At 71.3% G+C, this 57530-nt stretch carries 52 protein-coding genes and 1 riboswitch (1 of these 53 running past the window's edge); of the genes, 39 read left to right on the plus strand and 13 right to left on the minus strand.

What is annotated here, in order from left to right; genetic code table 11:
* The coding region (locus ACH427_RS30030; RefSeq protein WP_398874647.1) for a helix-turn-helix domain-containing protein at positions 1-138 on the plus strand (138 nt) is incomplete at its 5' end.
* 830 nt (positions 139-968) lie between these two features.
* Here the strand turns inward: ACH427_RS30030 and ACH427_RS30035 are convergent.
* Positions 969-1244, minus strand: a complete 276-nt coding sequence (locus ACH427_RS30035) for a hypothetical protein (protein ID WP_398874553.1) — start codon at positions 1242-1244, stop codon at positions 969-971.
* Positions 1245-1376: 132 nt separating this feature from the next.
* Between ACH427_RS30035 and ACH427_RS30040 the strand changes: the two genes are divergently transcribed.
* The 5 genes from ACH427_RS30040 to ACH427_RS30060 all read left to right on the plus strand — a co-directional run bounded on the left by ACH427_RS30040 (position 1377) and on the right by ACH427_RS30060 (position 5764).
* Positions 1377-2219, plus strand: coding sequence for a Scr1 family TA system antitoxin-like transcriptional regulator (locus ACH427_RS30040; RefSeq protein ID WP_398874555.1), 843 nt, complete (start codon positions 1377-1379; stop codon positions 2217-2219).
* Positions 2203-2424: a DUF397 domain-containing protein gene (locus ACH427_RS30045; RefSeq protein ID WP_398874557.1), complete on the plus strand. Its 222-nt coding sequence runs from the start codon at positions 2203-2205 to the stop codon at positions 2422-2424. Before ACH427_RS30040 ends, ACH427_RS30045 begins: the two co-directional genes overlap by 17 nt.
* 185 nt (positions 2425-2609) lie before the next feature.
* The gene (rpe, locus tag ACH427_RS30050) at positions 2610-3293 is read left to right on the plus strand and encodes a ribulose-phosphate 3-epimerase (protein WP_398874560.1); all 684 of its coding nucleotides are present in this window, start codon (positions 2610-2612) and stop codon (positions 3291-3293) included.
* Positions 3294-3440: 147 nt separating this feature from the next.
* Positions 3441-4430: a sugar-binding transcriptional regulator gene (locus tag ACH427_RS30055; protein WP_398874649.1), complete on the plus strand. Its 990-nt coding sequence runs from the start codon at positions 3441-3443 to the stop codon at positions 4428-4430.
* Positions 4431-4594: 164 nt separating this feature from the next.
* Positions 4595-5764 (plus strand): pyridoxal phosphate-dependent aminotransferase, encoded by a 1170-nt coding sequence (locus ACH427_RS30060; RefSeq protein WP_398874562.1) that lies wholly within the window; start codon positions 4595-4597, stop codon positions 5762-5764.
* A gap of 132 nt (positions 5765-5896) precedes the next feature.
* On the opposite strand, the gene ACH427_RS30065 is transcribed toward ACH427_RS30060, so the two are convergent.
* Positions 5897-7051, minus strand: coding sequence for an acyl-CoA dehydrogenase family protein (locus ACH427_RS30065; protein ID WP_398874564.1), 1155 nt, complete (start codon positions 7049-7051; stop codon positions 5897-5899).
* Positions 7052-7578: 527 nt separating this feature from the next.
* Here ACH427_RS30065 and ACH427_RS30070 point away from each other — a divergent pair.
* The 5 genes from ACH427_RS30070 (at position 7579) to ACH427_RS30090 (ending at position 13471) form a co-directional block, all read left to right on the plus strand.
* Positions 7579-8526, plus strand: a complete 948-nt coding sequence (locus ACH427_RS30070; protein ID WP_398874566.1) for a cytochrome P450 — start codon at positions 7579-7581, stop codon at positions 8524-8526.
* A 169-nt stretch (positions 8527-8695) separates the two neighbouring features.
* A complete protein-coding gene (locus ACH427_RS30075; RefSeq protein WP_398874568.1) occupies positions 8696-9763 on the plus strand; it encodes a polyprenyl synthetase family protein in 1068 nt (355 codons plus the stop codon).
* Complete coding sequence (locus ACH427_RS30080) at positions 9760-10680, plus strand: hypothetical protein (RefSeq protein ID WP_398874570.1); 921 nt, start codon at positions 9760-9762, stop codon at positions 10678-10680. Before ACH427_RS30075 ends, ACH427_RS30080 begins: the two co-directional genes overlap by 4 nt.
* Positions 10681-10691: 11 nt before the next feature.
* A complete protein-coding gene (locus tag ACH427_RS30085; protein ID WP_398874572.1) occupies positions 10692-12050 on the plus strand; it encodes a cytochrome P450 in 1359 nt (452 codons plus the stop codon).
* Between the two features lie 62 nt (positions 12051-12112).
* A complete protein-coding gene (locus ACH427_RS30090) occupies positions 12113-13471 on the plus strand; it encodes a cytochrome P450 (RefSeq protein WP_398874574.1) in 1359 nt (452 codons plus the stop codon).
* A gap of 50 nt (positions 13472-13521) precedes the next feature.
* On the opposite strand, the gene ACH427_RS30095 is transcribed toward ACH427_RS30090, so the two are convergent.
* Positions 13522-14709, minus strand: coding sequence for a cytochrome P450 (locus ACH427_RS30095; RefSeq protein WP_398874576.1), 1188 nt, complete (start codon positions 14707-14709; stop codon positions 13522-13524).
* A gap of 120 nt (positions 14710-14829) precedes the next feature.
* Here ACH427_RS30095 and ACH427_RS30100 point away from each other — a divergent pair, with 120 nt between their 5' ends.
* The 7 genes from ACH427_RS30100 to ACH427_RS30130 all read left to right on the plus strand — a co-directional run bounded on the left by ACH427_RS30100 (position 14830) and on the right by ACH427_RS30130 (position 23548).
* Positions 14830-15507, plus strand: a complete 678-nt coding sequence (locus ACH427_RS30100; protein WP_398874578.1) for a TetR/AcrR family transcriptional regulator — start codon at positions 14830-14832, stop codon at positions 15505-15507.
* Between the two features lie 29 nt (positions 15508-15536).
* A complete protein-coding gene (locus tag ACH427_RS30105) occupies positions 15537-16820 on the plus strand; it encodes a hypothetical protein (RefSeq protein WP_398874581.1) in 1284 nt (427 codons plus the stop codon).
* A 227-nt stretch (positions 16821-17047) separates the two neighbouring features.
* Entirely contained in the window at positions 17048-18490 is a 1443-nt protein-coding gene (locus ACH427_RS30110; RefSeq protein ID WP_398874583.1) for a GuaB1 family IMP dehydrogenase-related protein, read from the plus strand.
* Between the two features lie 374 nt (positions 18491-18864).
* A complete protein-coding gene (locus tag ACH427_RS30115; protein WP_398874585.1) occupies positions 18865-20358 on the plus strand; it encodes an amino acid permease in 1494 nt (497 codons plus the stop codon).
* Positions 20359-20368: 10 nt separating this feature from the next.
* Positions 20369-20824 (plus strand): Lrp/AsnC family transcriptional regulator, encoded by a 456-nt coding sequence (locus ACH427_RS30120; RefSeq protein WP_095580789.1) that lies wholly within the window; start codon positions 20369-20371, stop codon positions 20822-20824.
* Positions 20825-20998: 174 nt separating this feature from the next.
* Complete coding sequence (locus ACH427_RS30125; RefSeq protein ID WP_398874587.1) at positions 20999-21799, plus strand: carbon-nitrogen hydrolase family protein; 801 nt, start codon at positions 20999-21001, stop codon at positions 21797-21799.
* Positions 21800-21847: 48 nt separating this feature from the next.
* A complete protein-coding gene (locus ACH427_RS30130) occupies positions 21848-23548 on the plus strand; it encodes a flavin monoamine oxidase family protein (RefSeq protein ID WP_398874589.1) in 1701 nt (566 codons plus the stop codon).
* Positions 23549-23813: 265 nt separating this feature from the next.
* On the opposite strand, the gene ACH427_RS30135 is transcribed toward ACH427_RS30130, so the two are convergent.
* Positions 23814-24503, minus strand: coding sequence for a DUF5995 family protein (locus tag ACH427_RS30135; RefSeq protein ID WP_398874591.1), 690 nt, complete (start codon positions 24501-24503; stop codon positions 23814-23816).
* Positions 24504-24575: 72 nt separating this feature from the next.
* Positions 24576-25979, minus strand: coding sequence for a uracil-xanthine permease family protein (locus tag ACH427_RS30140; protein WP_398874593.1), 1404 nt, complete (start codon positions 25977-25979; stop codon positions 24576-24578).
* Positions 25980-26196: 217 nt separating this feature from the next.
* On the opposite strand from ACH427_RS30140, the gene ACH427_RS30145 reads away from it, so the two are divergent.
* Positions 26197-26643, plus strand: coding sequence for a hypothetical protein (locus ACH427_RS30145; protein WP_398874595.1), 447 nt, complete (start codon positions 26197-26199; stop codon positions 26641-26643).
* 80 nt (positions 26644-26723) lie between these two features.
* On the opposite strand, the gene ACH427_RS30150 is transcribed toward ACH427_RS30145, so the two are convergent.
* Entirely contained in the window at positions 26724-27950 is a 1227-nt protein-coding gene (locus ACH427_RS30150; RefSeq protein ID WP_398874597.1) for an MFS transporter, read from the minus strand.
* A 170-nt stretch (positions 27951-28120) separates the two neighbouring features.
* A riboswitch (FMN riboswitch) is annotated at positions 28121-28251 on the plus strand.
* Between the two features lie 184 nt (positions 28252-28435).
* Between ACH427_RS30150 and ribD the strand changes: the two genes are divergently transcribed.
* The 10 genes from ribD to ACH427_RS30200 all read left to right on the plus strand — a co-directional run bounded on the left by ribD (position 28436) and on the right by ACH427_RS30200 (position 37022).
* Entirely contained in the window at positions 28436-29512 is a 1077-nt protein-coding gene (gene ribD / locus ACH427_RS30155) for a bifunctional diaminohydroxyphosphoribosylaminopyrimidine deaminase/5-amino-6-(5-phosphoribosylamino)uracil reductase RibD (protein WP_398874651.1), read from the plus strand.
* A gap of 2 nt (positions 29513-29514) precedes the next feature.
* Entirely contained in the window at positions 29515-30135 is a 621-nt protein-coding gene (locus ACH427_RS30160) for a riboflavin synthase (protein WP_398874598.1), read from the plus strand.
* On the plus strand, positions 30132-30797 hold the full coding sequence (locus ACH427_RS30165) for a nicotinamide riboside transporter PnuC (RefSeq protein WP_398874600.1): 666 nt from the start codon (positions 30132-30134) through the stop codon (positions 30795-30797). Before ACH427_RS30160 ends, ACH427_RS30165 begins: the two co-directional genes overlap by 4 nt.
* Before the next feature lie 53 nt (positions 30798-30850).
* Positions 30851-32131, plus strand: coding sequence for a bifunctional 3,4-dihydroxy-2-butanone-4-phosphate synthase/GTP cyclohydrolase II (locus tag ACH427_RS30170; protein WP_398874653.1), 1281 nt, complete (start codon positions 30851-30853; stop codon positions 32129-32131).
* A gap of 40 nt (positions 32132-32171) precedes the next feature.
* Positions 32172-32657: a 6,7-dimethyl-8-ribityllumazine synthase gene (gene ribH, locus ACH427_RS30175; RefSeq protein ID WP_398874602.1), complete on the plus strand. Its 486-nt coding sequence runs from the start codon at positions 32172-32174 to the stop codon at positions 32655-32657.
* Between the two features lie 33 nt (positions 32658-32690).
* The gene (locus tag ACH427_RS30180) at positions 32691-32963 is read left to right on the plus strand and encodes a phosphoribosyl-ATP diphosphatase (RefSeq protein ID WP_116210688.1); all 273 of its coding nucleotides are present in this window, start codon (positions 32691-32693) and stop codon (positions 32961-32963) included.
* 57 nt (positions 32964-33020) lie between these two features.
* Positions 33021-33869, plus strand: coding sequence for an ATP phosphoribosyltransferase (gene hisG / locus ACH427_RS30185; RefSeq protein WP_398874605.1), 849 nt, complete (start codon positions 33021-33023; stop codon positions 33867-33869).
* Between the two features lie 52 nt (positions 33870-33921).
* The gene (locus tag ACH427_RS30190; protein ID WP_398874607.1) at positions 33922-34377 is read left to right on the plus strand and encodes a PH domain-containing protein; all 456 of its coding nucleotides are present in this window, start codon (positions 33922-33924) and stop codon (positions 34375-34377) included.
* A gap of 201 nt (positions 34378-34578) precedes the next feature.
* Positions 34579-35913 carry a hemolysin family protein gene (locus tag ACH427_RS30195; protein WP_398874609.1) on the plus strand — a complete coding sequence of 445 codons (1335 nt, stop codon included), beginning with the start codon at positions 34579-34581 and terminating at the stop codon, positions 35911-35913.
* The gene (locus ACH427_RS30200) at positions 35910-37022 is read left to right on the plus strand and encodes a hemolysin family protein (RefSeq protein ID WP_398874611.1); all 1113 of its coding nucleotides are present in this window, start codon (positions 35910-35912) and stop codon (positions 37020-37022) included. The genes ACH427_RS30195 and ACH427_RS30200 overlap by 4 nt, the downstream gene beginning before the upstream one ends.
* Before the next feature lie 323 nt (positions 37023-37345).
* On the opposite strand, the gene ACH427_RS30205 is transcribed toward ACH427_RS30200, so the two are convergent.
* Together ACH427_RS30205 and ACH427_RS30210 are read right to left on the minus strand one after the other, a co-directional pair.
* Positions 37346-39265, minus strand: coding sequence for an AAA family ATPase (locus ACH427_RS30205; protein WP_398874613.1), 1920 nt, complete (start codon positions 39263-39265; stop codon positions 37346-37348).
* 479 nt (positions 39266-39744) lie between these two features.
* Positions 39745-40335 (minus strand): uridine kinase, encoded by a 591-nt coding sequence (locus ACH427_RS30210; protein WP_398874615.1) that lies wholly within the window; start codon positions 40333-40335, stop codon positions 39745-39747.
* 162 nt (positions 40336-40497) lie between these two features.
* On the opposite strand from ACH427_RS30210, the gene ACH427_RS30215 reads away from it, so the two are divergent.
* The 4 genes from ACH427_RS30215 (at position 40498) to ACH427_RS30230 (ending at position 46319) form a co-directional block, all read left to right on the plus strand.
* Positions 40498-41835 carry a C39 family peptidase gene (locus ACH427_RS30215; protein ID WP_398874617.1) on the plus strand — a complete coding sequence of 446 codons (1338 nt, stop codon included), beginning with the start codon at positions 40498-40500 and terminating at the stop codon, positions 41833-41835.
* A gap of 137 nt (positions 41836-41972) precedes the next feature.
* Positions 41973-42590 (plus strand): GNAT family N-acetyltransferase, encoded by a 618-nt coding sequence (locus tag ACH427_RS30220; protein WP_398874619.1) that lies wholly within the window; start codon positions 41973-41975, stop codon positions 42588-42590.
* A gap of 274 nt (positions 42591-42864) precedes the next feature.
* Positions 42865-43701, plus strand: coding sequence for an SAM-dependent methyltransferase (locus ACH427_RS30225; protein ID WP_398874621.1), 837 nt, complete (start codon positions 42865-42867; stop codon positions 43699-43701).
* 68 nt (positions 43702-43769) lie between these two features.
* Positions 43770-46319: an EAL domain-containing protein gene (locus ACH427_RS30230; RefSeq protein ID WP_398874623.1), complete on the plus strand. Its 2550-nt coding sequence runs from the start codon at positions 43770-43772 to the stop codon at positions 46317-46319.
* On the opposite strand, the gene ACH427_RS30235 is transcribed toward ACH427_RS30230, so the two are convergent.
* Positions 46256-46717, minus strand: a complete 462-nt coding sequence (locus ACH427_RS30235; protein ID WP_398874625.1) for a DUF779 domain-containing protein — start codon at positions 46715-46717, stop codon at positions 46256-46258. The two genes, ACH427_RS30230 and ACH427_RS30235, sit on opposite strands and share 64 nt — an antisense overlap.
* Before the next feature lie 198 nt (positions 46718-46915).
* On the opposite strand from ACH427_RS30235, the gene ACH427_RS30240 reads away from it, so the two are divergent.
* A complete protein-coding gene (locus ACH427_RS30240; protein WP_398874627.1) occupies positions 46916-47578 on the plus strand; it encodes a GGDEF domain-containing protein in 663 nt (220 codons plus the stop codon).
* 39 nt (positions 47579-47617) lie between these two features.
* On the opposite strand, the gene ACH427_RS30245 is transcribed toward ACH427_RS30240, so the two are convergent.
* A complete protein-coding gene (locus tag ACH427_RS30245) occupies positions 47618-48418 on the minus strand; it encodes a Crp/Fnr family transcriptional regulator (protein WP_398874629.1) in 801 nt (266 codons plus the stop codon).
* Positions 48415-48651, minus strand: coding sequence for a hypothetical protein (locus tag ACH427_RS30250; protein WP_398874631.1), 237 nt, complete (start codon positions 48649-48651; stop codon positions 48415-48417). Before ACH427_RS30250 ends, ACH427_RS30245 begins: the two co-directional genes overlap by 4 nt.
* Before the next feature lie 760 nt (positions 48652-49411).
* Here ACH427_RS30250 and ACH427_RS30255 point away from each other — a divergent pair.
* Positions 49412-50206, plus strand: a complete 795-nt coding sequence (locus tag ACH427_RS30255) for a thioesterase II family protein (protein WP_398874633.1) — start codon at positions 49412-49414, stop codon at positions 50204-50206.
* Here ACH427_RS30255 and ACH427_RS30260 read toward each other — a convergent pair.
* Both ACH427_RS30260 and ACH427_RS30265 read right to left on the minus strand, forming a co-directional pair.
* Complete coding sequence (locus tag ACH427_RS30260; RefSeq protein WP_398874635.1) at positions 50154-51719, minus strand: long-chain fatty acid--CoA ligase; 1566 nt, start codon at positions 51717-51719, stop codon at positions 50154-50156. The genes ACH427_RS30255 and ACH427_RS30260 overlap by 53 nt on opposite strands.
* Positions 51716-53260 carry a fatty acid--CoA ligase family protein gene (locus tag ACH427_RS30265; RefSeq protein ID WP_398874637.1) on the minus strand — a complete coding sequence of 515 codons (1545 nt, stop codon included), beginning with the start codon at positions 53258-53260 and terminating at the stop codon, positions 51716-51718. The genes ACH427_RS30260 and ACH427_RS30265 overlap by 4 nt, the downstream gene beginning before the upstream one ends.
* A 344-nt stretch (positions 53261-53604) precedes the next feature.
* On the opposite strand from ACH427_RS30265, the gene hemA reads away from it, so the two are divergent.
* From hemA to ACH427_RS30285, 4 genes are all read left to right on the plus strand, one after another.
* On the plus strand, positions 53605-54819 hold the full coding sequence (gene hemA / locus ACH427_RS30270) for a 5-aminolevulinate synthase (protein ID WP_398874639.1): 1215 nt from the start codon (positions 53605-53607) through the stop codon (positions 54817-54819).
* 247 nt (positions 54820-55066) lie between these two features.
* Positions 55067-56035: an ACP S-malonyltransferase gene (locus ACH427_RS30275; protein ID WP_398874641.1), complete on the plus strand. Its 969-nt coding sequence runs from the start codon at positions 55067-55069 to the stop codon at positions 56033-56035.
* Positions 56036-56037: 2 nt separating this feature from the next.
* Positions 56038-57105 (plus strand): arylcarboxylate reductase, encoded by a 1068-nt coding sequence (locus ACH427_RS30280; RefSeq protein ID WP_398874643.1) that lies wholly within the window; start codon positions 56038-56040, stop codon positions 57103-57105.
* A 296-nt stretch (positions 57106-57401) separates the two neighbouring features.
* The coding region annotated (locus ACH427_RS30285) for a type I polyketide synthase (protein ID WP_398874645.1) crosses the window boundary (this coding region is incomplete at its 3' end): on the plus strand, positions 57402-57530 show 129 of its 6269 nt. 6140 nt of the annotated region lie beyond the right edge of the window.

The raw sequence follows: 57530 nt of genomic DNA on the forward strand, positions 1-57530 counted from the left end.
GGCGGACGACCGACCGTTGTCGATGACGACAAGCTTGCCGTGGCCCGTGCTCGGCACGCCAAGGGGGAGAGCGTCACGGCCATCGCTAAGGCCCTCGGAGTGTCCAGGGCGACCCTGTACCGGCACCTAGGCGAGTAGGGCGCAGCGGAGCACAGAGCCCTGCCCGCACGCCTCGGGGGAGGAACGCACGGGCGGGGCCCTCTACCGCCTCAGGCTTTCCCGCTGCTGTCTTCGCGGGGTCGGTTGGCTTGCCGTCCGAACACCCTGCGCGGCTCCCTGTTCCGGCTGTCCGACTCGGTTCCGTTACATGAATTGCACGCGTGGACCAGTTTCGTGCCGTTCGGCAACTTTTCGTCGATGAATCCCCTGCCGAAGCACTTATTGCACATCGCCCCTCCTTCTAGCTGTGTTCGATGCGCCCGGTGCCGCCGCAGTCTTCGCACTGGTGCTGCAATCCGTCTTTGGTCACGTACCCGGTACCGCTACAGGTATTGCACGGCGTCGAGCCCATGTTGGCGTTTCCCTTCTATGGTGCGGTCACTTCTACCCCCTGATGGCCACCTGTGCCCAACGGGGCTGGTGCCCGCCCTGCCGGGGTTGTGTCGTCCCGCCCGGCAGGGCGGAGCTTGGCGCCTTCCGGCTGTCCGCCGTACAGCCGGAAGGGGTGCCTGCCCCTCTGTGATCGGCTAGCGCCCAACGGGGGGATGCGGGCGCACGCAGAGGGGTAGGCGGTCTAGAAGCGGGCGGGACCGCCGTGAGCAGCGAGCCAGATAGCGGCCCCGCAGGCGGCCACCAGGGCGCCGAAAAGAACCAGCCCTTCGAGATGGCCCGCCCAGTCCCGTCGTGCGCCTGCGCGGCCCGCCTTGTGCCGTCGTCGCGCCATCACGCCTCCTTGTGGTGGATGCGCTCATCCCGGATGGGGTAGGCGAGCGGTCCGCCCGTGTGCGCCACGAGGGGTAGGGGTTCGATCACGGGTGCCCGCCTCTCACGGTGATGCCGTCCTGCCCGACTACGAAGGGGGTCCGGGCGTCGGCGGGGTGCCCCTGACCCTCCGCGCCCACCTGCTTCCGCTCGTCGGCTGTGGCGAGCCTCAGCCCTTCCGGATCGGCGTCCCATACGAGTCCGCTACCCGGCGGGCGCAACTGGACGTGATGGTCATCGTTTCCCATGACCTGACCCACTCGTCCCAGGTGTGTATCCACCAGCCACACACCCTCGCGGTAGGTGATCAATGCGGCAGTCATCTGTTCGAGCCTCCGTGTGTCCCGCCCTCTGTGAGCGGGCATCAACCGTGAGGCATAGGCTCCATCCGCACAGCCGCGCTGAACAGGCTATTTTTCATGCCAACTGGCTTTGGAATATTGGGGGTTGGACACTTGATCGGTGCGCCGCCTGACGATTCGGAAGAGCCCGACACGCCTGCCAAGGAGTTCGGCAGGGAGATCAAGTGCGCCCGGGAGGCTCGTGGGTGGTCGCAGGCTCAGCTTGCCGTCCGGCTGCTTTGCGGACAGCCGTACGTCAGCAAGGTGGAGACAGGCCAGCAGCTGGCCTCACCTCAGTTCGCGGAGCAGTGCGACAAGGTATTCGGCACGCCGGGCACCTACGCTCGGTGGCGGCAGCGAGCGGCCGACGGCCGGTACCCGTCATGGTTCGTGCCCTACCTCAAGTTGGAACGCGAAGCGCAGAGCATCTGCGACTATTCCAACGCGTTCGTCATGGGCATACTGCAAACCCCGGAGTACGCCGGAGCCGTCTTCCGTTCGGCGCACCCACGTGAGACGGAACTCGAGATCAAAGCCCGGATCGAGCTGCGCATGCAGCGGCGAGAGATCTTCGAGAGTGAGGACCCCCCGCTGTTGTGGGTGATCCTGCACGAGGCGGTCTTACGTTCCGCCGTGGGCGGGCCCGAGGTCATGCGGGGACAGCTCCAGCATCTGTTGGCGGCAGCGGAGTCCCCGCACGTTGCCATTCAGGTCTTCCCCTTCGCTGCGGGTGCGCCGCCGAAGGGAGTGCCGTTCATTGTGCTGACGCGACGAGACGGAACGATCATCCTGTACGAGGAGACGTACACGCGAGGGCATGTGGACGACTCGGCGAGGGCGGTCGCCGAAGCACAAGCGGCGTACGAGCGTCTACGTGCCGATGCCCTGTCACTCGCGAACTCTCTGGTCCTTATCCGGCACGTTATGGAGGCGTACGCCCATGAGCACCACCCCTGACTTCTCTCGCGCGGTATGGGTGCGATCCACCTACAGCCAAGGGAACAACGGCAACTGCGTCGAATGGGCACCCGCATACGCAGCTTCCGGCGTCGTTCCCGTCCGTGACAGCAAGGACCCCTACGGTCCCGCTCTGAGGTTCCCTGTGGGCGCGTGGGCCTCGTTCGTGGCCAAGGTGAAGGGGGAGGGCGGCGCGGCCGTCTGACGGCCTCTGGGCGATCCGGTGGACGAGATCAGGGCAATTCCAGCGTGGCCCGCTGGCCTCCCACCTGCTGCCCCTGCACCCGTAGGGCCTAGTCTTGCAAGGGACAGCCCCTGTTCAGCGGCCCCGCAGGACCCGGGACCATGGGGTGTAGCGAGACCAGGTGGCTCCGTACAGAGAGTTTGGAAATGGCCCAGATCAACCCCAGCATCCTCTCCGCCGATTTCGCCCGCCTCGCCGATGAGGCGAAGGCCGTGCAGGGCGCCGACTGGCTCCATGTCGATGTCATGGACAACCACTTCGTCCCCAACCTCACGCTCGGGGTGCCGATCGTGGAATCGCTCAGCAAGGCCACGGACACCCCCCTCGACTGCCACCTGATGATCGAGGACCCGGACCGCTGGGCCCCGCAGTACGTGGAGGCCGGCGCGGGTTCGGTCACCTTCCACGCCGAGGCCGCCGCGGCGCCGGTCCGGCTGGCGCGGGAGATCCGGGCCAAGGGTGCCCGCGCGTCGATGGCGCTCAAGCCCGCGACGCCCATCGAGCCGTACGAGGACCTGCTGCCCGAGCTCGACATGCTGCTGATCATGACCGTGGAGCCCGGCTTCGGCGGTCAGGCGTTCCTCGACATCATGCTCCCCAAGATCCGCCGGACCCGGGAGCTCATCCAGCGGCACGGCCTCGAGCTGTGGCTCCAGGTCGACGGCGGGGTGTCGGCGCAGACGATCGAGCGCTGCGCGGAGGCCGGGGCGGACGTCTTCGTGGCCGGCTCCGCCGTCTACGGTGCGCAGGACCCTGGGGCCGCCGTACGCTCGCTGAGGGAGCAGGCGGAGCAGGCCACGGCCGTCGCGCCCTGGGCCTGCGCGCACTGACCCGGTCCCGCACCGCGCCCGGAACGCCGTGGTGCGGAACAGGCCCTGATCAAAGGACCGCCGTTTCTGACAGGATGACGGTCGAGTCCACAGCTTGAACACAGAAGTGAGGAGGCCGCGGTGTCGACGGGCCGTTCTGCCACGCCGATGGGGCCCGCCGAGCTGGTGCAGGCGGCGGCCATGGCCCGCCGCTTCTACCTCGAGGGCAAGTCGAAGATCCAGATCGCCGAGGAGTTCGGCGTGAGCCGCTTCAAGGTGGCCCGGGTGCTGGAGACCGCTCTGGAGCGGGATCTGGTGCGGATCGAGATCCGGGTGCCGGCCGAGCTGGACGCGGAGCGCTCCGACGCGCTGCGCGCCCGCTACGGCCTGCGGCACGCCGTGGTCGTCGAGTCCCCGGCCGACGCGGCCGAGGACGCGCCCGACCCCGAGAACCTCGGTGAGGTGGCCGCAGACCTGCTCGGCGAGCTGGTGCACGAGGGCGACGTCCTGGGCCTGGCCTGGGGCCGCTCCACCATCCACATGGCCGCGGCCCTGCACCGGCTGCCGCCGTGCACGGTGGTCCAGCTCACCGGTGTCTACGACGCGGGCACCGCCGAGCGCGGCTCGGTGGAGGCCGTGCGCCGCGCGGCCCAGGTCTCCGGCGGCGAGGCGCACCCGATCTACGCGCCGATGCTGCTGCCCGACTCCGCCACCGCCGCGGCCCTGCGCGGCCAGACCGGCATCGCGCGGGCCTTCGACTACTTCGACAAGGTCACGGTGGCCGCCGTGTCCATCGGCTCCTGGGCACCCGGCATCTCGACCGTCTACGACATGCTCGGTGAGGAGGAGCGCGCGCACTACGCCTCGCTCGGCGCCGCGGCCGAGATGTCCGCGCACCTCTTCGACGCCGAGGGCCGGCGCATCGGCCGCGACCTGGGCGAGCGCTGCATCACCGTCGAGGCGGACCGGCTGCGCCGCATACCGGAGGTCGTCGCGATCGCCGGGGGCCTGCGCAAGGCCGCCGCGATCGGCGCGGTGCTGCGGTCCGGGCTCGTCACCAGCCTCGTCACCGACACCGCCGCCGCCGACTATCTGCTGCTGGAGACCGGCCCGGGCCCGCGCCCGGCGCTGGACCGGGCGGACCCGGACGGCAACTGACCCACCACGCCTCACCCGCGCCGCCCGCCGGGGGCCGCCCCGGCGGGCGGCGCGCGTAGGCGGCCCGTGCGGTACGCGGGCCCTGCTCCCCGTGTGATGTCCGGCTGTGACAATGGGCGAGCGCACCATGCCCCGCACATCCGTCGGTCGAGGGAGAAGCACGCATGACCCGGAAGCCCGTCAACAGCCGCCTCGCGGAATTCGGCACCACCATCTTCGCGGAGATGTCCGCCCTGGCGGCCCGGACCGGGGCGATCAACCTCGGCCAGGGCTTTCCGGACACCGACGGGCCCGAGGAGATCAGGGAGGCCGCCGTCCGTGCCCTGCGGGACGGCCGCGGCAACCAGTACCCACCCGCCGCCGGCGTCCCCGAGCTGCGCCTCGCCGTCGCCGACCACCAGGCGCACCGCTACGGCCTGGCCTACGACCCCGACACCGAGGTGCTGGTCACCGCGGGCGCGACCGAGGCGATCGCCGCCGCGCTGCTCGCCCTGGTCGAGCCCGGCGACGAGGTGATAGCGCTGGAGCCGTACTACGACTCGTACGCGGCCTGTATCGCCATGGCGGGCGGCAAGCGGGTGCCCGTGACGCTGCGCCCCCGCGACGGTGCCTTCCGCCTGGACCTCGACGAGCTGCGCGACGCCGTCACCCCCAGGACCCGGGTGCTCCTGATCAACACCCCGCACAATCCGACGGGCGCGGTGCTCACCCGCGAGGAGCTCGCGGCCGTCGCCGCCCTCGCGGTCGAGCGCGACCTGCTCGTCATCTCCGACGAGGTCTACGAGCACCTCGTCTTCGAAGGCGAGCACGTCCCGCTCGCCTCGCTGCCCGGTATGCGCGAGCGGACCGTCACCATCGGCTCCGCGGGCAAGACGTTCTCCTTCACGGGCTGGAAGGTCGGCTGGGTGACGGCACCGGCGGCCCTGATCGCCGCGGTCCGCTCGGCCAAGCAGTTCCTGACCTACGTCTCGTCCGGCCCGTTCCAGTACGCGATCGCGGAGGCCCTGCGGCTGCCCGACAGCTATTTCGAGGACTTCCGCGCCGACCTGCGGGCCAAGCGCGACCTGCTGGCGGCGGGACTCGCGGACGCGGGCTTCGCCGTGCACCGCCCGGCCGGCACCTACTTCATCACGACCGACATCCGCCCCCTCGGCGCGACCGACGGCCTGGACTTCTGCCTCGCCCTGCCCGAACGCGCGGGCGTGGTGGCCGTGCCCAACACCGTCTTCTACGACAACCGCGCCGAAGGCGCCCCCTTCGTCCGCTTCGCCTTCTGCAAGCGGGTCGCCGTGCTGGAGGAGGCGGTGGCGCGCCTCAAGAGCCTGGCGGCGTGACCGACCCGAGGAATCCGCTCCGCCGTCCGGCCGGGAGACCGGCCGGTGGCGGGCGGCCCCTTTGGCACCACCTCGCCGCGAACCTCCGCCCGCACCCGTGAACCGGCCCCCGGGGCACAGACGTGAGCGCGGTCAGAGCCCCATCGACTTGGCGACGATGCTCCGCATGATCTCGCTGGTGCCGCCGAAGATCCGGCTGGCGCGGTTGTCGGCATACAGCCGGGCGATGGGGTACTCCATCATGAAGCCGTAGCCGCCGTGCAGTTGGAGGCACTTGTCGATGACGCGGGCCGCGGTGTCACCGCAGTAGAGCTTGGCGGAGGCGGCCTCGTCGGCGCTGAGCTCCCCGGCGTCGAACGCCTCCAGCGCCCGGTCGACGACCGCCTGCAGGGCGTCGACCTCCGCCTTGCAGTCGGCCAGCACGAACTTGGTGTTCTGGAAGGCGGCGACCGGCTTGCCGAAGACCGTGCGCTCCCGGACGTACTCGGTGGCGAAGCGCACCGCGGCGGCGGCGTGGGCGTACGCGCCGACGGCGATACCCAGGCGCTCCTGCGGGAAGATGTCCGCCAGGCAGGCGAAGGCGTTGCCGAGCCCGCCCACCACATCGGTGACCGGGACCCGTACGTCGGTGAACGTCATCTCGACGATGTCGGAAGAGCGCAGGCCGAGCGTGACCGGCTCGGCGGTGATCGCGACGCCCTCGGCCCGGGCTTCCACGGCGAGCAGCGACATGCCACCGCGCCGGTCGTCCTGGCCCTCTCCGGAAGTGCGGCAGGCGACGAGCACCAAGTCGGCCTGGGCGCCGCCGGAGACGAACGACTTCACGCCGTTGAGTACGTAGTGCGTGCCGTCCTCGGACAGCACGGCCGCGGTCCGTATGCCGGCGACGTCGGAGCCGGCGCCCGGCTCGGTGATCGCGATGGCCGTCATCAACTCGCCTGTGACGAAAGCGGGGAGCCAGCGCTTCTTCTGCTCATCGGTGGTGTATTTCACAAATGTGGCCGGGAGTGCCATATGGGCGCTGGCGCCACCGAAGGTGACTCCGGCCCTGGCGCACTCCTCGCTCACGACGGCGTTGAACTTGAAGCCCGTCTCGCCGGCGCCCCCGAACTCTTCCGGTACGCCGAAACCGAAAATTCCGAGCTCGCCCAGTTTGCGATAAAACGCACGCGGCACGCGGCCCGCGGTCTCCCATTCCTGATGGACCGGTGCGACCTCGGCCGCGATGAAGTCCCGCAGCACGGAGCGGAACGCCTCGTGGTCGTCATCGAAAACTGTGCGCCGCACTCTGGCCCCCGTGTACTGAACGGCTTTCCCTCGAACGGCTCGAACCTAATACGCAGTTGACGGATCTGTCCAGGAGGTAGACGATCTTGGTCTGCCTGCTTGTGCGTCCGCTGTCACGACTCGTTCGTGGGTCACGAAACCCTTGCTGTCGGGTCGGCTGGTGTGCCTACTATGCGGCGACCAGGGTCGAGGATCGTATCGGTTGACGCCCCGGGTTCAATGCCGCTGTCGGTGGGCAACGGCAGGCAAGCTACAGAGAATGGGGGCTCTGTTCTGTGCACGCGATGTTCGATGCGCGCGATCCACGCCTGCGTGACGATCCATATCCGCTCTACAAACGGCTCCGCGATGCCGAGCCGGTCCATCGAACGCCCTATGGGCACTGGGTTATTTCCGGATATCGGGAAGTCGCATCACTCATCCGCAATCCTCGGCTGACCAGTGAATACCCGCAGGACCGCAAATGGGCGGAACAGCGGGGTGGTTGGGACAGTCCGATCGTCGAGGCCACCCGCAGGTGGATGCTCATGCGGGACGGCGCGGCGCACCGCAGACTGCGCGGCCTGGCCAACCCGCTCTTCACCGCCAGGGCGATCCAGGAGCTGCTGCCGCGCGTGGCCGGTATCGTCCGGCAGATCATGGATGAGATGGGCAGCGGCCGGGACATCGATCTCATCGGTTCGCTCGCCGCCCAGGTGCCGGTGACGGTCTTCTGCGGACTCGGCGGCCTTCCGGTGGAGGACCGCGACCTGTGCCGGAAGTGGACCGACGCGCTCGGTCACGTCATCGATCCGGCCATCGACGGGACCACCCGCCGCGCCATGAACGACGCCGCGGAGGAGTTCGGCGCCTATATCGCCGAGCACCTGGCCAGACGGCGTGCCGATCCCCGGGACGACATCCTTTCCCGCCTGCTGCTGGCGGAGTTCGACGGTGAGAAGCTCACCGATGACGAGATCATCGCCAACGTCATGATGTTCTTCATGGGCGGCCACGAGACGACCGTCAACCTCATCGGCAACGGCATGCTCGGCCTGCTGCGCCACCCCGATCAGCTGCGGGCGCTGCGCGAGGACCCCGGCGTCATCGGGGACGGGATCGACGAACTGCTGCGGTACGACGCGCCGATCCAGCTCGTGGCGCGTATCACCACAGGCGACATCGACATCGCCGGCACCACCATTCCGTCCGGCTCCAAGGTGATGATCCTGCTCGGAGCCGCCAACCGTGACCCGCTGCGCTACCCGGACCCGGACCGCCTGGACCTGTCCCGGCGCGACATCCGCCCGCTCTCCTTCGGCGGCGGCCCGCACTACTGCATCGGCGCCATGCTCGCGAAGGCCGAAGCACGGCTGGTATTCACCGAGTTGATCCGCCGCTACCGGGGCATCGCCCTGAGCCGCGAGGACGTGACCTGGCGCCGCCAGGTCAACATCCGTGGCCTCAGCGAGCTGCGTGTGGATCTTCTGCCCTGATCTCTGCGGCTCGGACAGCGGCTCGCAGGACGGCCGCACCGCACTCGCCCACGGCATGCACATCATCCGGCCCGGTCACGGGCTCCCGCGCGAACGCCGCCCCTGTGGTGCGCCCCGACGTGCGTGTGGAGTCGGCGTGACGGGCCCCACAGGGGGACGAAACACCAATATGAGCACGCAGACGATGCCTCCCGACGTACTCGACACGGGACTGATGAGAAAGGCCGTCGACACCGTTCTGGAGGATTTCCTGGCGGGGAAGACGGAGTTTGCCAAACGGCCCTCAACGGCCCAACTTCTGGGCGCGTTCGCTGAATTCATGTCGGGCGGGAAGCGTATTCGTCCGCTGCTGGCCCTGACCGGATGGCGGGCCGTCGGCGGAGAGCGTGGTAGCGAATCCATCGTGCGTGTGGCCGCCTCGCTCGAGATGTTCCACGGGTTCGCCCTCATTCATGACGACATCATGGACGACAGCGATACCCGCCGCGGCCGCCCCGCCATCCACCGGACACTCGCCGGAGCCCACGGGGATGACCACTCGGGGCAATTCGGGCGCAGCGCCGCGATATTGCTCGGCGATCTCGCTTTCACATGGGCGGACGAACTCCTGCACACAGCGGGGCTCACTCCCGTGCAATACGCGGCATTGCTGCCCCTGATTACCGAGATGCGCACGGAAGTGATGCTCGGGCAGTATCTGGACCTGCGTGCGACGGGCGATTTGTCGGACGATGTCGAGGCCACATTGACGGTCAACCGCTACAAGACCGCCAAATACACCGTCGAGCGGCCCTTGCACATCGGCGCGGCCATGGCCGGCGCGGGGCCCGAGGCCATGGCCGCCTGTACTGCCTACGCCATTCCACTGGGCGAGGCGTTCCAGCTCCGCGACGACCTGCTGGGTGTGTACGGCGACGTCATGGACACCGGCAAGTCGCGCCTGGACGATCTGCGGGCGGGCAAGAACACCACCCTCGTCGCACTCGCCCTGCGCGCATCCGACGCGGCACAGGCCGCCCGGCTGCGCGCGCTGATCGGTGACCCCTCCCTGGAGGAGGCGGGCGCCGAGGAAGTCCGCGCCGTCTTCGCCGCCACCGGGGCCCGGGAAGCGGTCGAGCGCTTGATCGACGACCGGTACCAGCAGGCGTTGCGTGCCCTGGACACCGCCCCGTTCGCCCCCGAGGCGACCGCCACCTTGAAGAACCTCGCCCGTACGGCGACGAGGAGGAACTCGTGATCACTGACCTGACCGCACCCGCCCCCGCGACCGTCCCGGCCGGCATGGCGCCCTACTGGCAGGAGTGCACCGACCGCTTCGCCGGGCTGTTCTCCCGGTATCTCGGGTACGAGGCGCAGAAGGTGCCGATGACGGACGCCGAGTTGCGCGAGGTCATCGACGCCTGCAACCGCGCGGTCGCGCCGCTGGGCAAGACGGTCTCCGACAAGCGGTGGATTTCCTACATGGATGTCGTCCGGTGGTCCCAGAGCGCCCGGCACATCAAGGACATGGAGGCGTTCAAGGCCGTCTGCGTGCTCAACTGCATCACCTTCGTGTGGGACGACATGGACCCCGCGCTGCACGACTTCGACCTCTTCCTGCCCGAGGTGCGGGCGGTGTGCGACCGGTACTACGGCGAGGAGGACGCGGCGTTCGCGTACGAAGGTGCCCGCGCCTTCGTCACCAGCGACCACATGTTCCGTGACTCCCCGGTCAAGAAGGTGCTCTGCGCCACCTCGCCCGAGCAGTACTTCCGGTTCCGCGTCACCGACGTCGGCGTGGACTTCTGGATGAAGATGTCTTACCCCGTCTACCGCCACCCGGAGCTCACCGAGCACGCCAAGACAGGTCTCGCCGCCCGCATGACCACACGTGGGCTGGCCATCGTCAACGACTTCTACTCGTATGACCGGGAGGCCGCGCTCGGTCAGATCACCAACTGCTTCCGGCTGTGCGACGTGACGGACGCGGCCGGATTCCGGCGCTTCTTCGACGCCCGGCTGGGCGACATGTCCGAGGACATGGAGTGCATCGCCGCTTTCGACGACACCACCCGGGACGTCCTGCTGGATCTCCTCCATGGCAACTTCGTGTGGACCACGCGTGACCGGCGCTATCAGGCGGCCGTGAACGACGTGAACTCGCGCATCCAGTAAGGGACCGCCCCATGCCCACCGCGAAACCCACTACCGCGCACCGGTCCTGGCGGACCGGTGCCGCACCCGGCGCGCTGCCCCTTCTCGGGCACGTGCTCCCCCTGTGGCGCCGCCCGCTGGACTTCATCGCCTCGCTGCCCGCCCACGGCGATCTCGTCGAGGTCCGGCTCGGTCCCAGCCGCGCCTACCTCGCCGCCCACCCCGAACTGGTCCGGCACGTGCTGCTGAACCCGCGCGTCTTCGACAAGGGAGGGGTCTTCGACAAGGCGCGGCAACTGCTCGGAAACAGCCTGTCGGTCTCCCGCGGTGAGGAGCACCGCTTCCAGCGACGCCTCATCCAGCCGGCCTTCCATACCACGAAGATCGCCGCGTACACCAACGCCGTCGCCGACGACACCCGTGCGGTGACCGACGCCTGGCGTCCGGGGGAGACCCGGGACATCAGCGACGCGATGCACGCCCTGCTGATGCGTGTCGCCGCACGGACCCTGTTTTCCACCGGGCTCGACGACCCGGTGATCGAGGAGGCCCGGCACTGCCTCCGGACCGTCTCCCAGGGCATCTACAAGCGCACCGTGGCCCCTCTCGGGGTCATGGAGAAGCTGCCCACACCCGGAAACCGCGCCTACGACCACGCCAACTCCCGGCTGCGGGAGATCGTGGCGGAGATGATCGCCCGGCGGCGCCGCTCCGACGCCGACCACGGTGATCTGCTCTCCACCCTGCTGCGCGCCGAACACCCGGAGACGGGGGAGCGGCTGGACGACCGTCAAGTGCTGGACCAGGTCGTCACCTTCCTGGTCGCCGGAAGCGAGACCACCGCCTCCACCCTGGCCTTTGTCTTCCATCTCATGGGCACCCTGCCCGAGGTCGAGAACCGGGTGCACGCCGAGGTGGACGAGGCCCTCGGGGGCCGCACCCCGGTCTACGACGACCTGTCGGCGCTGCCGTACACGCGGAACGTCATCACCGAGGCGCTGCGCCTGTACCCGCCGTCCTGGATGGCGATGCGGGTGGCCGCGGAGGACACCGAACTCGGCGGCCGGCACATCCCCGCCGGGACGATGATCCTCTACAGCGCCTACGCCCTGCACCACAACCCGGAGCTCTTCCCCGACCCGGAGACCTTCGACCCCGGACGGTGGGAGGGTGAACGGGCCCGGGAGGTGCCACGCGGCGCGCTGCTGCCCTTCGGCGCGGGCAGCCACAAGTGCATCGGCGACGTCCTGGCCCTCACCGAGACAGCCCTCATCGTCGCGACCGTCGCTGCGCGCTGGCGGTTGCGCCCGGCGCCCGGGTCGTCCCTCCGCCCGGAGCCGAAGGCCACCCTGGAGGCCGGCCCGTTGCCGATGATCTGCGAACGGCGCTGACCGCGCCCTTCCGCGCACAGCAGCCCGCCCAGCCCGTGCCCCGTCACCGAAGGACGATCCGAATGAAGACCACCTCCGACACGTCCGCGCGTACCTGGCGGGTGACCGCGGCCCCCCGCCGACTCCCTTTGGTGGGCCACGCGTTGCTGCTGGGACGCCGGCCGCTGGAGTTCCTGACCTCGCTGCCTGCCCTCGGGGACCTGGTCGAGCTGCGGATCGGCAGCAAGCAGGCGTTCCTGCCCTGCCATCCGGAACTGGTGCAGAAAGTGCTGTTGAACGCGCGGGTCTACGACACCGGGGGGCCGGTGAAGGAGAAAGCCCGCCCCATCCTGGGCAACGGGCTGATCACTTCCGACTGGGCCGACCACCGCCGACAGCGGCGGATGGTGCAGCCGGCCTTCCACCCCGCTCGCATCGCCGCGTACGCCGGGGTCATGCACGAGGAGTGCGCGGCGCACGCGGCCACGTGGGAGGCCGGGAAGCCGGTCGACATCAGTGACGCGATGCAGGGCCTGACCGCCCGGGTCACATCCCGCGCCCTGTTCTCGACCGAGATGGCGCCGCATTCGGTCGCCGAGATCCAGCGCAGCCTGCCCGTCATGGTGAAGGGCGCGTACCGCAGGGCCGTGGACCCCACCGGGCTGCTGGCGAAGCTGCCGCTGGCGGCCAACCGTGAGTTCGACGTGGCACTCGGCCGGCTGCACGCGCTCATCGACGGCATCGTCGGCGACTACCGGCGGACCGGCGAGGACCGCGGCGACCTGCTGTCCGCGCTGCTGGCAGCCCGCGACGACGAGGACGGCGGGCAGATGTCGGACCAGGAGGTCCACGACCAGGTCATCACCCTGCTGCTTGCCGGAGTGGAGACCACGGCCAGTGCGCTGACCTGGGCCTGGCACCTGCTGGCGGCCCACCCCGAGGCGGAGCGGCGGCTGCACGCGGAGGTCGACGAGGTACTGGCCGGCCGGACGCCGACCTACGCCGACGTGCCGAAACTCGCCTACACCCAGCGGGTCTTCACCGAGACGCTGCGACTGTACCCGCCGGCGTGGATGTACACCCGGATGACCACCGAGGACACCGAGCTGGGCGGGCACCGGCTGCGCGCCGGAACCGACATCCTCATCAGTCCGTACGTCATCCACCGCATGCCCGGACTGTTCGCGGACCCCGATGACTTCGACCCGGACCGGTGGCTGCCCGAGCGTGCCAAGGATGTGACGCGCGGCTCGTACCTGCCGTTCGGCGCCGGCAGCCGCAAGTGCATCGGCGACGTCTTCGGGATGACGGAGGCGACTCTGGCGCTCGCCGCGCTCGCTTCCCGCTGGCGGCTGCGGCCTGTCCCCGGCGTCGCGGTCCGGCCGCGGGCCCAGATGAGTCTGACCGCCGGACCGCTGCCGATGGTGCCCGAACCGCGCTGAGGCCGGACCTGCCGTCAGCGGGCCGGCCGGGCCCGCTGACGGTCGGACCGTCAGCCGAAAGTGACCGGCAGCCGGTGCAGCCCGCGCAGCATCATGCTGGGGCTCCAGGTGAGGTCGGCCGGTTCGGCGTCCAGGGCCAGATCGGGGCAGCGTTCGAGCAGGGTGCGGAAGGCTATGACGCCCTGCATACGGGCCAGCGGCGCGCCCAGACAGTGGTGGATGCCGTAGCCGAAGGCCATGTGGCCGCGGGCGTCCCGGCGGATGTCGAAGCGGTCGGGCTCGGCGAACCGCTCGGGGGAGCGCGAGGCGGCGGCCAGTACGACGGCTACGGACTCGCCGCGGGGGATGGTCGTGCCACCGATCCGCACCGGCTCCTTGGTGTAGCGGAAGGCCGTGGTCTCCACCGGGCCCTCGTACCGCAGCATCTCCTCCACAGCGTTCTCCAGCAGCGACCAGTCGGCACGCAGGGCCGCCAGCTGATCGGGGTGGCGCAGCAGCGTGAGTGTGCCGCTCGAAATCATGTTGGCCGCCGTCTCGTACCCGGCCACCAGGAGCAGGAAGGCCATGCCCAGCATCTCCTCGGTGGAGAGTCCGTCCTCCTCGTCCATGGCTCCGGCGAGGGCACTGAGCAAATCCTCGCCGGGCTCGCGCCGCTTGGCGGTGATGAGCTCCGCGAGGTAGCCGGCCATCGCCTGTGCGGCGGCACCGGCGGCCTCGGGCCGGGTGAAGTCGGTGCTCTCCACATACCAGTCGTGGAAAGCCTTGCGATCGGTCGCCGGCACCCCGAGCAGCTCGCAGATCACGGCGAGGGGCAACTGCAGCGCGAACGCCTCGACCAAGTCCGCCCGGCCCAACGGCAGCATGGCGTCCACCAGTTCGTCCGCGATCTGCTGCACCCGCGGGCGCAGCGCCTCGATGCGTCCGGTGGTGAACTCCTTGGCGACCAGCTTGCGCAACCGGGTATGCTGCGGCGGGTCGGTCTGCACCATGTTCAGGCCGACGGAATTACCTCCGTCGTCTTCCCAACTGGTCGAATGACGGATGTCATTGGACAGCCGAGGGTCGGTCAGCGCGGCGCGTGCCTCCTCGTGCCCCACAATGATCCAGAACTCGCCGGACGCGTCGGAGCGCACCCGGTGCACCGGGCCCCGCGCACGCATCCGCTCGTAGATCGGGTAGGGGTTGTCGACGAAGCCCTGACCAAGTGCTGACAGGTCCTCAAAAGGCTGTACGGACATGGGAGTCCCTTGCGGTCGAACGGCCCGGGAGCAACAACTGGACAGTGTTCCCCGGTTAACTGGCGGCGACCCTAGCAACGAAACGGACAGTAGTCCACGGTTGGTGTTAGGGTGCCGCCCATGGCCACCAGCGACGATCGACGGACACCGTTGCGCAAGGACGCGCGGCGCAATCGGGAGACGCTGATCACCGCCGCCCGGGAGGTCTACGCCGAGCGCGGTGTCGACGCCCCGCTGGACGAGATCGCCCGCAGGGCCGGAGTCGGCAATGCCACGCTCTACCGCCACTTCGCCAGCCGCGCCGAACTGATCGAGGCAGTCTTCCGGGACTCCTTGACCCCGCTCCTGCGCGCCGCCGAGGAGTCGCGCGCCCACCCCGACCCCTGGGCCGGACTCACCGCCTACGTGGACCGCGTCTTCACGCTGCTCGCCGCCGACCGCGGCGCCAACGACCTCATGACCACCGGCATGCAGGGCGTGCCGACCCTCGAAGCGCTCCACGAGGGCAACCGGCACACGCTCGACGTCCTGTTGCGCCGTGCTCAGCAACAGGCGGCGGTCCGCGCCGACATCGGCGTGGAGGACCTGCTGTTCCTGCTCACCGCGCTCGGTCGCGCCGTCCCCGCCGTCCCCGGCTCCTGGCGCCGCTACCTCGCCCTGCTCCTGGACGCTCTGCGTCCCGCCACCGCCCATCCCCTTCCGGGCCCTCCGCTCAGCCCCGACCAGTCCGGTGCCGCCCTGCGCCGGCTGGACCCCGCACCGGGGACAGGCTCGAGCCGGGACCGGCCGACACGGTAACCCCGCGCACTTTGGAGACCCCGCACGTCATGATCAGTCAGCGCCCCGTATCTCCCTACGAGAGCCCCTACTTCTTCGATCTCCGAGACGCCGGCCTCCCGCTCTACGACATGCCCGCCTACGTGGAGTCCCTGGTCCGCGGCCGCATGGACCCGGCTCTGATGACACGCGCCCTCGGCCTGCTGACCGAACGTCACCCGATGCTCCGCTCCGAGGTGGTGGCCGGCGCCGAAGGGCTCCTGCTGCGCGTCCGCGACCGTGTCCAGCCACCGCTCACCGTGCGCGACGGCATCGACGAGCCCTTCGCCGAACTGATCAACCACCGCCCGGACTGGACCGAGAGCATGCTGCATGCCTGGCTGCTCACCGACGGCGAGCACAGCCAGGTCGTGCTCGCCGTCCACCACGGCGTGGCCGACGGCCGCTCCGCCTTCGCCCTGCTCGACGAGTTCTGGCAGTACTACACCGCGCTCGTGGCCGGTGCGAACCCCGCGCCCGAGCGGCGTGACGAGCTGCCCGAGGCCATCGACACCCGGCTGGCCGGCGCGTTCCCCAACGGTGAGATCGATGCCTTGGCCGACGTTCTCGCGCAGGGCTCGGACGAAACCCTCAAGCCCGCCACCTTGCCGACCGAGGCCATCGGCCGCCCTGACCGTCCGGCACCGGCGCGCCGCTTCGTCGTCGACCGGCTGGAGTTCGAACCGGAGATCACCGACGCCGTGGCCGCCGCTGCCCGCGCCCGTGACGTCACCGTCAACAGCCTCGTCACCGGCCTGGTGCTCACCGCCGTTCGCGCCCAGCTCGCACCCGAGACCGGACCCCTGGCCATGGTGTGCGGCCACGGCGTCGACCTGCGCACCCGCCTGACCCCCGAGCTGCCGCTGAGCACCGTGCTCAACTGCATCACCGGACTGCAGACGCCCGTGGTCGTCCCGCACGACGACCACCCCCACACCATCGGCCGGGAGGTGGCCGAACAGTTCGCCGCCGCCCTGGCCCGGCGTGACCCCGAGCGCTTCCTGCTGGCCGCGCTCCGGGCCGGTGCCCGTGGCGTGGCGGTGCCCGTCCCGGTGGTCAGCTACGGCATATCCAATGTCGGGCGGATCCCGGCGCACCCGGTCCCGGAGGGAATGTCCCTGATCCGGTTCGGCGGCACCTCGAATGCCCCCGGCATGCCGCCGAAGATCGGCGCCGCCAGCTTCGGCGGCCGGTTGCTGCTGCAGAACGAGTACGACAGCTGGATCTACAGCGGGGAGCAGATGACCCGCCTGCGAGAGACCATGCGCCAGGCCCTCGAGGGCCTGGCTCGCTGAACACCTCCTTCGGAGGACCGGGCGAACCCGTCGGCTCCCCATGGCCTGTCCGAAGCCACAGATGACGGCGACCGCTCCTGGGCGAACCCATGAGAATCGGGCTCCGGTTCGTCACTACGCGGAGGCATCATGGATGATGGGTCCAGGAACCTCAGCCCGATCCGGAGCTGGCTCGGTGCTGACTCCCCACCCGCCTTGTACTCAAAACCGCAGGTGAGAGAGCCAGTATGCGATTCCTCAACGACCAGAAGCCGCCGTACGACCTGACGTACGACGACGTGTTCATGGTGCCCAGCCGCTCCGCGGTCGGCTCCCGCCAGGGCGTGGACCTCTCCGCCCCGGACGGGACCGGCACCACCATCCCGCTCGTGGTCGCCAACATGACCGCGATCGCCGGCCGCCGCATGGCCGAGACGGTCGCCCGCCGCGGTGGCCTCGTGGTCATCCCGCAGGACATCCCGATCGAGGTCGTCACCGAGGTCATCTCCTGGGTCAAGGGCCGTCACCTGGTCCTCGACACCCCGATCGTCCTCGCCCCCACCCAGACCGTCGCCGACGCCCTGTCGCTGCTGCACAAGCGCGCGCACGGCGCCGGTGTCGTCGTCGACGGCGACCACCGCCCGGTCGGCGTCGTCACCGAGTCGGACCTGACCGGCGTGGACCGCTTCACCCAGCTGTCCGAGGTCATGTCGAAGGAGCTGCTGCTCCTCGACGCCGACATCGACCCGCGCGAGGCGTTCAACAAGCTCGACGCCGCGCACCGCAAGCTCGCGCCCGCCGTCGACAAGGACGGCAAGCTGGCGGGCATCCTGACCCGCAAGGGCGCCCTGCGCGCCACGCTCTACACCCCCGCCACCGACGCGGACGGCAAGCTGCGCGTCGCCGCCGCCGTCGGCATCAACGGTGACGTGGCCGGCAAGGCCAAGGCCCTGCTGGAGGCCGGTGCCGACACCATCGTCGTGGACACCGCCCACGGCCACCAGGAGTCGATGATCTCCGCGATCAAGGCCGTCCGCGGTCTCGACCCGCGGGTCCCGATCGTCGCGGGCAACATCGTCGCCGCCGAGGGCGTGCGCGACCTCATCGAGGCCGGCGCGGACATCATCAAGGTCGGCGTGGGCCCCGGCGCCATGTGCACCACCCGCATGATGACCGGCGTGGGCCGCCCGCAGTTCTCCGCGGTCATGGAGTGCGCCGCCGAGGCGAAGAAGTTCGGCAAGCACGTCTGGGCCGACGGTGGCGTCCGCCACCCGCGCGATGTCGCCATGGCGCTCGCCGCCGGTGCCTCCAACGTCATGATCGGCTCCTGGTTCGCCGGGACGTACGAGTCCCCGGGCGACCTCCAGCAGACCGCCGACGGCCGGCTCTACAAGGAGAGCTTCGGCATGGCCTCGGCCCGCGCCGTGCGCAACCGCACCAGCGAGGAGTCGGCCTACGACCGGGCCCGCAAGGGTCTGTTCGAGGAGGGCATCTCCACCTCGCGGATGTTCCTCGACCCGACCCGTCCGGGCGTCGAGGACCTGATCGACTCGATCATCGCGGGCGTCCGCAGCTCCTGCACCTACGCGGGCGCGGGCTCCCTGGAGGAGTTCCAGGAGCGTGCCGTCGTCGGCGTCCAGAGCGCCGCGGGCTACGCCGAGGGCAAGCCGCTGCACGCCAGCTGGCAGTAAGCGAAACGATCCCCGAAGGGGCGCGGTCCGGTTCTCCGGGCCGCGCCCCTTTCGCATGCCCCGGGGCCTGTGAGCCATGACCCGGTCGGCGCCTGTTGACGCCGACATGTACCGATTCGTAAGGTGACGTGCAACGATCGCCCGTTCCGGCCCCCCGCACGCAATGATCGTACGGGCATACGCAAGAATGGTGCATTACGAGCGCACGCACCCACCTCGTAGGGTCTGCGCTGTACGTGGAGTGGCGGATACCGCTTGCTCGCGGTCCCCCTCCTTCCATGGGTTCGCTCCGCCCTGCCGGCGCCGCCCCGGTGGGGTCCCGTCGGTGGTCGTCCCCTCCGCCCTCGACAGGCAGCGACGAATGGAGCCACCCAGTGTTGGACCACGGCACAGCGCCCCCCGCCACGGGCGACGACCAGCGCTCGCCGCGCCCGGCCGCCGGCTTCGCGGCAGGTCTCATGCGGCGCAAGCCGGTCGAACGCCTCGTCGCCGAGGGCGGGCAGGGCGAGGGCGGTTCGCTGCGCCGCTCGCTCGGCATGTGGCAGCTGACGATGATCAGCATCGGCGCGACCCTCGGCACCGGCATCTTCGTGGTGCTCGGCGAGGCGGTCCCCAAGGCGGGCCCCGCCGTCATCATCTCGTTCGTCATCGCCGGCATCACGGCCCTCTTCTCGGCCCTCTCCTACGCGGAGCTGGCCGGCACCATCCCGGTCTCCGGCTCCTCGTACTCCTACGCCTACGCCACCCTCGGCGAGCTCGTCGCCTGGGTCTGCGGCTGGTGCCTGATCCTGGAGTACGGCGTCTCCGTCGCGGCCGTCGCCGTCGGCTGGGGGCAGTACCTCAACGAGCTGCTCGACGGCACGATCGGCGTCACCATCCCCGCGTCGCTGGCCAACCCGCCCGGCGACGGCGGCGTCTTCAACCTGCCCGCCCTGCTCGTCGTGCTGCTGTGCATGGCCTTCCTGCTGGGCGGGGCCAAGGAGAGCGCCCGCGCCAACACCATCATGGTCGCGGTGAAGATCGTCGCGCTGCTGCTCTTCTGCGGTGTCGCCTTCCAGGGCATCAAGGCCGGCAACTACACCCCCTTCATGCCGCTCGGCGTCGCGGGCCTGAGCTCCGCCGGTGCCTCGCTGTTCTTCTCCTACATCGGCTTCGACGCCGCCTCCACCGCCGGTGAGGAGGCCAAGGACGCGCAGCGCGACCTGCCGCGCGCGATCATGCTCTCCCTGATCATCGTCACCGCGCTCTACTGCCTCGTCGCCGCCGTCGCCGTCGGCGCCATGCCCTGGCAGAAGTTCGAGGGCAGCGAGGCCGCGCTCGCCGGGATCATGAAGGACGTGACCGGCCAGAGCTTCTGGGCCGTGCTGCTCGCCGCGGGCGCCGTCATCGCCATCGCCTCCGTCGTGCTGACCGTCCTCTACGGCCAGACCCGCATCCTCTTCGCGATGTCCCGCGACGGCCTGGTGCCCAAGGTCTTCTCCAAGGTCCACGCCAAGAGCGGCACCCCCCGGGCGAACACCGTCATCGTCTCGCTCTTCTGCGGCATCCTCGCCGCGGCCATCCCGCTCGGCCAGCTCGCGGACGCCACCAGCATCGGCACGCTCTTCGCGTTCGCCCTGGTCAACGTGGCCGTCATCGTGCTCCGCCGGACCCGCCCGGACATGAAGCGCACCTTCCGGGTGCCGCTCAGCCCGGTCTTCCCGGCCATCGGCTTCCTCCTGTGCGTCTACATGATGGGCAGCCTCGACAAGGTCACCTGGATGGTCTTCGGTGTCTGGATGGCCGTCGGGCTCGTGATCTACTTCGGGTACGGGAGGAGCCGCTCGCGGCTCGCCCGGGAAGAGACGCAGGTTTCCCTAGAGAAGTGATCCACCCGCAGTGCGACTGAACGATCTCGACGAACGCATCGTCCACGCCCTCGCCGAGGACGCCCGCCGCTCCTACGCCGACATCGGCACCGAGGTCGGCCTGTCCGCGCCCGCTGTCAAGCGGCGCGTGGACAGGCTGCGGGCCGAGGGCGCCATCACCGGCTTCACCGTGCGGGTGGACCCGGCGGCGCTCGGCTGGGAGACCGAGGGCTTCATCGAGATCTACTGCCGCCGGAACACCTCGCCCGAGGCCATCCACCGCGGCCTGTCGCGCTATCCGGAAGTGGCGTCCGCCTCCACCGTCACCGGCGAGGCGGACGCCATCGTCCAGGTCTTCGCCTCCGACATGCGCCACTTCGAGCGGGTGCTGGAGCGCATCGCGGGCGAGCCCTTCGTCGAGCGCACCAAGTCCGTCCTCGTGCTCTCCCCCCTGCTGCGCCGCTTCAGCTCCGGCGCCCCCTCCTGAGCGGCGCCGGGACCCCGTGAGCCTCCGCGCAATGAATCGCCGCGGAGGCGGCACAACGCGCAACGAATGCCGCGTCGGTACGCAATGGTGGCGCCTTGTCGGGCGGAGTTACCGGCCCGTACCGTCAAGGCGTCCTTAACGCACGCCCCCTCGCGACAGGTGAAGAGAGGCCGCATGACGCCGCTGCGCACCGCGCTGTACCAAGGCCGCCCCGGCGTTCCCGCCTCCACCGCCGAGACCCTCGACGACCTGGCCGCCGCCGCGCGCCGGGCCGCCGACGCGGGCGCCCGGCTGCTGCTCACCAACGAGCTCTACCTCACCGGCTACGCCCTCGGCGCCACCGTGCGGGAGCGGGCCGAGCCCGCCGACGGCCCGGGCGCCCGGGCCGTCGCCCGCATCGCCGCCGAGCACGGCCTGGCCATCGGCTACGGCTACCCCGAGCGCGCCGGCGCGGTGCTCCACAACTCCCTCCAGCTCATCGCGCCGGACGGGCAGCGCCTCGCGCACTACCGCAAGACCCACCTCTTCGGGGACTACGAGACCGCCCACTTCACGCCCGGCGACGAGCCGGTCGTCCAGGCCGACCTCGACGGCGTCCGCCTCGGCATGCTGATCTGCTACGACGTCGAGTTCCCCGAGCCGGTGCGCGCCCACGCCCTCGCCGGCACCGAGCTGCTGCTCACCCCGACCGCGCTGATGCGGCCGTACGAGATCGTCCCGCAGACGATCGTCCCGGCCCGCGCCTGGGAGAGCCAGCTCTACATCGCCTACGCCAACCGCTGCGGCACCGAGGGCGAGTTCGCCTTCGCCGGCCTCAGCTGCCTCGCCGCCCCCGACGGGACCGTACGGGCGCGGGCGGGCGCGGGCGAGGACCTGATCATCGCCGACGTGGACCCGGCGCTGCTCAAGGACTCCCGCGCCGAGAACACCTATCTGAGCGACCGCCGTCCGGAGCTTTACGGCTCGCTCGGCTGAAGCAGCACACCCCCCACTGTTCCCCTTTTCCGCAGGAGAGTTCAGCCGATGACGTCCATGGTGCCCAACGCCGCCCACGACGAGCCGTCGCAGCCGGCCCTGCCGCCGATCACCATGGTCGGTCCGGACTTCCCCTTCCCGTACGACGACTTCCTCGCCCACCCGGCGGGTCTCGGGCAGATACCCGCGACCGAGCACGGCGCCGAGGTCGCGGTCATCGGCGGCGGCCTCTCCGGCATCATCACGGCCTATGAGCTGATGAAGATGGGCCTCAAGCCCGTCGTCTACGAGGCGGACCAGATCGGCGGCCGGCTGCGCACGGTCGGCTTCGATGGCTGCGACCCCTCGCTGACCGCCGAGATGGGCGCGATGCGCTTCCCGCCGAGCTCCACGGCCCTGCAGCACTACATCGACCTGGTGGGCCTGGAGACCAAGCCGTTCCCCAACCCCCTCGCGCCCGACACTCCCTCGACCGTCGTCGACCTCAAGGGCGAGTCGCACTACGCGCGGACCATCGACGACCTGCCGGCCGTCTACCGCGAGGTCGCCGAGGCGTGGAACGCCTGCCTGGAGGAGGGCGCCGACTTCTCCGACATGAACCGCGCCCTGCGGGAGCGCGACGTGCCCCGCATCCGGGAGATCTGGGCGAAGCTCGTCGAGAAGCTCGACAACCAGACCTTCTACGGCTTCCTCTGCGAATCCACCGCCTTCAAGTCCTTCCGCCACCGCGAGATCTTCGGCCAGGTCGGCTTCGGGACCGGCGGCTGGGACACCGACTTCCCCAACTCCATCCTGGAGATCCTGCGCGTCGTCTACACCGAGGCGGACGACCACCACCGCGGCATCGTCGGCGGCAGCCAGCAGCTCCCGCTGCGGCTGTGGGAGCGCGAGCCCGGCAAGCTCGTCCACTGGGCGCCCGGCACCTCGCTGTCCTCGCTGCACGACGGCGAGCCCCGCCCGGCCGTGACCCGGCTGCACCGCACGGCGGGCAACGGCATCACCGTGACCGACGCCTCGGGTGACATCCGTACGTACAAGGCGGCCGTCTTCACCGCCCAGTCGTGGATGCTGCTGTCGAAGATCGCGTGCGACGACTCGCTCTTCCCCATCGACCACTGGACGGCGATGGAGCGCACCCACTACATGGAGTCGTCCAAGCTGTTCGTCCCGGTCGACCGGCCGTTCTGGCTGGACAAGGACGAGGAGACCGGGCGCGACGTCATGTCGATGACGCTCACCGACCGGATGACCCGTGGCACCTACCTCCTGGACGACGGGCCCGACAAGCCGGCCGTCATCTGCCTCTCCTACACCTGGTGCGACGACAGCCTCAAGTGGCTGCCGCTGTCGGCGAACGAGCGCATGGAGGTCATGCTCAAGTCGCTCGGCGAGATCTACCCCAAGGTCGACATCCGCCGTCACATCATCGGCAACCCGGTGACCGTCTCCTGGGAGAACGAGCCCTATTTCATGGGCGCGTTCAAGGCCAACCTGCCCGGCCACTACCGCTACCAGCGGCGCCTGTTCACCCACTTCATGCAGGACCGCCTGCCGGAGGACAAGCGCGGCCTGTTCCTCGCCGGCGACGACATCTCCTGGACAGCGGGCTGGGCGGAGGGCGCGGTGCAGACGGCGCTCAACGCGGTGTGGGGCGTGATGCGGCAGTTCGGCGGGGCGACGGATCCGGCGAACCCGGGCCCCGGCGACCTCTACGACACCCTGGCCCCGGTCGAACTCCCGGAGGACTGACCGCCTTCCGGCCGCGGTCCGGACCCCGGACCGCGCGGTGTCCTCAAGCGCCGGACAGCTGGATGTTCCGAACCGTGGCTTTCTGACCGCGGGCCCGTGGCCCGCGGCCGCAGGCCGAAGAGCCACGGCCGGCACATCCAGCCCCTCCGGCGTTTGAGGACGCGGCCGCAGGCCGCCCCCGCCGCAGGCGGCAAGACGGCCCGCGGCCGGAGGGGTCCGGGGGGACGCACCCACCGGTCTCGGGAAAGGGCGGGTCCGGGGACAGTCACCCCAGTGGGGTCAGCAGGCAGCGGCTCACCAACCCCACGCCGGAGTCGAGGCGTTCGACGAGTTCCCCGGACACGTCCGGAAGATCCCGCACCGCCCACAACCCCCGGAAGGCCGCCCAAGCGGCACCCCGCGCCGCTTCCAGGCTCCACGCCCCCACCAGATGCGTCAGTGGGTCCGCCACGTCCAGCACCTCGGGGCCCGGCGCCAAGCCGTCCCGCACCCGCTCCTCCAGAGCGACGAGCACCTCGCCCACCCGGTCGAAGTCCCCTTCGAGCGCGTACGGTTCGACGCCCAGGGCACGGCAGGTGTCGGTGAGAGCCAGCGGCAGGTCGTGGCCGATGTGGGCGTTGATGCCCGCGAGGGCGAATTGCAGGGGGCGGACGGCGGGGTGGCCGCGTAGTTGGAGGAGGGGGCGCCAGCAGGCGGGTGGGCGGCGGCCCGCCGCCGCGCCGTCGACGGCGGTCAGATAGCGCGCGGCGAAGCGTACGTCCAGCTCCGTCGCCGACACCCGGTCCGCGAACGCCCCCGCCGCGAGGCGCCGGGCGATCTCCTCGGTGACCGTGAGGTAGACGTGGTTGAAGACCGCGACCCCGTCCCGGGGCGGCAGGGTCTCCGCCAGTCGGCGCATCCGGGCCACGACGCCCTCGATACCAGCGGGTGCCGCCCGCACCTCTGCCGTCGTCATGGACACACGGTGACACGCGTGTACGCAGCGTAGGGGCGCGGGCGGCGGTGTTGACCGGAACGGATGACGAGGTCAGCGCTCGTCGCGGGTCGCGCCCTTCTCGGCCGTCGCGTCGTAGCCGCTCGTGCCCGCGTCCAGCAGCGGCTCCTGCGTCCTGAGGTGGGCCGGGGCCAGGGCGCGCAGGACGTGGTAGCCGGAGAGGACCACGATGGTGCCCAGCGCGATGCCGCTGAGCTCGAAGTTGTCGCTGACCTTGAGGCTGACGCCGCCGATGCCGATGATGATGCCGGCGGCGACGGGCACGAGGTTCAGCGGGTTGCGCAGGTCGACCTTGTTGTGGACCCAGATCTGCGCGCCGAGCAGGCCGATCATGCCGTAGAGGATGACGGTGATGCCGCCGAGCACCCCGCCGGGCACGGCCGCGACGACGGCGCCGAACTTGGGGCAGACGCCGAAGAGCAGGGCGAAGCCGGCCGCGGCCCAGTAGGCGGCGGTGGAGTAGACGCGGGTGGCCGCCATGACGCCGATGTTCTCGGAGTAGGTGGTGTTGGCCGGGCCGCCGACCGCGGTGGAGAGCATCGTGGCGGCGCCGTCCGCGGAGATCGCGGTGCCGAGCTGGTCGTCCAGCGGGTCGCCGGTCATCTCGCCGACGGCCTTGACGTGTCCGGCGTTCTCGGCGATCAGGGCGATGACGACCGGCAGGGCCACCAGGATCGCGGACCAGCCGAACGTCGGCCCGTGCAGCGAGGGCAGGCCGATCCAGTCGGCCTTGGAGACGCCGGAGAGGTCGAGCCGCCAGTGGTCGACCGCCTCCGGCCCGCCGTGCACGGAGTGGATCTTCCCGAAGACCCGGTCGAAGACCCAGGAGACGCCGTAGCCGAAGAGCAGCCCCAGGAAGATCGCGACGCGGGACCAGAACCCGCGCAGGCAGACCACGGCCAGCCCGGTGACGAGCATCGTCAGCAGCGCCGTCCACTGGTCCTGCGGCCAGTACGTCCGGGCGGTGACCGGCGCGAGGTTGAAGCCGATCAGCATGACCACGGCGCCGGTGACCACCGGCGGCATCGCCGCGTGGATGATCCGCGCGCCGAACCTCCGCACGGCCAGGCCGCTCAGGAACAGCGCCGCGCCGACCACGAAGATCGCGCCGGTGACGGCCGCGGTGCCGCCGCCCTGCGCCCGGATGATCGCGGCGACCCCGACGAAGGAGAGGCTGCACCCCAGATAGCTGGGCACCCGGCCGCGCGTCGCGAGCAGGAAGAGGATCGTCGCGACGCCCGACATCATGATCGCGAGATTGGGGTCGAGGCCCATGAGCACCGGGGCCACGAAGGACGCCCCGAACATCGCCACCACGTGCTGCGCGCCGAGCCCCGCCGTCCGCGGCCAGGTGAGCCGCTCGTCCGGTCGCACGACGGCCCCGGGTGCCGGGGTGCGCCCGTCCCCGTGCAGAGTCCAGCGCACGCCGAGGCCCATGAGTGCTCCAAATGTTCGAGGTGGGGGGAATCCGGACCATGTTAAGTGGCTCCGGCCCGTGATCCCGGCCGTCGCCGCCGGTCCGGCCGGGGCCGCTGTTGCTGCAATCGGGGCAATCAATGGTCCGTACGACTGTATGACCGTGAACCTGGGCTGTTTCTTGCTTCGCGCGAGGTATGGGTCTCTGTGTCCGATTCCTGCAATCCAGGAGACATTCATGCGTAACCTCGTCGGCCGCACCGCGGCCGCCACCGTGCTCGCCGCGGCTGCCATCGTTCCGATCGCCGGCGTGGCCCAGGCCGCTCCGGCCCACATCGCGACGGTCCAGGCGTGGAGCCACGACCATGACCACGACGGTGACCGTGGCGACCACGGCCGGGACCGTGACCACGGCCGCTGGGACCACGACCGTGACCACGGCCGCTGGGACCACGGTCGCGACCACGGCCGCTGGGACCGTGACGACTGCGACCGCGGCTGGGGCGACGGCCGTTGGGGCCACCGCCACGACCGTGACGACTGCGACGACTGGGGCTGGGGCGGCCGTGGCGGTCGCTGGGGCGAGGGCCGCTGGGGCGGCTGTGGCCACCACGAGGGTCGTGAGGGCTGGGAGTTCGGCCACCGCGGCTTCGGCGGCCTCGGCGGTCTGTTCGGCATCCTCTAACCACCGACGGCTCACCGCCGGCTGGTTCCGGGCCGTACGGGGGACCCTTCGAGGGTCCGCCGTGCGGCCCACTGCCGTGCTCACTCCAGGCCCGGTGACTCCGCCGCGGGGCTCGAACGCCCTGCCGCCGGGCCCGCGCCCACCGCTCCGCGCGCGGGAGTTCGCAGCACCCCCGCCCCCAGCACCATCCCCGTCGTCAGCACGGTGACGAGGGCGAACGACACCACGAGCGAACTGGCGTGCGCGATCTGGCCGATGGCGGCCGGCGCGATCAGGCCCGAGGCGTAGGTGATCGTGGCGACCCCGGCGATGGCCTGGCTCGGCGCCGGACCGCTGCGCCCCGCCGCCGCGAACGCGAGCGGCACCACCGCCGCGATGCCCAGGCCGATCAGCGCGAAGCCCGCGATCGCGGCCACCGGCCCGCCCGCGGAGACCACCAGCACCCCACCGGCCGTGGCAAGCGCGCCTCCCGCCCGTACGGTCCGCACCGGGCCGAGCCGGCGCACCGCCGCGTCCCCCGCGAACCGGGCCGCCGCCATCGTGCAGGAGAACGCCGTGGTGCAGGCGGCCGCGACGCCCGGCTCCGATCCGATGACGTCGCGGAGGTAGACCGCCGACCAGTCCAGGCTCGCGCCCTCCGCGAACACCGCGCAGAACCCCACCGCGCCGATGGCCAGCGCCGCCCGCGGGGGCAGCGAGAAGCGCGGCGGCGGGTGTTCCCCGGGCGCGGTCCGCAGGTCGAGCACCCACCGGCAGGTGAGCGTGCCGAGGAGCAGGAGCGCGCCCGCCGCGATCCCCAGGTGGAGGCGGGCGTCCGTGCCCGCGTGCGCCGCGACCGTGCCCGCCGCCGAACCGGCCAGCACCCCCGCGCTCCACATCCCGTGCAGCCCCGACATGATCGAGCGGCCGATCCGCTCCTCGGTCTCCACGCCCAGCGCGTTCATCGCCACGTCCGCCATGCCGGCCGTCGCGCCGTAGACACCGAGCGCCGCGCACAGCGTGAGCAGCCCGGGGGAGAGGGCGGGCAGCGCCAGGGACGCGCACCACGACGACAGCAGCAGGCGCAGCGCGGCCCGTGAACCCAGCCGGTGGCTCACCCACCCCGCGAGCGGCATCGCCGCGGACGCCCCGATCGCGGGGAACGCCAGCGCCAGCCCCAGCCGGCCCGCGTCGATCCCCGCGTGTGCCTGGATCCACGGGACACGGGTCGCGAAGCTTCCGGTCACCGCGCCGTGCACGGCGAACACCACGGCCACCGCGAGCCGCGCCCGGAACCGGACGTCCGTACCCCTCTTGTCCGCGCCCATGGAGGCGCATCCTCCCCGAACCGGGCGCGGCCGGTCGACCCCTTGCGGCGACCTATATCACCGTGGACACCGCCCCGCCCCTCGGCGTACGCTCAAAGGCGTCGAACTGACGGTGCTCCGAGGAACGCGCAGGTCAGGCTCGATGTAGCATCTACAGACAACTAGTTACGCAGCGCACTCCGGGGTCGGTGAAAGTCCGAACCGGCGGTTACAGTCCGCGACCCGTCCGCAGCCAGCGGTCGGTTGACCAGGTGAAATTCCTGGACCGACGGTTAAAGTCCGGATGGGAGGCAGTGCGCGGCGGGCACGCATACCGGCACACCGGCGTCAGGTGATCCGGCCCTCTTCAGGGGCGGACCCCTCTTTTTCGGCCTCGGCACACCCCGGTCCGCGTCCCCGCTCTTCGTCGTCCCGTACGACGGCCCCGGAGTCCGTGCCCGATGAGGCAGGAGGACCCGGTGGCCAATCAGGCCGAAACCGACGCGATGCGTCGGGCCATCGCACTCGCCGCGCGTGCCCTCGGCTCCACCAGCCCCAACCCCGTCGTCGGCTGTGTCCTGCTCGACGCGCACGGCCGCACCGCCGGTGAGGGCTGGCACCGCCGCGCCGGCGGCCCGCACGCCGAGGTCGCCGCCCTCCGGGACGCGGCTGACTCCGGCCGTGACGTCCGCGGCGGCACCGCCGTCGTCACCCTCGAACCCTGCAACCACACCGGACGCACGGGACCGTGCGCACAGGCCCTGCTCGCCGCCGGCGTGGCCCGCGTCGTCTACGCCGTCGCCGACCCCAACCCCACGGCCACCGGAGGCGCGGCCACCCTGGCCGCCGCCGGGGTCGACGCGGAGGGCGGGCTGCTCGCCGACGAGGCCGCCGCGGGCAACGCCGCCTGGCTCACCTCGGTGCTCCGCGGCCGCCCCTTCGTCCAGTGGAAGTACGCGGCGACCCTCGACGGCCGCAGCGCCGCCGCCGACGGCACCAGCCGCTGGATCACCTCCGCCGCGTCCCGCGCCGACGTCCACCGGCTGCGCGCCGAGGCCGACGCCGTCGTCGTCGGCTCCGGCACGCTGCGCGCGGACGACCCGCACCTGGCCGTCCGCGGCCGGGACGGCGTCACCCAGCCGCTGCGCGTCGTCGTCGACACCCACGCCACGGTCAAGCCCGGCGCCCGCGTCCTGGACGACGCGGCACCCACCCTGATCGCCGTCGGCGAGCACGCCGACACCCGGCACCTGCCCGGCACCGACACCGTCCGGCTGCCGCACGGCGCGGCCGGCCTCGACATCCACGCACTGCTCGCCGAGCTGCACGGGCGCGGCGTCCGCTCCGTCCTGCTGGAGGGCGGGCCGTCGCTGGCCGGCTCCTTCGTCGCCGCCGGGGCCGTCGACCGCGTCGTCGGCTACCTCGCGCCCGCGCTGCTCGGCGCCGGCCCCGCCGCCCTCGGCGACGCGGGCATCGGCACCATCGCGCAGACGCTGCGCCTGGAGGTGACCGACGTCGCCCGCCTCGGCCCCGACCTGCGGATCACCGCCACCCCCACCGCTTCCGCCCTTGAGGAGAACTGAACGTGTTCACCGGAATCGTCGAAGAACTGGGCGAGGTCGTCGCCGTGGACAGCCAGGGCGACTCCTCGGTCTTCCGGCTGCGCGGCCCGCTCGTCACCGAGGGCGCCAAGCACGGCGACTCGATCGCCGTCAACGGCGTCTGCCTCACCGTCGTCGAGACCGCCGACGGCGAGTTCACCGCCGATGTGATGGCCGAGTCCCTCAAGCGCTCCAGCCTCGGCGCCCTCGCCCCCGGCTCCCGGGTGAACCTGGAGCGGCCCATGGCACTCGGCGGGCGCCTCGGCGGCCACATCGTCCAGGGCCACGTCGACGGCACCGGCACCGTCGTGGAGCGGATCCCCGGCGAGCACTGGGAGATCGTGAAGATCGCCCTCCCGGCCGGGCTGCGCCGCTACGTCGTCGACAAGGGCTCGATCACCGTCGACGGCGTCAGCCTGACCGTGGTCGAGGCGGGCGACGACTTCTTCACCGTCAGCCTCATCCCCACCACGCTCCAACTGACCACCCTGGGCATCAAGCAGCCCGGCGACCCCGTCAACCTCGAAGTGGACGTGCTCGCCAAATACGTCGAGCGGCTGCTGGCCGACGGCGCGGTCCCGGGAGCCGGGGAGCCGGTCGCGTGAGCGCCGTGCAGTGGCTGGGCGACGAGGCGTTCTCCGCGCTCGGCCAGCGCGTCATCTGGTCCGACATGATCGGCAACAGCGTGGGCCTCCTCGCGCTCGCCCTCGGCTGGCGGCGCTCCATATGGTCCTGGCCCATCCAGCTCCTCTCCGGCGTGATCCTCGTCGCCGCCTATGCCTCGGCCCACCTCAGCGGCGGCATCGGCAAGCAACTCCTCGTCATCGGCGTCTCGCTGTGGGGCTGGCGGCAGTGGCAGCGCGGCAGGCGCGACGCCCAGGACGGCTCGATCGCCGTCCGCTTCGCGACCTGGCGCGAGCGCGGCGCCCTGCTCGCGGGCACCGCGCTCGGCACGCTCGCCGTCGGCGGCCTCTTCACCGCGGTGCCCGACCTGTCCTGGAACCCCTGGCCGGACGCGTACATCTTCGTCGGCACGCTCGCCGCGATGGTCTGCCAGGCCCGCGGCCTCACCGAGTTCTGGTTCGCCTGGCTGCTCGTGGACGTGGTCGGTGTCCCGCTCGCCTTCAGCAGCGGCCTCGCCTTCTCGGGTCTCGTCTACGTCGTCTACTTCGTCGTCGTCGTGTGGGGCATGCGTGACTGGTGGCTGCGCTCCCGCGCCCTGACGAGCGCCGCCGAGCGGGCCGCGCTGGGAGGAGCACTGTCGTGACCCGAGCGATCCGAGTGACCCGAGCGACCCGAGCGACCCAAGGAAGAGGAATGATGACCGCCGTGCAGAGCCGGCACGAGACCGAGGACCTCACCCTCGACCCGGTCGAGCGCGCCATCGCCGACATCGCGGCCGGGCGGCCCGTCGTCGTGGTCGACGACGAGAACCGCGAGAACGAGGGCGACCTCGTCGTCGCGGCCGAGAAGGTCACCACCGAGATCGTCGCGTTCATGATGAGCGAGTGCCGCGGCCTGATCTGCGTGCCCCTGGAGGAGCCGGACATCGCCCGGCTCGACCTGCCGCAGATGGTCGAGACCAACACCGAGGCGATGCGCACCGCGTTCACCGTCTCCGTCGACGCCGTCCCCGCCCACGGCGTCTCCACCGGGATCTCCGCCGCGGACCGCGCCGCCACCATCCGGCTGCTCGCCGACCCCACGACCGAGCCCGGCGACTTCGTCCGCCCCGGCCACGTCTTCCCGCTGCGCGCCCGGCCCGGCGGCGTCCTCGTGCGCGACGGCCACACCGAGGCGGGCGTGGACCTCGCCCGGCTCGCCGGGCTGCGGCCCGCCGCCGCGATCGTGGAGATCGCGGGCGAGGACGGCGCGATGCTGCGGCTGCCCGAGCTGATCCCCTTCGCCCGCAAGCACGGCCTGGCGATCATCTCCATCGAGGACCTGATCGCCTACCGCCGCTCCGCCGAACCCACCGTCCGGCGCGAGGCGGAGACCCGGCTGCCCACCGCCTTCGGCGACTTCCGGGCCGTCGGCTACCGCTCGACCACCGACGGCGTCGAGCACATCGCCCTCGTCGCGGGCGAGCTCGGCGACGGCGAGGACGTCCTCGTGCGCGTCCACTCCGAGTGCCTCACCGGCGACGTCTTCGGCTCGCTGCGCTGCGACTGCGGCCCGCAGCTGCACGCCTCGCTCGAACGGATCACCGCCGAGGGGCGCGGCGTCGTCCTCTACCTCCGCGGCCACGAGGGACGCGGCATCGGCCTGCTGCCCAAGCTGCGCGCCTACGAGCTCCAGGAGGACGGCCGCGACACGCTGGACGCCAACCTGGAACTGGGCCTGCCCGCCGACAGCCGCGACTACGCGGCGGGCGCGCGGATCCTCGCCGACCTCGGAGTGCGCTCGCTGCGGCTGATGACCAACAACCCCGACAAGACCGCCGCCCTCGTGCGGCACGGCCTGCGGGTCACCGGCCGCGAGCCGATGCCCGTCCAGGCCGGCGAGCACAACCTCCGCTATCTGCGGACCAAGCGGGACCGGATGGGGCACGACCTGCCCTGGCTCGACCCCGACCCGGTCTCCGCCTGCGGCAACCAGTAGAACCACGAACCGTCACCCGACCAGAAACCCGAGGAGAAACGTGAGCGGCAAGGGCGCCCCCGAGCTGAGTGTGCGGAACTGCCAGGACCTGCGTGTGGCCGTGATCGCCGCGCAGTGGCACGAGAAGGTGATGGACGGACTCGTCGACGGTGCCCTGCGCGCCCTGCACGACCTCGGCATCGACGAGCCGACCCTGCTGCGTGTCCCCGGCAGCTGGGAACTCCCGGTGGCCGCCAAGGCGATGGCGGGCCGTGGCTACCAAGCGATCGTGGCGCTCGGCGTCGTCGTCCGCGGCGGCACCCCCCACTTCGACTACGTGTGCCAGGGCGTCACCCAGGGCCTCACCCAGGTCTCCGTCGACACCGGCGTCCCCGTCGGCTTCGGCGTCCTCACCTGTGACGACGAGGCGCAGGCCCTGGACCGGGCCGGCCTGGAGGGCTCGGCGGAGGACAAGGGGCACGAGGCGGTCACCGCGGCCGTGGCCACCGCGGCCGTCCTCCGTTCGGTGTCCGAGCCCTGGCACTGAAGCGGCCGGGGAGCGGCGTAGGGTAGGACCACCATGTCCAAGAAGACGTTCGAGGAGCTCTTCACCGAGCTCCAGCAGAAGGCCGCCACCGGCGACCCCGCCACCTCCCGCACCGCCGAGCTCGTGGGCAAGGGCGTCCATGCCATCGGCAAGAAGGTCGTCGAGGAGGCCGCCGAGGTCTGGATGGCCGCCGAGTACGAGGGCGCCGACGCCACGGCCGAGGAGATCTCCCAGCTCCTCTACCACGTCCAGGTGATGATGGTCGCCCGGGGAATCTCCCTCGACGACGTATACGCTCACCTCTGATCAGCACCACCCCAGCACATCCCCCAAGCATTCCCACGCACAAAGGAAAACGACCTCATGCTGCGCATCGCCGTTCCCAACAAGGGTTCTCTCTCCGAGCCTGCGTCGGCGATGCTCCATGAGGCCGGCTACCGCCAGCGCAAGGACCGCAGGGAACTGGTCCTGGTCGACTCCGCCAACGACGTCGAGTTCTTCTTCCTGCGCCCGCGCGACATCGCGGTCTACGTGGGCTCCGGCAAGCTCGACATCGGCATCACCGGCCGGGACCTGCTGCTGGACTCCGGCTCGCGGGCCGAGGAGATCATGCAGCTCGGCTTCGCCGGGTCCACCTTCCGCTACGCCACCCGCCCGGGCACCGCGAAGGACGTCGGCGAGTTCGGCGGGATGACCGTCGCCACGTCCTTCTCCGGCCTGGTCACCAAGCACCTCGCCGACAACGGCGTCGACGCCTCCGTCGTCCACCTCGACGGTGCCGTCGAGACCGCCATCCAGCTCGGCGTCGCCGAGGTCATCGCGGATGTCGTCGAGACCGGCACCACCCTGCGCAACGCCGGGCTGGAGATCATCGGCGAGCCGATCCTGGAGTCCGAGGCCGTCGTCATCCGCCGCGCCGGCGCCCCGGCCGACGACCCCAAGGTCCAGCAGTTCCTCCGCCGCATGCACGGCGTCCTCGTCGCCCGCCGCTACGTGATGATGGACTACGACATCCGGGTCGAGCACGTCGAGCGCGCCGTCGCCCTCACCCCCGGCCTGGAGTCGCCCACCGTCTCCCCGCTGCACCACGAGGGCTGGGTCGCGGTCCGCTCCATGGTCCCGTCCGAGGACGCCCAGCGCATCATGGACGAGCTCTACGAGCTGGGCGCGCGCGCCATCCTCACCACCGGCATCCACGCCTGCCGCCTCTGACGGCGCCCACCCCGCACGCGAGCCCCGACGACGCCGAGAGAACCTTCACGCCGTGTCCACCCCCCTGCCGCCGCCCGGTCTTCCGGTCACCTTCCGCCCGACCGTCACCCGGGCCGTGCTGCTCGGCCTCGGCGCCGCGCTGTTCGTCGTGCTCACCGCGGGCGCCCTGCTGACCGGCAGCTTCAGCACGGGGGACCGGATCACCTTCACCACCGCCGGACTCGTCGTCTTCGGGGTCCTCGCGCTGCTCGCCCGGCCCAAGGTCGTCGCCACCGAGGACGGCGTCACCGTCGTCAACATGGCGACGACCCGCAAGCTGGCCTGGGCCCAGATCGTCCGCGTCAATCTGCGCGCCGGCGACCCCTGGGTCCGCCTCGACCTCTCCGACGGCACCACGCTGTCCGCCATGGGCATCCAGCCGGGCATCGCCAAGCAGCAGGCCATCACCCACGCCCGCGCCCTGCGGGCCCTCGCCGAGGCGCACGGGACCGGCCGGTCCGCGACCTGACCGCCGTCGACCGCCCCAAGATCGCGAGTCCTTGATTACTCTGGTGCCACGGGCACACCGTGCCCCGCCCCGCACACGCCGTTCCGGCCGTGGACCCCACGGCCCCGTGGGGCACCTGCGAACCGAGGAGTGACTCCCTCCGGCAATGGACGGATCGTCCTGTAGTACCTGCGCCGCCGCCCACCGTGACGAGGCGGCGGCATGAGTGTCACCGTGTCCCTGCTGCTTCTGGCGGCAGCGCTCTTCCTCATTCTCGCGAACGGCTTCTTCGTCGCCGCCGAGTTCGGCCTGGTGACCGTCGAGAAGCCGGAGGCCGAACGGGCCGCCGCCGCCGGCGACCGCCGCGCCCGCACCGTCGTCGCCTCCCTGCGCGAGCTCTCCTTCCAGCTCTCGGGCACCCAACTCGGCATCACCATCACCTCCTTGGTGGTCGGCATGCTCGCGGAGCCCGCCCTCGGACGGCTGCTCACCGGGCCGCTCACCTTCGCCGGACTGCCGGAGGGCGCCGCCCCCGGCGTCGCCGTGGTGACCGGCATGCTGGTGGCGTCCGCCGTCCAGATGGTCATCGGCGAACTGGTGCCCAAGAACTGGGCCGTCTCCCGGCCCCTCCAGGTCGCCCGCTTCGTCGCCGGCCCGCAGCATGCCTTCGCGCACCTCTTCCGGCCTGTGATCACTCTGCTCAACACGGTCGCCAACCGGCTCGTACGGGCCCTGGGCGTCGAGCCCGCCGAGGAGCTGGCCTCCGCCCGCACCCCCGGTGAACTGGTCTCCCTCGCCCGGCACTCGGCGCGCGCCGGTGCCCTGGAGCAGGACACCGCCGACCTGTTCGTACGGACCCTCTCGCTCGGCGGGCTCACGGCCCAGCACGTGATGACCCCCCGGGTGAAGGTCAGCGCCCTCCAGTCGACCGCGACCGCGGAGGACGTCCTCAACCTCACCCGCGCCACCGGCCTCTCCCGCTTCCCGGTCTACCGGGAGCGCCTGGACGAGGTCGTCGGCATGGTCCACCTCAAGGACGCCCTCGCGGTCCCCGGCCACGACCGGCTGCGCACCCCGGTCGGCCGGATCGCGGTCGCGCCCATGCTCGTGCCGGGCACCCTGCCCGTGCAGCCGCTGCTGGAGCAGCTGCGCAGCGAGCAGCCGATAGCCGTCGTCGTCGACGAGTACGGCGGCACGGCCGGTGTGGTGACCCTGGAGGACATCGTCGAGGAGCTCGTCGGCGAGGTGCGCGACGAGCACGACGACGAGGACGCCCGGCCCGAACTCGCCCCCGTCGCCTGCGAGGACGGCCGCGCCGCCTGGGAGGCCGACGGCGGCTGCCGTGTCGACACCCTGCGCCGCGTCGGCCTGGAGGCGCCCGACGGCCCCTACGAGACGGTCGCCGGTCTGGTCGCCGGTCTCCTCGGCCGGATCCCCGCCCCCGGCGACACCGCCGAACTGCCGGGTTGGCGGCTCTCCGTACGACAGGTGGCGCACCACCGGGCCGAACGGGTGCGCCTGGTGCGTACCACCGGTGCCAAGGGGGAGCAGCGATGAGCGTGCTGCAACTCCTCTTCGCCGTGCTGCTGGTGCTGGCCAACGGCTTCTTCGTGGGCGCCGAGTTCGCGCTCGTGTCCGTGCGCCGCAGCCAGATCGAGCCGAGGGCCGCCGAGGGCTCCGCGCGGGCCCGTACGGTGCTGACCGGGCTGGAGAACCTCCCGCAGATGATGGCGGCCGCGCAGTTCGGCATCACCATCTGCTCGCTCACCCTCGGCGCGGTCGCCGAACCGACGGTCGCGCGCCTGCTGGAGCCCGTCTTCCACGCGGTGGGGCTGCCCGACGGGCTGGTCCACCCGCTGGGCTATGTGATCGCCCTGGCCCTCGTGGTCTTCCTCCACCTCGTCATCGGCGAGATGGTGCCGAAGAATCTCGCGATGTCGGCGCCCGACCGCGCCGCGCTGTGGCTCGGTCCGGGGCTCGTCGCCTTCGCCCGGCTGTGCCGGCCGGTCACGGCCCTCCTCGGCGCCTGCGCGCACGGGGTGCTGAGGCTGTTCCGGGTCGAGCCCAAGGACGAGGTCGAGGCGGTGTTCACCAGCGAGCAGCTCAACCGCCTGGTGGAGGACTCCCGCCAGGCCGGTCTCCTCGAACCGGCCGAGCAGGAGCGGCTGGAGGACGCGCTGGAGCTGGGCAGCCGCCCGGTCACCGACGTCCTCCTCGACCCGGCGGCGCTGGTCACGGTCGCCCCGTCCGTCACCCCCCGGCAGATCGAGGAGCTGACGGTACGCACCGGTTACTCCCGCTTCCCGGTGGCCGGCCCCGGCGGCGCCTTCATGGGCTACCTGCACGTGAAGGACGTCCTGGACCTGGAGGACCGCGAGCGGGCCGTGCCGCAGCACGTCTGGCGGCGGGTGGAGACCCTGCGGGCCGAACTCCCGCTGGACGACGCGCTCACCGTGATGCGGCGCGCGGCCGCGCACCTGGCCGCTGTGACAGACGCGTCCGGGAAGGTGCTGGGTCTTGTGGCGCTGGAGGATGTGCTGGAGATGCTCGTGGGCGAGGTGCGGGATCCTTCGCACCGGGTGGCCGCGCCGGTGCGGCCTCTGGTGCCGGAGCTTCGGGCGAAGCCGGTGCTTGTGGCGCGGGAGCGGGGTGTGATGGCGGGCTGAGGCGGGGGCGCGGCACCCGCCGCGTGGCGGCGCGTGCCTCGGCCTCCGGCGTGCGGGTTTTGTTGCCTCCCCCGGACGCAGTCCGGGGGTGCCCCCAGCGGCGGGGGCGGCCTGCGGCCGCGTCCTCAGGCGCCGGACGGGCTGTTTGTTCCCCGGCCCCGCCCCTTCCCGGCTGTGTCTGATGTGCGGCTCCGCCGCGTGGGGGGCAAGCCCCCAGGCCCCCGGAACTGGGGCTGCGCCCCGGACCCCGCAACACGCTTCGCGCGTTGTCCTCGCTCTCCCCCAGCTACCGCTGGGAGGTGCCCCCAACGGGCTGTATATCGTCACGGCGGGTCCTGGGGGTCTCGGGATTCGCGGCGGGGGGAGGCCCAGCCCGGGCCCGAGAGGACCTCGCCGTATGCCTGCATCAGGTCCGCCAGGCGCAGTGTGGCGAGGTCGTCCCGGGTCGGCGTGCCCGCGTACCCCGACAGGCGGAGGTCGCGGTAGGCGCAGCTCTTCTCGTAAAGGGTGCGCAGGAAGCGGCCGTTGCCGAGCTCGTCGATCCAGCCCTGCTCGACGACGTGGGAGCTGACGCTGCGCAGCTCCTCCAGCGCCTCCTCGTCCCACTGGTCGCCGTTCTCCGCGGCCAGCACCTGGCCGATGCTGGTGAGTTCGCGGGGGCGGTAGCTGGGGAAGTCCACGCGGGTGGTGAAGCGGGAGCCCAGGCCGGGGTTGGCGGCGAGCAGCCGGTCCATGCCCTCGGGGTAGCCGGCGAGGATGACGACGAGCCGGTCGCGGTTGTCCTCGGCGCGTTTGAGGAGCACCTGGAGGGCCTCGTCGCCGTACGCGTCGCCCTTGCTGTAGCCGGAGTTGGAGAGGCTGTACGCCTCGTCGACGAAGAGCACCCCGCCGAGGGCCGAGTCGATCAGCTCGTTGGCCTTGACCGCGGTCTGGCCGAGGAACTCGCCGACCAGATCGGCGCGCTGGGCCTCGACCAGGTGGTCGCCGCCGAGCAGTCCCAGGGCGTAGAAGACCCGGCCCAGGATGCGGGCCACGGTGGTCTTGCCGGTGCCCGAGGGGCCGGAGAAGACGAAGTGCCGCTTGGGCGGCTGCACCGGCAGCCCCTGGCCCGCCCGCAGCCGGGCCATGTGCAGCTGGGCGGAGAGCGCCCGCACCTGCCGTTTGACGGGCTCAAGGCCCACCATCCGCTCCAGTTCGGAGAGGGCCTTCGCCAGCAGCACGGGGTCGGAGGGGCCCGGCGCCGGCTGGGGCGCGGGCTGTTGCGGCACCGGGATCCGGGTCATCCGGCGTAGGCCGTCGGGGCCGGCCTGTGCCGTACCCGTGGGCTCCGGGCCGGTGCCGGTCAGCAGGTCGCGGCCGTCGAGGGGGTCCGGCGCGGACAGGGAGTCCGGCTCGCCCGCCGTGTCGGCGGGACCCTCGGCGCCCGGGCCCGGCGGGCCGCCCGAGGGCACCGGGGCCAGGTCCAGGTGGTCGTCCAGGCCGTCCCCGTCGGCGATGGCGGTCAGCCGGGCGGAGGTGTCCATGAAGGACGGGTCGACGCGGTGCACGGCGCGGTAGAGGGGGAGGGCGGCGGCGCTGCGGCCGGTGCCCTCGTGGGCGCGGGCCAGCCAGTAGCGCAGTTCCTTGCGCTGCGGCTGCTCGCTGCGGCAGCGCATCAGGGCGGCGGACAGCAGCGGTTCGGCCTGTCCGTACATCTCCAGGCGGACCCGGGCCATGCCGCCGAAGAGCCCCGCCTCGATGCCCAGCAGCGGATCGTCGAGCAGCGGCTCGGTGTGCCGGACGAGCTGTTCCCAGTCCTTGACGAGGTAGGCGCGGCAGGCGTGCAGGAAGCGGGCCTGGGGGTCGGTCTCGACGGGCGGGCAGTCGGCCAGGGCCCGGTCGAGCTCGGGCACATGGCGACCGTCGAGCCAGTGCGAGGCGTGGGCGAGGAGCAGGTCGCGGCCGCTCTCCAGGACCGGCTGGACCCACCAGCCCAGCCAGTACCAGGAATTGAGGGTGCGCCGGTGGCGGGTGCGCTGCTCGCCGAACCGCTCGCGGTGGCGGTACATGCGCAGCAGTGCCGTGGTCGTCTCGGCGCGCAGCGCGTGCAGGCCGAGCCAGGCGTCGGCCATGCCGGGATCCGCCCCGACCGCGGCCCGGAACTCCTCCTCGGCCTGCGCGTACGCGCCCATCGTGTAGGCGTCGACGGCGCGCAGCCAGGCGAGATCGGCCGGGGCGGGTGGGCCCTGCATGCCGAAATCCATCACGTCCCCCACAAACCCTGCCCCCGTAGCGTGCAGCCGGGCGATTGCCTGGCGCGCCTTGCCGAACCGCTGTGCTGTGGACGGGAGTTGACCAGTGTGCCGACACGCCAGCCGATAAGTGTGCCGACTGGCATCGTACCTGCGTGGTCGGTGGGGGCCGAAGGGTGCGGCACCGCTGTTCACGGCGCGGGGGCGGTCCCGAGGGGCCGGAAAGCGCTCCGGAAGATGGTCACCCAGGGTGAAGGGGGCGGTGGAGCAAAGCGCTCAAAAGGGGGTGACGTGGAAAGTACGAAGCCCCCGATCACGGGGGAACAACCGGGGGCTTCGCGTCCTGCGGCGACTCGCGTCGGCCGCCTAATGAGAACGTAAGTCCTGTACGCCCCCTCGGTCAAGCCGAGTTGGCGCACTCGGCGGGGATCGGTCGAGGACGACCGGTGGACCGGCCCCGGTTGCTCACCGAGCGTGAGCACGAGGGCGGTTCAGGGGCTCTCTTGGGGTCCCGGCAGCACCTCGTACCCCTCCTTGCACTGGAGAATCAGGAGTTGTGCGCGCGGGCGCGTCGGGTCCGTCGAGAAGTGGCGCTGCTCCGCTCGCTTCCAGCCGTCCCAGAAATCGGTCAGTTCGGGACCATCACGGAGTTGACCCCTTTCCCACGAGCGTTCATCCGTCAACTCCATCCACAGCAGACACGCCAGATGGGGGAGCAGCTCCCGGCGGCCGGCTCCCACGCCCTCCACGAGCACGACCGGCGCGGGCGGGAGCGCGCGCTCCTCGGCGAACCGCCGGGCCACCCAGTCGTAGGCGCGGTAGCGGGCCGTCTCGCCCCGGGCCAGCGGTTCCAGGACCCAGGAGCGCAGCCGCCCGGTCCAGCCGAAGAGCTCCTCGTGGGTGGCGAGGTCGTCCAGATGGAGGACCGGGGCGCCACCGAGGGCGGACGCGAGGCGGGCGGCGAAGGTGGTCTTGCCGGAGCCCGCGTGGCCGTCGACGGCCACGAGCCGCACCGGCCCGAGGGACGGCCGGAGCGCGCGCAGTTCCCGGGCGAGCGGCAGGAGGGTGCTGGGGTCGTTCACGATCCCACGTTATGCGCGGTACGGGCCGGGTCGTACCGCCCGGGGCGGCGCGTGCCCTCCCGGGGGACGGGGCCCGGTGACGGGACCCCGTTTCGACAAGGGGCGGGACCGGGGAGAAGCCCTTCGCCACCCCCACCGGCGCCCGACCACGAGGATCACGCCATGTCCAGCAGACGCACCGTCCTGGCCGCCGCACTCGGCGCGGCCGCCGCCGCGGTCACCACCCCCGGACCGGCCTTCGCCGCCCCTTCGGGAGGAGGAACCATCGACTACCACGCCTGGCTCACCCCCGCCGACTGGCGGCAGGGCACCGCCCACGGCACGGGGGCGCGCGCGGGCCACCGCCCCGGCCTGGTCATCGACCACCCCGCCGGCACCCTCGACCACCAGGACCCGCACACCGGCACCACGGCCACCTGGGAGTACGCCACCTGGACCGGCCCCGTCCACCGGCTGACGGCCCCCGCCAGCGAGATCGTCGCCTCCTGGAACGCCCACGCGCCCGCCGGGACCTGGCTCCAGGTCGAGCTCCGCTGCGCCTACACCGGCGGCGGCCGCACCCCGTGGTACGTGATGGGCCGCTGGACCGCCGGTGACGCGGTCGGGGACATCCGGCGCACCTCCGTCGACGGCCAGAAGGACGGCAGGAGCAGCGTCTCCACCGACACTCTCGCCGTCGACGACCCCGCGACGGGCCTCCGGCTGGCCTCGTACGAGCTGCGCCTCACCCTCCTCCGCAGGCCCGGCAGCGGCCTGACGCCCACGGTGTGGCGGCTCGGCGCCATGGGCTCCGACATCCCCGACCGCTTCTCCGTGCCCGCCTCGGCACCGGGGGAGGGGACGGGGCGCGAGCTGCGGGTGCCGCGCTATTCGCAGGAGATCCACAAGGGGCAGTATCCGCAGTACGACAACGGCGGCGAGGCGTGGTGCAGTCCGACCTCCTCGCAGATGGCCGTCGAATACTGGGGCCGGGCGCCGTCGGCCGCGGATCTCGCCTGGGTGGACCGCGCGTACGCCGATCCGCAGGTCTGCCAGGCGGCCCGCCTCACCTACGACTACCAGTACCAGGGCTGTGGCAACTGGCCGTTCAACGCCGCCTATGCCGCGACCTACCGCGACATGCAGGCGGTGGTCACCCGGCTGCGTTCCCTGAACGACGTGGAGAAACTGATCCACGCGGGAATTCCCGTGATCACCTCGCAGTCCTTCCTCGCCTCCGAACTCGACGGGGCCGGCTACGGCACCGCGGGTCACTTGATGTGTGTCGTCGGATTCACCCACGGCGGCGATGTGGTGGCCAATGACCCGGCGAGTGCGACGGACGCCGCGGTCCGACACGTCTACAAGCGCCGCCAGTTCGAGAACATCTGGCTGCGGACGAAGCGCCGCAATGCGCAGGGGCAGGTCAAGAGCGGCACGGGAGGGATCTGCTATCTCTACTTCCCGGCCGAACCGTCGCCCGCGCAGCGCCGGGCACTGGCGGCCGTGGGAGTCCGCTGATGTCCATGTGCCGGTGAATACCGCGTCATCCGGCGGCCATTCAGGCCGTACCGCATTCGCGCCGACGGCATGCTCCACCGGTCCGTACGATCGTCGCGGCGTGAGAGCCACGTCATTTCGTACGTGAGGAATGAGCCGTGACCGTGCATCAGGACACCGCCGTCGTGCCGGGAATCCGCCGGGCCGTCGCGGGGGAGCGGGACGAGATCCGCCGGCTGATCGGGGAGGGGTTCATGGCCGATCCGGTCAGCGGCTGGGTCTTCCCGGACGAGGAGCACCGGCGTGCCGCGCAGCCGGAATTCTTCGGCGTGTATCTGGACGCGGCGCTGCGCGACGGCTGGGCCGATGTGACGGACGACCTCTCGGCGGCCGCGCTGTGGCTGCCGGTGCGGGCGGCGGGGGAGGGCGCGGAGGAGGACGACCTCGGTGACCGGCTCGTCCGCGCGGACCGGGGCAACGAGCGCGTGCGGATCGTCGGTGAGCTGACGGCCCGGGTGCACCCCGCCGACCGGTCGCACTACTACCTGCCGGTCATCGTCACGGCGCCCGGCCGCCGGAACCAGGGCCGCGGCCGGGCGCTGCTGGCGACGGCCCTCGACCGCTGCGACCGGGAGGGCGTACCGGCCTATCTGGAGGCGAGCAATGCGCGCAGCAAGAGCCTGTACGAGCGCCTCGGCTTCGTCTTCACGGGCACGGCCGTGGAGCTCCCCGAGGGCCCGCCGATGTGGCCGATGTGGCGAGAGCCCCGGTGCTGAACCCCGTGCAATTCATGATCAAATCGAGGAAGGGCGGTGCAAAGGGTTGCGCATGTGCCCGTTGTGGCCGTAGAGGTATGTGAGGGGGGAAGTGGGAGAGATGCATCTCACGTGCGAAAGTGGTTTTGGGGTACTTCGGGGGGAGCACCCGCAGGGAGCAGGGGCGAACCGCGGTTAAATGCGGATCGCAGATTTCCACTTGCTTCTTCCATTCGAACGGGCGATCAGTAGCCTCTGCTCACATGTCCGTTCGATGAGCTGGAGAGACAGACTGATGGAGCGTCCCACCTGGGCCCCCCAAGGCATCGACCTTTCCGTGCCGAGCGTGTCCCGCATCTACGACTACTACCTGGGCGGCTCGCACAACTTCGAGGTCGACCGGGAGGCCGGGCGCAGGGCCATCGACGCCTTCCCCGGCCTGCCGAAGGTCATGCAGGCCAACCGGGCCTTCATGCGGCGGGCCGTGCGCTACGCCGCCGGCCGGGGCGTGACGCAGTTCCTCGACATCGGCTCCGGCATCCCGACCTTCGGCAACGTCCATGAGATCGCCCAGGAGGCGGCCCCCGGCGCGCACGTCGTCTACGTCGACCACGACCCGGTCGCCGTCGCGCACAGCCGCGCCGTCCTCGCGGGCAACGCGCGCGCGGCGATCGCGGCAGCGGACCTGCGCGCGCCGCTGGACATCCTGACCGGCGAGGAGGTCACCAGGCTCCTCGATCTTCGGCGGCCGGTCGCGCTGCTGCTGGTGGCCGTCCTGCACTTCATGGAGGACCGCGACGACCCGTGGGGCGCCGTCGCCGAGCTGCGCGACGCGCTCGCCCCCGGCAGCCTGCTGATCCTCACCCACGCCACCACCGACAGCGGTCCGATCAAGCCGGAGGAGGGCGAGCGGGTGGAGGGCGTCTACCGCGGTGTCGGCTCCCCGCTGCTGATGCGCTCGCACGGCGAGGTGGCCCGCTTCTTCGACGGCTTCGAGATGGTCGAGCCGGGCCTGGTGCCCATGCCGATGTGGCGGCCCGAGGCCCCGGTCGCGGGCCGCGCGGGCACGGCGGACCCGGGCGACGATCCGGCGATGTACGTAGGCTTCGCCGGGGTGGGGCGCAAGCCGTGAACGAGATCTCAAGCGGAACCGCAATCGGAATCGGCGGCAGCGCCGGTGCCGGGCCGAGCCCCGGGAGCGTGGCGCCGGCCCTGGGCACCATGGCCGGCAGGGCCGCCGGGTTCCGCGTACGCGGCGGCCGCGCACCGGACTGCCCCACACAGCCGAGCAGCCTGGGGAAAGGCGAACCGAGCGAGGGCCCCTGCTGCGACGAGGGCCTCGCGGAGCCGGCCGCTCCGTACGGCTCCCGCGCCCAGGAGCACAACGCCCATGCCCACCGCGACGGGCACCCGGAACCGGGAACGGAACCGGTGGCGGAGCCTGCCGCCGACCCGCGGGGCACCGGTGTCCCGGGCGCCGACCCGCGGGGCACCGGCGGCCGCGGTGACGACCCGCGGGGCACCGGCGTCCAAGGCCCCGGTATCCAGGGCCCCGACGGCCGGGCACTCGGGATCCTCGCCTCCCTCCCGCGTCACGGCGACGACCCCGTCCGTGCCGACAGCCTCAAGCGCTTCGCCGCGATCTGGGGCCGGACGGTCTATCCGGCGACGACGACCCATCTGACCCGTGCCGAGTTCGAGAACCACCTCGTCCCGCTCGCCGGACGGCTCGGTGCCGCCCTGCGCACCCGCCCCTTCGACCCCACGGCCGCCGCCGAGGTCGGGGCCGCGCTCGTGTCCGCCCACTGCACCGACCCCGAGGCCCTCCCGCTGATCCTCAGCGCCATCGACTCCTACCTCCTGGTCTACTGCCCGCCCGGCGGCGGCCTCTCCGAAGCCGAGGCCCGCGACCGGTGCGCCCGCCTCCAGCACTCCCTGGCCGCCGGCTTCGCCCGCGCCCTGCGCGAGCGCACCCTGGCCGAGCAGGAGGCCCTCTCCCGCGCCGCGCTCGCCGCGCAGGCCGAGACCGAGAAGGCCCTGCACACCAGCGAGGCCCGCTTCCGCGCCGTCTTCGAGGGCGCCGCCATCGGCGTCGGCATCGCGGACGTCGAAGGCCGCATCATGGACGTCAACGACGCCCTCACCCGGATGTTCGGCGGCATGGCCCAGGACGTCATGGGCCGCAACGTCGGCGAGATGGTCCACCCCGACGACTCACCCGAGGTCTGGGGCCTCTACAAGGAGCTCATCAGCGGCGAACGCGACTACTACCGCGTCGAGAAGCCGTATTACCGCGGCGACGGCAGCGTCCTGTGGACCGACCTGTCCGTGGCCCTCCTCCGCGACGCCCACGGCCGGCCGCAGTACCAGCTCGCGCTCATGGAGGACATCACCGAGCGCAGGCTGCTCCACGAGCGGCTGCGCTACGAGGCCACCCACGACGCCCTCACCGGCCTGCCCAACCGCACCCTGTTCTTCGAGAGCATCGACCGCGCCCTCACCGCCCCCGCGGACGACGGCGGAACCGCCCGCTTCGGCCTGTGCTATCTCGACCTCGACGGCTTCAAGGCCGTCAACGACAGCCTCGGCCACGCCGTGGGCGACGAGCTCCTCGTCGCCGTCGCCGAACGGCTCCGCGCCTGCGCCACCGCCCCCGCCGAACTCGTCGCCCGCCTCGGCGGCGACGAGTTCGTGGCCCTGCTCACCGGGCCGTCCGCCCAGGCCGACGCCATCGCCCTCGCCCGCCGGATGCTGACGGCCCTCTCCCGCCCGATCCGTCTCGACGACCGGGACCTGTCCGTACGCGCCAGCATCGGCATCGTCGAGGGCGCCGCCGGCGAACTGGGTGCCGCCGAGGTGCTGCGCAGCGCCGACATCACGATGTACCGCGCCAAGGCGGCGGGCGGCAACCGCTACGAACTCGCCGACGCCGACGCCGACTCCGACGCCCGGGTCATCGCCCGGCACAGTCTCACCAACCGGCTGCCCGCGGCGCTCGACAACAGCGAGTTCTTCATCGAGTACCAGCCGCTCGTCGGCCTCGCCGACGGCGCCGTGCGCGGTGCCGAGGCACTCGTCCGCTGGCTGCACCCCATCCACGGCGTGCTCGGCCCCGACCAGTTCATCCCGCTCGCGGAGAGCACCGGCCTGATCGTGCCGCTCGGCCGCTGGGTCCTCCAGGAGTCGCTCCGGCAGGCACGGGCCTGGCAGGAGGGCTGCTCGGGGAAGGCGCCCATGCGCGTCAACGTCAACCTCTCGCCGTCGCAGCTGCGTTACCCCTCCCTGGTCGCCGACACCGTCGCCGTCCTGGAGGAGTCCGGCCTCGCCCCGTCCGCACTCTGCCTGGAGGTCACCGAGAACGCGCTGATCGGCGCCGACGAGGAGGAACTGCGCCCGTTGCGCCAACTCGCCGACATGGGCGTGGACATCGCCCTCGACGACTTCGGCACCGGCTACTCCAATCTCTCCTACCTGCGCCGGCTGCCCGTCAGCACGCTCAAGCTCGACCGCTCCTTCACCCGCGGCATGCAGCACGCGCCCGCGGACCCGGTGGACGTGAAGATCGTCGAGGGCATCGTCTCCCTCGCCCACACGCTCGACCTGTCCGTGACCGTCGAGGGCGTCGAGACCGGCACCCAGGCCGAGCACCTGCGGATCCTCGGCTGCGACACCGCGCAGGGCTGGTACTACGCGCGGCCGGGCCCGCCGGAGCGGCTGCGGATGCTGTCCTTGGTGGACGCCGCGTCGTAGGGCGGCGCGCCGGGCCCACGGTCCAGGGCGCCCGCCTCCTCGTCCGTCAGCAGCCTCGACCGGACGAGGAAGCGCACCCCCTCCGGCGCCTCCAGCGAGAAGCCGCTGCCCCGCCCCGCCACCACGTCCACGGTCAGGTGCGTGTGCCGCCAGCGCTCGAACTGGTCCGCCGACATCCAGAACCCGACGGGCTCCGCCACCCCCTCCACCACGAGCGAGGCCAGCAGCACGTCGGAGCCACCCGTACGGAACTCGCCGTACGGATAGCACATCGGCGAACTGCCGTCGCAGCAGCCTCCGGACTGATGGAACATCAGCGGCCCGTGCCGTTCCCGGAGCCGTCGGATCAGCTCGGTGGCGGCAGGGGTGAGCGCGACGCGGGAGAGGTCCTTGTCCATGCGGACAGCCTGCACCGGAACGGGGCCACCCGCCAGACGCGGTGGCTCCGGCATCCGAACATCGCTGTACGGAAGCCGAGTTCGCACCGAGCGGGCGGAAAGGGGGGATCTCCAGCATGACCGGACCACACACCGGCCCGCACGCGCCGAGTCCGCGAAGCCGTGCGGGCCAGCTCTCTGTTCGGAAGGTGTCCCTCGATGAACCTCCTCGTCCAGGCCCTGCCCATAGCCGCGCCGACCGTCGGCTGGGCCGCCCACGCGCTCATACTCGTCCGTCGCCTCCGCACCGCCCGCACCGACCCCCTCACCGGCCTCATGTGCCGCGACGAATTCACCTCCCGCGCGCGGCGGGCCGTCAAGCACCCGGACGCCGCCGTGCTGCTCCTCGACCTCAACGGCTTCAAGCAGATCAACGACACCCACGGGCACGCCGTGGGCGACCAGGTCATCGCCGCCGTCGGGCGCCGGCTCGACGGGTGGTGCCGGGAACGGGGCGGGTTCGCGGCGCGGCTGGGCGGCGACGAGTACACCGCCGTGATCCGTCTCGCGCCGGACGCCGACCTCGATGGCGAGCTGACGTACGGCCTCTCGGCCCGGCTCTCCGCCCCGCTCGACACCGGCGCCGTCACCCTCTCGCCCCGCGCGTCGATCGGCCTGTGCCGCGTCGGCCGCAGGCCCGGCGCCGGCCTTTCGGAGCTGCTGCGCGGCGCGGACGAGGCGATGTACACCGCGAAGCGCCTCGGCCTGCACTGGCGTCCGGCCGGACCGGTCGACGTCTACCGCACCGCCAACGGCCGCCGCGCGGGCCGTCCGGGCACACACCTGATCCTCCTCCCCGCCACGCGAAGGAGGGCGTCGTAGCTCCTGCCGGGCGGCCCCACGCCGCCGGCCCGGGCCCGCTCACAGCTCCGGCAAGGGGGACGGCGGTGGTGGCGGGCCCTTTCCCGCCTTGCCCTTCGACGGGCCCTTTCCCTCGGCCAGGGCTGTCAGTAATTCGACGTTCTTGACCGCGTAGTGCCGGTGCCCGGTCGTCAGGATTCCCATCATGCGTAATTCCGCCATGACGTTCTCGATGGTCGCCCGGCCGAGCATCAGGGCTTCTCCGAGTTCTGCCTGCGTCGGCCCCGTGACCTCCACCGAGGAATCGGGCAGCAGCCGGGCGCTCATGCCGGATGTCCGGTGCAATTCCAGCAGCAGCGTGCAGACGCGCTGAATGGGCGCGTGCCGGGAATTGGCGTAGACCCGCTCATTGGTCCGCAGGCGTTCGGAGATGGTCTTCGCCACGCCCTTCATCACGGATATCTCGCTCTCGGCCAGCATGCGCATGCGCGGCATCGAGCAGGACAGGGTCCAGGTGGTGGTGAGGCATTGGGCCGCCGCGGGCCCGGCGGTCTCGTCGACGATCTCCACATCGCCGAGCAGGGAGTCGGCGCCGCGGAAACGCAGTGTGGTGGACCCGGCGGACGTGGTCCGTTCGGCCACACAGCCGGAGAGGACGAAATGCACCTCGCTCGACCCGGGCACGACCCCGCGCAGCCGGTCCCCCTTGCCGTACTGCCTGCTGACCAGGTGATCGCCGAGGGTCTCCCGCACGGGACCGGGCAGCGAGGTGAAGAAGCGGACGGAGCGCGCCCGTTCGGCCTGCCGTATCACCCGCTCGTTGAGCGTCGCCATCCAGTCCGGTGGCAGCTGACGGCTCAACGCCCTACCCCTGACGCCGGGGACACCGGCCTCGGCGGTGGCGCCGAGGGCATCGCGTGGAGCTCGTCGACCAGCGGCACCAGCGCACCGACCAGGGTGGCCAGGGCGAGGATCGTCGTCGCTATTCGCAGCGGATGTCCGGTCAGGTGTTTGATGGTGTAGACCACGACGAACGCGATGATCGCGAAGATCGTCACCGCTGCGGCAAGGAATGCGACGTTCCCACTGTCCAATGTTGATCTCCATTTCTCCATGGAGTGACTTGGCAGGTCCATTTCAGTATCGGGTCGCCGGTCCGGGCCGCTGCCCGTGGTGAGCGGGCGCCCGAACGAGCGAACTCGGGTAGCGCAGAAGCGTATCCGACAGAGCGGGTACTCGCGTGCTTCGTCCCTGCATGTAGGGACCCACTCCCGATGGTCCGGACCTCGGTGGAAATGCCGGTCCCGCAAAGCGGATCGGCCGGGTGGGGGAATATCTTGTGTGCTAGGATCCGCCGCCCTGTTTCCCTGCGCGCAGGGATTTCCGCCGCTGCCGGCGGTACGCGCCGGTATCCCCGTGCCTTATTCCCTGACGCGAGGGAAATCGCCGTCAGTTCGAGTTAAGGTCCCTGAGGGCAGGGAATCCTGTGCGCGACTATCGCGTTAGCTGGTCACCGGCCACTGACCGGCCGGAGCGCTGTCGTTGACCTTGGCAGGTCCAGCGCGCAGCACGGACGGTCCCCTCGGGGGTGGTGCCCCGGGGGGACCGGTTCCCGCCGCGCGAGCCGTCGCGGGAGGGCGGTGTGCATGGGCTTCCGCCCGGCATGCCGGGGTGAGGGGGAAGAGCGGCCCGCGGGGCCGCGGCCCGCCGCGTCGGCCAGTGGTTCGAGGTCCGTCGATGAGGCGTTCCCCTCATACCCGATGTCTTGATCATCAGGCGACCGTCCGGAAGGGTTGGCGTCGGAGCGTGCTTCGCCGGGCGCGTTCGACGGGGCGACAGAACGGGTGGGAACTCATGGGTGGTATCGGGGAGTCGTGGCTCAGGCGGTTTCATTCTTCGGGCGGCGGCCCGGACCGTGAGGTCACCGTGGTCTGCTTTCCGCACGCGGGTGGGTCGGCCAGTTATTTCCTGCCGTTGTCCGCCGCGCTCTCGGACCGTGCCGAGGTGGTCGCCTTGCAGTATCCGGGGCGGCAGGACCGCAGGTCCGAGGCTCCGCTCAGCAGCGTCGACGAGCTGGTGCGGGGCATCACGGGGGCACTGCGCGACTGCGGCGACCGGCCCATGGTCCTCTTCGGGCACAGCATGGGCGGCACGCTCGCCTTCGAGACCGCGCGGCGGCTGGAGGCGGAGTCGGACGGCCGGCTGCTGGGGCTGATCGTCTCGGGGCGTGCGGCGCCCGGCCCCGCGCGGCGGCGGACGGCGCGGCTCCGGGACGACGCGGAACTCCTCGCGGGGATCCGCGAGTTGGCGGGCACCGACTCCGCTCTCCTGGACGACGAGGACGTCGTACGGATGATCATGCCGGCGCTCCGCGCCGACTACACCGCCGTGGAGACGTACGCCTACCGGCAGGGCCCCGCGCTGAGCTGCCCCCTCGTCGTCTACACCGGTGACACCGACCCGCAGGTGAGCGGCCGGGAAGCGGAACGGTGGGCGGAGCACACCGTTTCCGACTTCCGGATCCGGACGTTCCGCGGAGGTCACTTCTACCTCAACGAGCAGCGGGAGCAGGTGACCGCGGCGCTGACCGAGGACCTCACGGCCTTCGGGGCCCGCTCCCGTCCCGCACTTCGCCGAACCGCGCCGTGAGTTCCCGCTTGAGCACCTTCCCGCTCGGCCCGAGGGGAAAGGCGTCGACGAACTCCACCAGGCGCGGGTATTTGTGCGCGGCGACCCGCTGCCTGCTCCAGGCCACGATCTCCGAGGCGAGCGCGGGGCCGGGCGCCGTGCCGGGCCGGGGGCGCACCACGGCGCAGACCTCCTCGCCGTACACCTCGTCGGGGACGCCGATCACGGCGACCTGGGCGATGGCCGGGTGGTGCATGAGCACGTCCTCGACCTCGCGCGGGTAGACGTTGTAGCCGCCGCGCAGCACCATGTCCTTCTTGCGGTCGACCAGGGTCAGATAGCCGTCCGCGTCCTTCACCCCCAGGTCGCCCGAGCGGAACCAGCCGTCGACGAGCACGGCCGCCGTTTCCTCCGGCCGGTTGAGATAGCCCGCCATGATGTTGTGGCCGCGCACGACGATCTCACCGACCTCGCCGTCCGGCAGCAGCTCGATGCGGCCCTCCACGTCGGCGGCGGCGATCTCCGCCTCGACGCCCCAGATGGGCCGGCCGACGGTGCCGGGCTTGCGGGGCCACGCCTTTTGGTTGTACGCGACGCACGGGGACGCCTCGGTCAGGCCGTACCCCTCGTAGATCGGGCAGCCGTAGACGTCCTCGAAGTCCTCGAGCACCTTGACGGGCAGCGCGGAGCCGCCGGAGAAGGCGCGGTCGAGCGGCGGGCGACGGGGCTCGTGGGCGGCCGCGTCGAGGAGGGCGAGGTACATCGTCGGGACACCCATGAACACCGTGCACTTCTCGGCGATCATGAGGCCGAGCGCTCCGGGGCCGTCGAAGCGGCTCATGAGCACGAGGGTGCCGCCGGCCAGGAAGACGGCGCTCATGCCGCAGGTCTGGCCGAAGGTGTGGAAGAGCGGCAGGCAGCCGAGGAGTACATCGTCGGGGCCGAGGTCGAACGGCGAGCGCATCGTGGTGCTGACGTTCATCACCAGGTTGAGCTGGGTGATCATCGCGCCCTTGGGCCGGCCGGTGGTACCGGAGGTGTAGAGCACCAGGGCCAGGTCCTCGGGCGCACGCGGCGCGCAGCGGTCGAGCGGCTCCGCCCGTTCGGCGAGGACGTCGAGGCGCGGTGAGCCGCCGTCGGTCTCCTCCATGAGGGTGAGCACGGCGACGTCCGCGACTCGCGCGGCCTCGGCGCCCTGGGGGAGCATCGGCTCGGCACACACCAGCGCCCCGGCCTCCGAGTCGCGCAACACGTGGACGATCTCCTCGGCGCGCAGCAGGCCGTGCACCGGGACGGCGACGGCGCCGAGGGCCAGCACGCCGTAGTACACCATCGGGAAGTGCGGCGAGTTGGGCAGCAGCAGGGCGATCCGGTCACCCGGACGCACGCCCTGCTCCCGCAGCACGGTCGCGTACCGCCGGGCGGCGTCCCACAGTTCGGCGTAGGTGAACCGCTCCGGCCCGAAGGCGAGCGCGGTGTGGTCCGGGCGCCGCAGCGCGGACTCCGCGAGGATGGACGCGGCGCTGAGGGTCATGCCGCGTCCGCGTGCCGGGCGGCCAGCGCCTGCTTGTCCGGCTTGCCCGCGCCGGTGAGGGGCAGGGTGTCGTGGAAGGTGACCACGGCGGGCACGTGCTTCGGGGACAGCTCGGCGGCGACGTGGCCGATCAGGGCCTCGGCGTCGACGGCCGCGCCCGTGCGGGCGACCACCGCGGCGTGGATGTGCTCGACGGCGTCGGCGTCGACGACGCAGTACACGGCGGCCTGGGCGATCTCGGGGTGGGAGAGCAGCGCGTTCTCGACGTCCGTGGGGTGGACCTTGATCCCGTTGGTCTTCATCACCTCGCCCATCCGGCCGTGCAGGCGCAGATAGCCGCGCTCGTCGAGGGAGCCGAGATCGCCGGTGTGCACCCAGCCGTCGCGGACGGTCGCGGCGGTCAGCTCCGGGTCGCCCCAGTAGCCGAGCATGGTGAACGGGGTGCGCACGCACACCTCGCCGGTCTCGCCCGGCGGGAGTTCGCGCTGGTCGTCCTGGTCGAGGACGCGCACCTCGGCGGTCAGACGGCCGACGGTGGCGCGGAGTTCCGGGTCGAAGTGGTCGGGCGGCATCAGCACGGTGATGCCGCTGGTCTCGGTGGTGCCGTAGAACTGCAGAAGCACCGGGCCGAACACCTCGACCGCCTCGGCGAGCCGCGCGGGGGAGGCGGCACAGCCGCCATAGGAAATGATCTTGATGCTGGAAAGGTCGGTGCCGGCGGTGTCCGGGTGGTCGACCAGCATGTACAGCTGCGGCGGGGTGAGCGTCAGGGCGGAGACCCGGTGCCGTTCCACCGCGCGCAGGACGGCGCCCGGCTCGAAGCCGTCGTGCAGGACGACCGTGCCGCCGGAAGCGAGGGCGAGGTCGGCGCCCGAGCCGTTGGAGTGGCTCACGGGCAGGGTCGACAGATACACGATCGGGGCCGGGGCCTGGAGGCCCGCGAGGAGATAGAGGCTGCGGACCCGGTACGGCAGGGTGACGCCCTTGGGCGCGCCGCTCGTGCCGCTGGTGTAGAGCACCACGGCGGGCTGCTCGGGGTCGGCCTCGATCGCGTCCAGGCCGAGGGCCTCAGGGTCGCCCGCCGTCAGATCCAGGACGTCGGGGCCGAGGTCGCCGAGCGCGGCGAGCCGGGGCGCGTGCGGCAACCGGTCGCACAGCTCGCGGGCCGTGTCGGCGTTCTCCTTGTCGACGGCGAGGAAGGTCGCCCCGGTCGTCCGGAGGATCTCCAGCCGTGCGGCGGCGGTCAGTTGGTCGTTGGGGTCCACCGCGTTCGTGGAGTGCAGGTGCACCACGGTGGCTCCGACGAGGTTCGCCGCGTAGCGCAGAATTATGGTCGCCGGGCTATTGGTGACGGTCAGCACCGCCACAATCGGAGTTTCGCCTTCCGTAAAGTGCCGGCGCAGGAATTCCGCCGCGGCGAGAACTGTCCCGGAGAACCGGGCCGCGGTGTACTCCTCGCCCTCCCGCCACAGGGCGATCCGGTCCGGAGCGCCCGCCAGCGCCTCAAGGACCCGGCGGACATAATTCTCGTTCGTAGACATCGAATCTCCACTGCGCCGAACCGGTTTGCTCGGGGCAGGATCACATACTGACGATGACCTGGCAACCATGTCTGATTGATCGTCAGTTTCCTGGTCGAGGCGGCAGTTCCGCTTTACGGTGCGCCGATTGACGGTCACGGACCGGATGGTTGGACGGTGGCATGGAACGGTGATATACAGAGGTCAATTCCCCCTGCCTCCTCGAATCGAGGACGGCGCGCCGTGATTTCCGGCGGGCGATCCCCGACTCCCCGCACCCGGCGCCACGAAGTCTCCGCAGCCGCGCCCGGCGCATTCGCGCACAGGCGGCAACCACACCCAGCTGGCCTCGAAAGCGAGTAGACGTGACGACCCCATATCTGGACCTCTTTTCCCGCCTCACCGAAGGCTCCGACGGGGGCAAGAGGGAGTTCCTGGAGATCGGACGGCTCGCCGGCCGGTTCCCCGCCGCCAGCGTACGCGGCGGCGACGACGCGGCCAGGATCAACGTCTGGTGCAGCAACGACTACCTCGGCATGGGGCAGCACCCCGCGGTCCTCGACGCCATGAAGGAAGCCGTCGACAAATACGGCGCGGGCGCCGGTGGTTCGCGGAACATCGGCGGCACCAACCACTGCCATGTGCTGCTGGAGAAGGAGCTCGCCGCGCTGCACGGCAAGGAGGACGCCCTCCTCTTCAGCTCCGGTTACACCGCCAACGACGGCGCGCTGTCCGTGATCGCCGGGCGCCTGGAGGGCTGCGTCGTCTTCTCCGACGCGCTGAACCACGCCTCCATCATCGACGGCCTGCGCCACAGCGGTGCGCGGAAGCACATCTTCCGGCACAACGACACCGCCCACCTGGAAGAACTGCTCGCGGCCGCCGACCCGGACGTGCCCAAGCTCATCGTCGCCGAGTCCGTGTACTCGATGAGCGGCGACATCGCGCCGCTCGCCGAGATCGCGGAGATCGCCGAGCGGTACGGGGCGATGACCTTTCTCGACGAGGTGCACGCGGTCGGCATGTACGGCCCGGAGGGCGCCGGCATCGCGGCCCGGGAGGGCATTGCCGACGCCTTCACGGTCATCATGGGCACGCTGGCCAAGGGCTTCGGCACCAACGGCGGCTATATCGCGGGCCCGGCCGAAGTGATCGAGGCCGTGCGGATGTTGTCCCGTTCCTTCATCTTCACCACCGCCCTGCCGCCCGCCGTGGCCGCGGGCGCCCTCGCCGCCGTGCGGCATCTGCGGTCGTCCGAGGACGAACGCTCCCTTCTGTGGGACAACGCGCAGTTGATGCACAAACTGCTGACGGAACGGCGCATTCCCTTTATCTCGGACCAGACGCATATCGTCTCCGTCCTGGTGAAGGACGAGGCCCTGTGCAAGCGCATGTCCGCCCTGCTGCTGGACCGTTACGGGATCTATGTGCAGGCGATCAACGCGCCGAGCGTGCGGGTCGGTGAGGAGATCCTGCGTGTCGCGCCCGGGGCCGTGCACACCTCCGAGGAGGTCGAGGGCTTCGTCGACGCCCTGGACCGGATCTGGGCGGATCTGGGCGCCGCACGCGCGGAGTCGTGAACGGGCTGTCACCTGGCGGCACTTGACGGTGAGAGGTCCATGCCATCGTCAACTCCGGTATGGACCAATTACCTGCCATGCGGTAGTCCATGATTCACATGCATGAATGTGACCATGGTTACAGTCGCGTGAAGTTCGAAAGTTTGTAGGGTGGGAGCGCGGGCGGGTCCACCGGGGAAGTGTCAACGGGACCCGCCGCGATGCAGCATCGCTCTGTCCGGAGGAGAGAGCGGGAACGGGGGCCTGAATGACGCTTGCATACATCCTTGACGGCGGCATGAACGATCAGCCGGGAGCCGGCGCGGAGCTGTACGAACTCTTCCCGAGCGTGCAGCAGACCTACGCGGACATCGCGCAGTGGACCGGTATCGAAGTCGACCGCATATTCCACGAACAACGACAGCCGGGACAGGAACACCGTCAGGGAGTCGGCGCCATTCGTCAGGCAGCCGCCGTTCTCGGAATCGCCGACGTGCTCGCCGCGGAATACGGAATCACCCCGGCCGCGGTATCCGGCCTCAGTTTCGGCGCACTTGTCTCCGCGACCCTCGCGGGCGCGGTGGAACGCCAGGACCTTTTCACTCTCCTGATGCGACTGCGGGAAGTTCCCGCACCCCCGCCCGGCAGTCCCCGGCAAGCCGTCGCCATGCTCCGCATTCCCTTCGACACGGATACCGCGGCCCTGCTCGCCGACGTCAATGACGTATATCTGTCCGCCGATCTCGGACGGGTCGGCAACGGCAACGAACGCATGGTCCTGCTCGGCGGCTACCGCACCGCCCTCGACCATTTCGGCACCACCCTGCCCGCCGGAGCCCTGCACGTCTCCGAGGATCACGGCGCCGCCTTCCACTCCCCGTTGCAGCAGCACGTCAGCGATTTCCTCGCGCCCAGGCTGGACGCCATGACCTTCAAGGACCCACGCGTTCCCGTCCATTCCTGCATGGAACGCAAGGCGCTCACCACGGGGGAAGAGATCCGCGACCTCTTCCGCCGCAACCCCACCGACCCCGTGAACGTCGCCGACATGATCGGCAGCCTCGAGGACGCCGGCACCGAGCTCGGCCTGGTCCTCGGCCCCGCCGCCTTCGGCACCTTCCAGAGCGCCTCCTTCCCCGTGGTGCACGTCGAGTCCCCGGACCACGTCTTCGAGGCGATGACCGCCGTCTACGACTTCGGCATCGAACTCCCCGCCGGCGAAACGGTGGTGGGCTGACCATGAAGGACGTGACCCCGCTCATCGACAAGTGGCTGGCACAGGACATCGACGCCTGGACGCGCCGCATCGTCCGCCACCACCTCGACCCCGAGACCGGCGCCCCGTACTGGATCGAGCGCGCCGCCGAGATCGGCGTCGCACCCGGTGACATCACCCGCTACGCCGACCTCGCCGCCTTCGGCCCCATGCCGCTCGGCGTCCTGCGCACGCTCGACCCCACCGACCTGGTGCCCCTGGCACTGCCCCGCCCGCTGTCCGGGCGGATCTGGGACTCCGGCGGCACCACCGGCAGCCCCTGCCGCGTCTTCTACACCGAGCCCATGCTCGAACACCGCGCCGCCTGGCGACGATGGATCATCGAGCGCGAGGGCTTCGAGCCCGGCCGGGTCTGGCTCCAGGCCACCCCGACCGGCCCCCACCTCATCGGCCACGGCGCCGCCGACCTGGCGGACCTCTACGACGGCCGCGTGTACGGCATCGACTTCGACCCCCGCTGGGTCAAGCGCATGCTGCGCAACGGCAAGCTCAAGGAAGCCCAGGAATACACGGCGCACCTCATCGACCAGATGGCCGCCGTCCTGGAGAGCCAGCCCGTCGACTACCTCGTCACCACCCCCGCGCTCCTCCAGGCCCTCATCAAGGCCAGGCCGGAACTGGTGGCCGAGCTGAAGGGCGTGCGCCTCAGCGGCACCCACGCCACCCCCGCGATGCGCCGCGCCTTCCACGAGGCGCTCGGCGGCGGGCTGGTCGTCGTGACCTACGCCAACACCTTCGGCAACACCGTCGGCCTCCCCGTGGAGAACGACGGCGCGCTGATGCCCTACCTGCCCAACTACCCGCAGGTGACCATGGCCGTGGTCGACAAGGACGACTGGTCGAAGGTCGTCGGCTACGGCGAACAGGGCCAGGTCCGGCTCACCGTCCTGCACGACGACCTCTTCCTGCCGAACATCCTCGAGCGCGACATCGCCGTGCGGTACGACACGGGCGACGCCTGGCCCTGCGACGGCGTCGCCAACGTCCGGCCGCTCCAGGTCGTCCGCTCGGCCCCCGAGGGCATCTACTAGCCCCCACCGGGCCGTACCACCGGCCGGGACACGAGCTCCCGCCTGCCGGTCCGCCCGCACACCCGTACCCCTCGTCGCGCCCCTCGCCGGGCGCGACGGGGTGATCCCGGCTTGCCCGGGACGGGTCCGCACAACGGCAGCATGTATCGGCGGCCGCCGCCCGGTGCCCGCGGCACCGCCAGGCATCGCCGGCGCCCCCACACCGACAAAGCAATCACTGTCATGCCCATAGAGCCGGGAGCGCAGTTCCGTCGCGCTCGGCGTCCCACGTTCTGGTCCCCCAGGGAGTCACGCACATGAAGGGTTCCGAGGCCGCCTGCCCGAACATGGCGGACGCTCCGATCGCAGTGGTCGGACTCTCGTGCCGCCTCCCCGGGGCACCCGACCCGGCCGCCTTCCGCGACATGCTCCGCAGCGGCGTCGAC

The organism is Streptomyces sp. NPDC020379 (assembly GCF_044387105.1).
In the GTDB taxonomy this organism is placed as follows: Bacteria; Actinomycetota; Actinomycetes; order Streptomycetales; family Streptomycetaceae; genus Streptomyces.

Bases quoted from the DNA above. Each gene is read 5' to 3' on its own strand.
- ACH427_RS30035 (WP_398874553.1), bottom strand. From the start codon at position 1,244: ATGACTGCCGCATTGATCACCTACCGCGAGGGTGTGTGGCTGGTGGAT.
- ACH427_RS30045 (WP_398874557.1), top strand. From the start codon at position 2,203: ATGAGCACCACCCCTGACTTCTCTCGCGCGGTATGGGTGCGATCCACC.
- rpe (WP_398874560.1), top strand. From the start codon at position 2,610: ATGGCCCAGATCAACCCCAGCATCCTCTCCGCCGATTTCGCCCGCCTC.
- ACH427_RS30055 (WP_398874649.1), top strand. From the start codon at position 3,441: ATGGGGCCCGCCGAGCTGGTGCAGGCGGCGGCCATGGCCCGCCGCTTC.
- ACH427_RS30060 (WP_398874562.1), top strand. From the start codon at position 4,595: ATGACCCGGAAGCCCGTCAACAGCCGCCTCGCGGAATTCGGCACCACC.
- ACH427_RS30070 (WP_398874566.1), top strand. From the start codon at position 7,579: ATGCGGGACGGCGCGGCGCACCGCAGACTGCGCGGCCTGGCCAACCCG.
- ACH427_RS30075 (WP_398874568.1), top strand. From the start codon at position 8,696: ATGAGCACGCAGACGATGCCTCCCGACGTACTCGACACGGGACTGATG.
- ACH427_RS30085 (WP_398874572.1), top strand. From the start codon at position 10,692: ATGCCCACCGCGAAACCCACTACCGCGCACCGGTCCTGGCGGACCGGT.
- ACH427_RS30090 (WP_398874574.1), top strand. From the start codon at position 12,113: ATGAAGACCACCTCCGACACGTCCGCGCGTACCTGGCGGGTGACCGCG.
- ACH427_RS30095 (WP_398874576.1), bottom strand. From the start codon at position 14,709: ATGTCCGTACAGCCTTTTGAGGACCTGTCAGCACTTGGTCAGGGCTTC.
- ACH427_RS30100 (WP_398874578.1), top strand. From the start codon at position 14,830: ATGGCCACCAGCGACGATCGACGGACACCGTTGCGCAAGGACGCGCGG.
- ACH427_RS30105 (WP_398874581.1), top strand. From the start codon at position 15,537: ATGATCAGTCAGCGCCCCGTATCTCCCTACGAGAGCCCCTACTTCTTC.
- ACH427_RS30110 (WP_398874583.1), top strand. From the start codon at position 17,048: ATGCGATTCCTCAACGACCAGAAGCCGCCGTACGACCTGACGTACGAC.
- ACH427_RS30125 (WP_398874587.1), top strand. From the start codon at position 20,999: ATGACGCCGCTGCGCACCGCGCTGTACCAAGGCCGCCCCGGCGTTCCC.
- ACH427_RS30130 (WP_398874589.1), top strand. From the start codon at position 21,848: ATGACGTCCATGGTGCCCAACGCCGCCCACGACGAGCCGTCGCAGCCG.
- ACH427_RS30135 (WP_398874591.1), bottom strand. From the start codon at position 24,503: ATGACGACGGCAGAGGTGCGGGCGGCACCCGCTGGTATCGAGGGCGTC.
- ACH427_RS30140 (WP_398874593.1), bottom strand. From the start codon at position 25,979: ATGGGCCTCGGCGTGCGCTGGACTCTGCACGGGGACGGGCGCACCCCG.
- ACH427_RS30145 (WP_398874595.1), top strand. From the start codon at position 26,197: ATGCGTAACCTCGTCGGCCGCACCGCGGCCGCCACCGTGCTCGCCGCG.
- ACH427_RS30150 (WP_398874597.1), bottom strand. From the start codon at position 27,950: ATGGGCGCGGACAAGAGGGGTACGGACGTCCGGTTCCGGGCGCGGCTC.
- ribD (WP_398874651.1), top strand. From the start codon at position 28,436: ATGCGTCGGGCCATCGCACTCGCCGCGCGTGCCCTCGGCTCCACCAGC.
- ACH427_RS30170 (WP_398874653.1), top strand. From the start codon at position 30,851: ATGACCGCCGTGCAGAGCCGGCACGAGACCGAGGACCTCACCCTCGAC.
- ACH427_RS30180 (WP_116210688.1), top strand. From the start codon at position 32,691: ATGTCCAAGAAGACGTTCGAGGAGCTCTTCACCGAGCTCCAGCAGAAG.
- hisG (WP_398874605.1), top strand. From the start codon at position 33,021: ATGCTGCGCATCGCCGTTCCCAACAAGGGTTCTCTCTCCGAGCCTGCG.
- ACH427_RS30195 (WP_398874609.1), top strand. From the start codon at position 34,579: ATGAGTGTCACCGTGTCCCTGCTGCTTCTGGCGGCAGCGCTCTTCCTC.
- ACH427_RS30200 (WP_398874611.1), top strand. From the start codon at position 35,910: ATGAGCGTGCTGCAACTCCTCTTCGCCGTGCTGCTGGTGCTGGCCAAC.
- ACH427_RS30205 (WP_398874613.1), bottom strand. From the start codon at position 39,265: ATGGATTTCGGCATGCAGGGCCCACCCGCCCCGGCCGATCTCGCCTGG.
- ACH427_RS30215 (WP_398874617.1), top strand. From the start codon at position 40,498: ATGTCCAGCAGACGCACCGTCCTGGCCGCCGCACTCGGCGCGGCCGCC.
- ACH427_RS30225 (WP_398874621.1), top strand. From the start codon at position 42,865: ATGGAGCGTCCCACCTGGGCCCCCCAAGGCATCGACCTTTCCGTGCCG.
- ACH427_RS30235 (WP_398874625.1), bottom strand. From the start codon at position 46,717: ATGGACAAGGACCTCTCCCGCGTCGCGCTCACCCCTGCCGCCACCGAG.
- ACH427_RS30240 (WP_398874627.1), top strand. From the start codon at position 46,916: ATGAACCTCCTCGTCCAGGCCCTGCCCATAGCCGCGCCGACCGTCGGC.
- ACH427_RS30255 (WP_398874633.1), top strand. From the start codon at position 49,412: ATGGGTGGTATCGGGGAGTCGTGGCTCAGGCGGTTTCATTCTTCGGGC.
- ACH427_RS30260 (WP_398874635.1), bottom strand. From the start codon at position 51,719: ATGACCCTCAGCGCCGCGTCCATCCTCGCGGAGTCCGCGCTGCGGCGC.
- ACH427_RS30265 (WP_398874637.1), bottom strand. From the start codon at position 53,260: ATGTCTACGAACGAGAATTATGTCCGCCGGGTCCTTGAGGCGCTGGCG.
- ACH427_RS30275 (WP_398874641.1), top strand. From the start codon at position 55,067: ATGACGCTTGCATACATCCTTGACGGCGGCATGAACGATCAGCCGGGA.
- ACH427_RS30280 (WP_398874643.1), top strand. From the start codon at position 56,038: ATGAAGGACGTGACCCCGCTCATCGACAAGTGGCTGGCACAGGACATC.